General features: G+C 67.9%; 55 protein-coding genes, 3 tRNA genes and 1 pseudogene (2 of these 59 running past the window's edge). 27 read left to right on the top strand and 32 right to left on the bottom strand.

What is annotated here, in order from left to right; translation table 11 throughout:
- Positions 1-460, top strand: partial view of a LacI family DNA-binding transcriptional regulator gene (locus ACFVH2_RS02280; RefSeq protein ID WP_378421141.1) — the final stretch only. The gene continues 539 nt to the left of window position 1, outside the view; only the last 460 of its 999 coding nucleotides appear in the window; the start codon falls outside the window, past its left edge; its stop codon occupies positions 458-460.
- Between the two features lie 115 nt (positions 461-575).
- On the opposite strand, the gene ACFVH2_RS02275 is transcribed toward ACFVH2_RS02280, so the two are convergent.
- The 7 genes from ACFVH2_RS02275 to ACFVH2_RS02245 all read right to left on the bottom strand — a co-directional run bounded on the left by ACFVH2_RS02275 (position 576) and on the right by ACFVH2_RS02245 (position 8,102).
- Complete coding sequence (locus ACFVH2_RS02275; RefSeq protein ID WP_378421139.1) at positions 576-1,706, bottom strand: acyl-CoA dehydrogenase family protein; 1,131 nt, start codon at positions 1,704-1,706, stop codon at positions 576-578.
- A gap of 26 nt (positions 1,707-1,732) precedes the next feature.
- A complete protein-coding gene (locus ACFVH2_RS02270; protein WP_378421137.1) occupies positions 1,733-2,881 on the bottom strand; it encodes an acyl-CoA dehydrogenase family protein in 1,149 nt (382 codons plus the stop codon).
- Positions 2,882-2,954: 73 nt separating this feature from the next.
- Positions 2,955-4,142 (bottom strand): CaiB/BaiF CoA transferase family protein, encoded by a 1,188-nt coding sequence (locus ACFVH2_RS02265; protein ID WP_378421135.1) that lies wholly within the window; start codon positions 4,140-4,142, stop codon positions 2,955-2,957.
- Complete coding sequence (locus tag ACFVH2_RS02260) at positions 4,139-5,467, bottom strand: MFS transporter (RefSeq protein ID WP_378421133.1); 1,329 nt, start codon at positions 5,465-5,467, stop codon at positions 4,139-4,141. Before ACFVH2_RS02260 ends, ACFVH2_RS02265 begins: the two co-directional genes overlap by 4 nt.
- A gap of 54 nt (positions 5,468-5,521) precedes the next feature.
- The gene (locus tag ACFVH2_RS02255) at positions 5,522-6,316 is read right to left on the bottom strand and encodes an enoyl-CoA hydratase-related protein (RefSeq protein WP_378421131.1); all 795 of its coding nucleotides are present in this window, start codon (positions 6,314-6,316) and stop codon (positions 5,522-5,524) included.
- Between the two features lie 123 nt (positions 6,317-6,439).
- Positions 6,440-7,474, bottom strand: a complete 1,035-nt coding sequence (locus ACFVH2_RS02250) for a LysR family transcriptional regulator (protein WP_378421129.1) — start codon at positions 7,472-7,474, stop codon at positions 6,440-6,442.
- A gap of 22 nt (positions 7,475-7,496) precedes the next feature.
- Positions 7,497-8,102 carry a TetR/AcrR family transcriptional regulator gene (locus ACFVH2_RS02245; protein WP_378421127.1) on the bottom strand — a complete coding sequence of 202 codons (606 nt, stop codon included), beginning with the start codon at positions 8,100-8,102 and terminating at the stop codon, positions 7,497-7,499.
- Between the two features lie 137 nt (positions 8,103-8,239).
- On the opposite strand from ACFVH2_RS02245, the gene ACFVH2_RS02240 reads away from it, so the two are divergent.
- Positions 8,240-10,549, top strand: a complete 2,310-nt coding sequence (locus ACFVH2_RS02240) for an MMPL family transporter (protein ID WP_378421125.1) — start codon at positions 8,240-8,242, stop codon at positions 10,547-10,549.
- A 344-nt stretch (positions 10,550-10,893) separates the two neighbouring features.
- Here the strand turns inward: ACFVH2_RS02240 and ACFVH2_RS02235 are convergent, their stop codons facing one another.
- Genes ACFVH2_RS02235 through ACFVH2_RS02220 form a run of 4 tightly spaced genes read right to left on the bottom strand, consistent with a single transcriptional unit; the run spans position 10,894 to position 13,905 of the window.
- Entirely contained in the window at positions 10,894-11,334 is a 441-nt protein-coding gene (locus ACFVH2_RS02235) for a YbaB/EbfC family nucleoid-associated protein (protein ID WP_378421123.1), read from the bottom strand.
- Positions 11,277-11,861, bottom strand: coding sequence for an LppA family lipoprotein (locus ACFVH2_RS02230; RefSeq protein ID WP_378421121.1), 585 nt, complete (start codon positions 11,859-11,861; stop codon positions 11,277-11,279). The genes ACFVH2_RS02235 and ACFVH2_RS02230 overlap by 58 nt, the downstream gene beginning before the upstream one ends.
- Entirely contained in the window at positions 11,861-13,606 is a 1,746-nt protein-coding gene (locus ACFVH2_RS02225; protein WP_378421119.1) for an alpha/beta hydrolase, read from the bottom strand. The genes ACFVH2_RS02230 and ACFVH2_RS02225 overlap by 1 nt, the downstream gene beginning before the upstream one ends.
- Entirely contained in the window at positions 13,606-13,905 is a 300-nt protein-coding gene (locus ACFVH2_RS02220) for a hypothetical protein (protein ID WP_378421117.1), read from the bottom strand. The genes ACFVH2_RS02225 and ACFVH2_RS02220 overlap by 1 nt, the downstream gene beginning before the upstream one ends.
- Positions 13,906-14,102: 197 nt before the next feature.
- Between ACFVH2_RS02220 and ACFVH2_RS02215 the strand changes: the two genes are divergently transcribed.
- A complete protein-coding gene (locus ACFVH2_RS02215; protein ID WP_378421115.1) occupies positions 14,103-15,002 on the top strand; it encodes a sterol desaturase family protein in 900 nt (299 codons plus the stop codon).
- Here the strand turns inward: ACFVH2_RS02215 and ACFVH2_RS02210 are convergent.
- The gene (locus tag ACFVH2_RS02210; RefSeq protein WP_378421114.1) at positions 14,999-15,685 is read right to left on the bottom strand and encodes a YceI family protein; all 687 of its coding nucleotides are present in this window, start codon (positions 15,683-15,685) and stop codon (positions 14,999-15,001) included. The two genes, ACFVH2_RS02215 and ACFVH2_RS02210, sit on opposite strands and share 4 nt — an antisense overlap.
- Positions 15,686-15,746: 61 nt before the next feature.
- Entirely contained in the window at positions 15,747-16,511 is a 765-nt protein-coding gene (locus ACFVH2_RS02205; protein ID WP_378421112.1) for a helix-turn-helix domain-containing protein, read from the bottom strand.
- A 36-nt stretch (positions 16,512-16,547) separates the two neighbouring features.
- Between ACFVH2_RS02205 and ACFVH2_RS02200 the strand changes: the two genes are divergently transcribed.
- Together ACFVH2_RS02200 and ACFVH2_RS02195 are read left to right on the top strand one after the other, a co-directional pair.
- Complete coding sequence (locus tag ACFVH2_RS02200) at positions 16,548-17,000, top strand: hypothetical protein (RefSeq protein WP_378421111.1); 453 nt, start codon at positions 16,548-16,550, stop codon at positions 16,998-17,000.
- Positions 16,997-17,578 (top strand): TetR/AcrR family transcriptional regulator, encoded by a 582-nt coding sequence (locus ACFVH2_RS02195; RefSeq protein WP_378421109.1) that lies wholly within the window; start codon positions 16,997-16,999, stop codon positions 17,576-17,578. The genes ACFVH2_RS02200 and ACFVH2_RS02195 overlap by 4 nt, the downstream gene beginning before the upstream one ends.
- Positions 17,579-17,721: 143 nt before the next feature.
- On the opposite strand, the gene ACFVH2_RS02190 is transcribed toward ACFVH2_RS02195, so the two are convergent.
- The 3 genes from ACFVH2_RS02190 to ACFVH2_RS02180 form a co-directional block, all read right to left on the bottom strand.
- Positions 17,722-17,812: transfer RNA gene (locus ACFVH2_RS02190), tRNA-Ser, on the bottom strand.
- 45 nt (positions 17,813-17,857) lie between these two features.
- Positions 17,858-18,292 (bottom strand): nucleoside deaminase, encoded by a 435-nt coding sequence (locus tag ACFVH2_RS02185; protein WP_378421395.1) that lies wholly within the window; start codon positions 18,290-18,292, stop codon positions 17,858-17,860.
- Positions 18,293-18,331: 39 nt separating this feature from the next.
- Positions 18,332-18,871 (bottom strand): tRNA adenosine deaminase-associated protein, encoded by a 540-nt coding sequence (locus ACFVH2_RS02180; protein ID WP_378421108.1) that lies wholly within the window; start codon positions 18,869-18,871, stop codon positions 18,332-18,334.
- Positions 18,872-18,919: 48 nt separating this feature from the next.
- On the opposite strand from ACFVH2_RS02180, the gene ACFVH2_RS02175 reads away from it, so the two are divergent.
- Positions 18,920-19,888: a prephenate dehydrogenase gene (locus tag ACFVH2_RS02175; RefSeq protein ID WP_378421106.1), complete on the top strand. Its 969-nt coding sequence runs from the start codon at positions 18,920-18,922 to the stop codon at positions 19,886-19,888.
- A gap of 48 nt (positions 19,889-19,936) precedes the next feature.
- Here the strand turns inward: ACFVH2_RS02175 and ACFVH2_RS02170 are convergent, their stop codons facing one another.
- Positions 19,937-20,536: a putative glycolipid-binding domain-containing protein gene (locus ACFVH2_RS02170; protein WP_378421104.1), complete on the bottom strand. Its 600-nt coding sequence runs from the start codon at positions 20,534-20,536 to the stop codon at positions 19,937-19,939.
- Positions 20,537-20,749: 213 nt separating this feature from the next.
- Between ACFVH2_RS02170 and ACFVH2_RS02165 the strand changes: the two genes are divergently transcribed.
- Positions 20,750-21,274 (top strand): hypothetical protein, encoded by a 525-nt coding sequence (locus tag ACFVH2_RS02165; RefSeq protein ID WP_378421102.1) that lies wholly within the window; start codon positions 20,750-20,752, stop codon positions 21,272-21,274.
- Between the two features lie 131 nt (positions 21,275-21,405).
- Positions 21,406-22,446, top strand: a complete 1,041-nt coding sequence (locus tag ACFVH2_RS02160) for an NAD(P)-dependent alcohol dehydrogenase (RefSeq protein WP_378421100.1) — start codon at positions 21,406-21,408, stop codon at positions 22,444-22,446.
- Between the two features lie 15 nt (positions 22,447-22,461).
- Here the strand turns inward: ACFVH2_RS02160 and ACFVH2_RS02155 are convergent, their stop codons facing one another.
- The 4 genes from ACFVH2_RS02155 to ACFVH2_RS02140 form a co-directional block, all read right to left on the bottom strand.
- The gene (locus ACFVH2_RS02155; RefSeq protein WP_378421098.1) at positions 22,462-22,629 is read right to left on the bottom strand and encodes a hypothetical protein; all 168 of its coding nucleotides are present in this window, start codon (positions 22,627-22,629) and stop codon (positions 22,462-22,464) included.
- Positions 22,630-22,741: 112 nt separating this feature from the next.
- A tRNA-Arg gene (locus tag ACFVH2_RS02150) sits at positions 22,742-22,814 on the bottom strand.
- 35 nt (positions 22,815-22,849) lie between these two features.
- Positions 22,850-22,941: transfer RNA gene (locus ACFVH2_RS02145), tRNA-Ser, on the bottom strand.
- A gap of 82 nt (positions 22,942-23,023) precedes the next feature.
- Positions 23,024-23,752: a dienelactone hydrolase family protein gene (locus tag ACFVH2_RS02140; protein ID WP_378421096.1), complete on the bottom strand. Its 729-nt coding sequence runs from the start codon at positions 23,750-23,752 to the stop codon at positions 23,024-23,026.
- Between the two features lie 104 nt (positions 23,753-23,856).
- On the opposite strand from ACFVH2_RS02140, the gene hisC reads away from it, so the two are divergent.
- Positions 23,857-24,948 carry a histidinol-phosphate transaminase gene (hisC, locus tag ACFVH2_RS02135; RefSeq protein WP_378421094.1) on the top strand — a complete coding sequence of 364 codons (1,092 nt, stop codon included), beginning with the start codon at positions 23,857-23,859 and terminating at the stop codon, positions 24,946-24,948.
- Between the two features lie 3 nt (positions 24,949-24,951).
- On the opposite strand, the gene ACFVH2_RS02130 is transcribed toward hisC, so the two are convergent.
- The gene (locus ACFVH2_RS02130; protein ID WP_378421092.1) at positions 24,952-25,938 is read right to left on the bottom strand and encodes an alpha/beta hydrolase; all 987 of its coding nucleotides are present in this window, start codon (positions 25,936-25,938) and stop codon (positions 24,952-24,954) included.
- Between the two features lie 242 nt (positions 25,939-26,180).
- On the opposite strand from ACFVH2_RS02130, the gene ACFVH2_RS02125 reads away from it, so the two are divergent.
- The 5 genes from ACFVH2_RS02125 (at position 26,181) to ACFVH2_RS02105 (ending at position 31,794) form a co-directional block, all read left to right on the top strand.
- Positions 26,181-26,993, top strand: coding sequence for a DUF5602 domain-containing protein (locus ACFVH2_RS02125; RefSeq protein WP_378421090.1), 813 nt, complete (start codon positions 26,181-26,183; stop codon positions 26,991-26,993).
- Positions 26,994-27,213: 220 nt separating this feature from the next.
- Positions 27,214-29,286 (top strand): MMPL family transporter, encoded by a 2,073-nt coding sequence (locus ACFVH2_RS02120; protein ID WP_378421393.1) that lies wholly within the window; start codon positions 27,214-27,216, stop codon positions 29,284-29,286.
- A gap of 38 nt (positions 29,287-29,324) precedes the next feature.
- Positions 29,325-29,567 (top strand): DUF2892 domain-containing protein, encoded by a 243-nt coding sequence (locus ACFVH2_RS02115; protein WP_378421088.1) that lies wholly within the window; start codon positions 29,325-29,327, stop codon positions 29,565-29,567.
- 144 nt (positions 29,568-29,711) lie between these two features.
- Entirely contained in the window at positions 29,712-30,107 is a 396-nt protein-coding gene (locus ACFVH2_RS02110) for a hypothetical protein (RefSeq protein ID WP_378421086.1), read from the top strand.
- 550 nt (positions 30,108-30,657) lie between these two features.
- A complete protein-coding gene (locus tag ACFVH2_RS02105) occupies positions 30,658-31,794 on the top strand; it encodes a CaiB/BaiF CoA transferase family protein (RefSeq protein WP_378475685.1) in 1,137 nt (378 codons plus the stop codon).
- 170 nt (positions 31,795-31,964) lie between these two features.
- On the opposite strand, the gene ACFVH2_RS02100 is transcribed toward ACFVH2_RS02105, so the two are convergent.
- Entirely contained in the window at positions 31,965-32,312 is a 348-nt protein-coding gene (locus ACFVH2_RS02100) for a hypothetical protein (RefSeq protein ID WP_378475684.1), read from the bottom strand.
- Between the two features lie 82 nt (positions 32,313-32,394).
- Positions 32,395-32,976 (bottom strand): recombinase family protein, encoded by a 582-nt coding sequence (locus ACFVH2_RS02095; RefSeq protein ID WP_378421080.1) that lies wholly within the window; start codon positions 32,974-32,976, stop codon positions 32,395-32,397.
- 402 nt (positions 32,977-33,378) lie between these two features.
- Here ACFVH2_RS02095 and ACFVH2_RS02090 point away from each other — a divergent pair, with 402 nt between their 5' ends.
- The 3 genes from ACFVH2_RS02090 (at position 33,379) to ACFVH2_RS02080 (ending at position 37,638) form a co-directional block, all read left to right on the top strand.
- Positions 33,379-34,593 carry a trypsin-like serine peptidase gene (locus ACFVH2_RS02090; RefSeq protein WP_378421078.1) on the top strand — a complete coding sequence of 405 codons (1,215 nt, stop codon included), beginning with the start codon at positions 33,379-33,381 and terminating at the stop codon, positions 34,591-34,593.
- A gap of 1,774 nt (positions 34,594-36,367) precedes the next feature.
- On the top strand, positions 36,368-36,760 hold the full coding sequence (locus ACFVH2_RS02085) for a barstar family protein (RefSeq protein ID WP_378421076.1): 393 nt from the start codon (positions 36,368-36,370) through the stop codon (positions 36,758-36,760).
- Between the two features lie 299 nt (positions 36,761-37,059).
- On the top strand, positions 37,060-37,638 hold the full coding sequence (locus ACFVH2_RS02080) for a hypothetical protein (RefSeq protein ID WP_378421074.1): 579 nt from the start codon (positions 37,060-37,062) through the stop codon (positions 37,636-37,638).
- 73 nt (positions 37,639-37,711) lie between these two features.
- Here ACFVH2_RS02080 and ACFVH2_RS02075 read toward each other — a convergent pair.
- Positions 37,712-38,439, bottom strand: a pseudogene (locus ACFVH2_RS02075) (SOS response-associated peptidase).
- Between the two features lie 105 nt (positions 38,440-38,544).
- A complete protein-coding gene (locus ACFVH2_RS02070) occupies positions 38,545-39,561 on the bottom strand; it encodes a hypothetical protein (RefSeq protein ID WP_378421071.1) in 1,017 nt (338 codons plus the stop codon).
- 157 nt (positions 39,562-39,718) lie between these two features.
- On the opposite strand from ACFVH2_RS02070, the gene ACFVH2_RS02065 reads away from it, so the two are divergent.
- Positions 39,719-39,985: a helix-turn-helix domain-containing protein gene (locus ACFVH2_RS02065; RefSeq protein ID WP_378421069.1), complete on the top strand. Its 267-nt coding sequence runs from the start codon at positions 39,719-39,721 to the stop codon at positions 39,983-39,985.
- A gap of 244 nt (positions 39,986-40,229) precedes the next feature.
- On the opposite strand, the gene ACFVH2_RS02060 is transcribed toward ACFVH2_RS02065, so the two are convergent.
- Complete coding sequence (locus ACFVH2_RS02060; RefSeq protein ID WP_378421067.1) at positions 40,230-40,568, bottom strand: hypothetical protein; 339 nt, start codon at positions 40,566-40,568, stop codon at positions 40,230-40,232.
- Between the two features lie 133 nt (positions 40,569-40,701).
- Between ACFVH2_RS02060 and ACFVH2_RS02055 the strand changes: the two genes are divergently transcribed.
- Positions 40,702-40,839 (top strand): hypothetical protein, encoded by a 138-nt coding sequence (locus ACFVH2_RS02055; protein WP_378421065.1) that lies wholly within the window; start codon positions 40,702-40,704, stop codon positions 40,837-40,839.
- Between the two features lie 267 nt (positions 40,840-41,106).
- Here ACFVH2_RS02055 and cqsA read toward each other — a convergent pair whose 3' ends face one another.
- From cqsA to ACFVH2_RS02040, 3 genes are all read right to left on the bottom strand, one after another.
- On the bottom strand, positions 41,107-42,318 hold the full coding sequence (gene cqsA / locus ACFVH2_RS02050) for an alpha-hydroxyketone-type quorum-sensing autoinducer synthase (protein WP_378421063.1): 1,212 nt from the start codon (positions 42,316-42,318) through the stop codon (positions 41,107-41,109).
- Positions 42,319-42,869: 551 nt separating this feature from the next.
- On the bottom strand, positions 42,870-44,081 hold the full coding sequence (locus ACFVH2_RS02045; protein WP_378421061.1) for a lipase family protein: 1,212 nt from the start codon (positions 44,079-44,081) through the stop codon (positions 42,870-42,872).
- A gap of 392 nt (positions 44,082-44,473) precedes the next feature.
- A complete protein-coding gene (locus ACFVH2_RS02040; protein ID WP_378421059.1) occupies positions 44,474-45,628 on the bottom strand; it encodes a carboxypeptidase-like regulatory domain-containing protein in 1,155 nt (384 codons plus the stop codon).
- A gap of 354 nt (positions 45,629-45,982) precedes the next feature.
- Here ACFVH2_RS02040 and ACFVH2_RS02035 point away from each other — a divergent pair, with 354 nt between their 5' ends.
- The 3 genes from ACFVH2_RS02035 (at position 45,983) to ACFVH2_RS02025 (ending at position 48,563) form a co-directional block, all read left to right on the top strand.
- Entirely contained in the window at positions 45,983-46,747 is a 765-nt protein-coding gene (locus ACFVH2_RS02035) for an aquaporin (RefSeq protein WP_378421057.1), read from the top strand.
- Positions 46,748-47,044: 297 nt separating this feature from the next.
- Entirely contained in the window at positions 47,045-47,872 is an 828-nt protein-coding gene (locus ACFVH2_RS02030) for a LysM peptidoglycan-binding domain-containing protein (RefSeq protein ID WP_378421055.1), read from the top strand.
- Between the two features lie 127 nt (positions 47,873-47,999).
- Positions 48,000-48,563, top strand: coding sequence for a hypothetical protein (locus ACFVH2_RS02025; RefSeq protein ID WP_378421053.1), 564 nt, complete (start codon positions 48,000-48,002; stop codon positions 48,561-48,563).
- 328 nt (positions 48,564-48,891) lie between these two features.
- Here the strand turns inward: ACFVH2_RS02025 and ACFVH2_RS02020 are convergent, their stop codons facing one another.
- On the bottom strand, positions 48,892-50,040 hold the full coding sequence (locus ACFVH2_RS02020) for an Ig-like domain-containing protein (RefSeq protein WP_378421051.1): 1,149 nt from the start codon (positions 50,038-50,040) through the stop codon (positions 48,892-48,894).
- Between the two features lie 609 nt (positions 50,041-50,649).
- On the opposite strand from ACFVH2_RS02020, the gene ACFVH2_RS02015 reads away from it, so the two are divergent.
- The gene (locus ACFVH2_RS02015) at positions 50,650-52,026 is read left to right on the top strand and encodes a lipase family protein (RefSeq protein ID WP_378421049.1); all 1,377 of its coding nucleotides are present in this window, start codon (positions 50,650-50,652) and stop codon (positions 52,024-52,026) included.
- 327 nt (positions 52,027-52,353) lie between these two features.
- On the top strand, positions 52,354-52,836 hold the full coding sequence (locus ACFVH2_RS02010; RefSeq protein WP_378421047.1) for a hypothetical protein: 483 nt from the start codon (positions 52,354-52,356) through the stop codon (positions 52,834-52,836).
- Here ACFVH2_RS02010 and ACFVH2_RS02005 read toward each other — a convergent pair.
- On the bottom strand, positions 52,821-53,798 hold the full coding sequence (locus ACFVH2_RS02005; RefSeq protein WP_378421045.1) for a helix-turn-helix domain-containing protein: 978 nt from the start codon (positions 53,796-53,798) through the stop codon (positions 52,821-52,823). The genes ACFVH2_RS02010 and ACFVH2_RS02005 overlap by 16 nt on opposite strands.
- Before the next feature lie 217 nt (positions 53,799-54,015).
- Between ACFVH2_RS02005 and ACFVH2_RS02000 the strand changes: the two genes are divergently transcribed.
- The 3 genes from ACFVH2_RS02000 to ACFVH2_RS01990 all read left to right on the top strand — a co-directional run.
- Entirely contained in the window at positions 54,016-54,351 is a 336-nt protein-coding gene (locus ACFVH2_RS02000) for an Lsr2 family protein (RefSeq protein ID WP_378421043.1), read from the top strand.
- 135 nt (positions 54,352-54,486) lie between these two features.
- Positions 54,487-54,666: a YegP family protein gene (locus tag ACFVH2_RS01995; RefSeq protein ID WP_378421041.1), complete on the top strand. Its 180-nt coding sequence runs from the start codon at positions 54,487-54,489 to the stop codon at positions 54,664-54,666.
- A 266-nt stretch (positions 54,667-54,932) separates the two neighbouring features.
- Positions 54,933-55,265 carry the 5' portion of a CaiB/BaiF CoA transferase family protein gene (locus ACFVH2_RS01990; protein ID WP_378475683.1) on the top strand. It continues 765 nt past the right edge of the window, so only the first 333 of its 1,098 coding nucleotides appear in the window; its start codon is at positions 54,933-54,935; the stop codon falls past the right edge of the window.

Below are 55,265 nucleotides of genomic sequence, written 5' to 3'. Positions count from 1 at the left end.
GTACACGGACGCCTCGGTCATCGCCGGACCGGACCACGCGAGCACCGCGCGCGATCGGGTGCTCGGATTCCTCGACGCGTTCGCCGACGCGGCGATACCGGTTCCGCCGGAGCGAATCGTGCCGTCGAGTTTCGAGGTGGCAGGCGGCGTCGAGGCCGGGCGCACCCTGCTCGACCGGTTCGACCGACCGCGAGCGATCTTCGCGGTCAGCGACACCATCGCGATCGGCGTCCTCGGCGTCACCCGCGACCTCGGACTGGCCGTACCGGACGACGTCGCCCTGATCGGCTACAACGACATCCCCGTTGCCGCGCAGTTGCCGGTGGCCCTGACCACGGTGCGCTCGCCTGCCCACGACATCGGCGCGACGGCACTGGCACGCCTGCTCGATCTCGTCGCCGGCCGCGACGTCGAATCGTCCAGGCTCCCCGTCGAACTCGTGGTCCGGTCGACAACCTGAGCCACCGAGCGCACCGGCGAGTTCCGTTCCGAGGCGCTGTGCGGATGCGGCATCGGACGGGAGCGCGAGCTCACGGCTCGCGGTCCCGTCCGATGCCTTCCGCCTGGACTGCGATCTACGGGCCGAGCAGGGCGGGCAGGGCGCGCGCCAGGTTGCGCTCGTGGATCTGCGAGGCGCCCTCGTAGATCCGCAGGGCCCGCACGTCCCGCCACATGCGCGGCACCGGATGGTCGCCGACGATGCCCTCACCACCGAGGATCTGCACGGCCCGGTCCGCCACGACGGAGGCCATCTCGGTGCAGTACAACTTGGCGGCCGAGATCTTCTCCCGCGGTGGCGTGCCGGCGTCGAACTCGCGCGCGCACTGCAGAACCAGCGCCCGGCCGGCCTCGAGCTCGGCGTAGCTCCGCCCGAGCATGGCCTGCACCGCGCCGAATTCCGCCACCGGCTGGCCGAATTGGGTTCGCCGGGTCGCGTGCCGGTTGGCCTCGGTCAGTATCCGGGTGGCCTGGCCCACCGCCGTCGCCGCGACGTGGGTGCGGGCGTGGTTGATGCCGCGCAGTGCGTGCCGCAGCCCCTGCCCCTCGATGCCGCCGAGCAGGGCGTCCGGGCCGACCCGAACGCCGACGAGCTCGATCTCGGCGACCGGGCCCTCGGCGTGGCCGTTCATCCGCTCGGGCAGCGAGACGCTCACGCCCTCGGCGGTGCGGTCGACGAAGAACGCGGACATCGCCGCATCGTCGGGGTCGGTGCGGGCGAAGACCAGGAGCACATCCGCCCACGCACCGTTGGTGATGAACCGCTTGTGCCCGTCGAGGACGTACCCGTCGGCGGTGCGCCGCGCGGTGGTCTGCAGTCCCGAGGCGTCACTGCCCGCCTCCGGCTCGGTCAGCGCGAACGCGGCGACCAGGTCCCCGGCCGCCATCGCGGCCAGGTAGCGCTCACGCTGAGCCGGTGTGCTGTACTCGAACACGGCCTGGGACACCAACCCGATATTGGTGGAGAACCGGGACCGGTACACGGCCGAGGCGCGGGTGAACTCCAATGTCAGTAGCACCTGCTGCTCGACCGACCACCCGAGCCCGCCGTACTCGGCGGGCAGGGTGAGCCCGAACAGCCCGATCTCCGCCATCCGGCGCACGAGATCGTCCGGCACCGCCCCGGCGCGGACCATCTCCGGCTCGCGTGCGATCAGCTCCGACTCCGTGAACTCCCTTACCAGAGAGAGGTATTCGTCGAAGGGCAACGAACGAACGGCAGGCTCGATCACGGTCAGAGACCCAGCGACTTGGAGACCACGCTCTTCATGACCTCGTTGGTGCCGCCGAAGATGCGCGAGACACGGGCATCCGCGTACAGCCGGGTGATCGGGTACTCGCGCATGTAGCCGTAGCCGCCGTGCAGCTGCAGGCACTTGTCGATCACCCGGGACTGCACCTCGGTGCAGAACAGCTTGGTCTTCGCCGCGTCCGCCGGGGTGAGCTTTCCGGCATCGAGTGCGTTGATGGCGCGGTCGACCATGGCCTGTCCGGCCTCGATCTCGGTGGCGCACTCGGCGAGCACGAACTTGGTGTTCTGGAAGTGTGCCACCGGCTGCCCGAACACCTTGCGCTCGCGGACGTAGTCGATCGCCAGGTTCAGCGCGGCCACCGCGGTGGCCACCGCGGTCACCGCGATGGTCAGCCGCTCCTGCGGGAGGTTCGCCCCGAGCATGCCGAAGGCCTTGCCCTCCTCGCCGAGCAGGTTCGCCACCGGGACGCGGACGTCGCTGAACGCCAGCTCCGCGGTGTCCTGCGCCTTGAGGCCGAGCTTGTCGAGATTGCGGCCCCGGGTGAAGCCGGGCATGCCCGCCTCGACCACCAGCAGGGACAGGCCGTCGCGACGGTTCTCGCCTGCCGGGGAGGTGCGGGCGACGACCACGATCAGGTCGGCGTTGATGCCGCCGGTGATGAACGTCTTCGCGCCGTTGAGGACGTAGTGGTCACCGTCCCGGACCGCGGTGGTGGCCATGCCGGCCAGGTCCGATCCGGTGCCAGGCTCGGTCATCGCGATGGAACTGACCAGAGTGCCGTCGGCGAAGCCGGGGAACCAGCGCTCGCGCTGCTCCTCGTTCGCGAGCTCCAGGAAGTACGGGAGCACGGTGCTGATGTGTACCTGCAGGCCGCCGAGAGTGGCCGCGGCGTAGCCGTTCTCCTCGAGGACGATGGCGTTGAACTTGAAGGTGTCCACTCCGCCGCCGCCGTACTGCTCGGGGATCTGCAGGCCGTTGATGCCGATCTCGGCAGCCTTGGTGAAGAGCTCTCGCGGCACGATGCCCGCGTTCTCCCAGTCGTGCACGTTCGGGGAGATCTCCTTGGCGACGAACTGTCGCACGGTCTCCCGGAACGCGTCGTGGTCCTCGTTGAAGATGTCTCTGATCATGGGTTTCTCCTGAAAAGGGTATTCGGAAGTGAAGATTCGGTGCGTGCACCGATCCGGGTCTTGTAAGGACGGACTACTGCTGAAGGTGAATCACCGAGTGCGCGTGGAGATCTGCGATCTCCCGCTCGGTGTAGCCGAGCTCGCCGAGGAGCTCCGTGGTGTGCTGACCGAGTCCCGGCGCACCCCTGCGGCCACCACCGGTCACGCTGGCCAGGCTCCAGGGCGACCCGAGGGTGGTGTGCGAGATCCCGTCGGCACCCTCGACGTCGATGAAGAGCCCGGTCGCCTCCACGTCGGGGTTCTTGCGCACCTCGTCGTAGCTGCTGATCCGACCGGCCACGACGCCGTTCCGGGTCAGCAGTTCCATCGCCTGGTCGGTAGACAGCGGCGCGAAGGCGGCGCGCAGCTCGACCAGCAGCGCCGCGCGGTTGGCGACCCGCGTCGCATTCGACTCGAATCTCGCGTCCTGCAACAGGTCTGGGCGCTCGATCAACGTACACAGCTTCGTGAAATGGGGTACCGAGTAGGCGGAGACGACGATCGCACCGTCTCGCGTCGGCATGATGTCGGCCGCAGGGGCGACCGTCGGCTGACCGTTTCCGCTGCGTACCGGCGGGTTCCCGGTGAGCAGGTACTCGCCCCAGTTGGGCCCCTGCAGATGGACGGCGACCTCCAGCAGCGAGACCTCGACCTCGTCTCCGACGCCGAAACGCAGCCTGCGGACGTAGGCACCGAGGATGGCCTGCGCGAACACGTGCGCCGCGGCCGCGTCAACGACGGGGAACCCGACCCGCTGCGGCTCGCCGTCGGCCTCGCCGGTGACCCACATGATCCCGCTCTCCGCCTGGGCGGCGATGTCGAGCCCGGGCCTGCTCTTGGACGGGCCGTGCAGCCCGAACCCGCTGACCGTCGCGTAGACGACCTCGGGGCGCGCCGCCCGGACCGCTTCGGCTCCGAGTCCGAAGCTCTCCATCACGCCGGGGCGCAGGTTCTGGACGACGATGTCCGCCCCGGCAATCAGCTCGTGTGCGATCTTCTTTCCACGAGGATCCTTCAGATCGACTGCAATGCACCGCTTGTCGCGGTTGTAGGTCCGGAGAATCGCCTCGCCGTACAGGCCGATCACCCGTGCGGCCTCACCGGTCACCGGCTCGACCTTGACGACGTCGGCACCGAGATCGGCCAGGACCTGGGTCGCGGCGGGCGCCGCAATGAACTGTCCGAAGTCGACGACCCGGACTCCCTCCAGCGGTGCACTCACTTCGAAACCTCCACTCGTTCACGGATCTTGGTCAAGTCACGTTCGGGCCGAACCAGGAACAGCGCGAGCGCCCCGCCGATCGTCATCAGGATCCCGGTCATCGCGAAGCCCTGCCCGTACCCGGTCGCCTTGTCGGCGGCGTCGCCCACGAAGTGCCCCAGCAGTAGCGGCGCGATGACGCCGGCCATGCTGTAGAAGGCGACGAGGCAGCCGAGAACGGTGCCCCGCTGCTTCGGATGCACGACGTCACCGACGGCCACGAACGCAACCGCGTAGGCCGCGGAGTTCATCGAGAAGGCGAGCGTCACGAACAGCATCTGCAGCGGCCCCTGGCCGATGGTGGTGAACAGGTACATCGATAGTCCGGCGAGGACGACCAGCCCGCCCGCCAGGTAGCCGCGGGTGATGCGCCGGGACACCCCGCGCGCGGTCAACCGGTTCGAGAGCAGACCCGCGCCGATGGCGGCCACCGCGGCAACCGCGTAGGGAACGGTGATGAGGCGACCGGCGGTGATCGGGTCGTAGCCGAGCCCCTGAGTCAGGTACAGCGGCAACCAGGAGACCTTGAGCGTGGTCGACCAGTAGGCGAAGAAGGTCAGGAAGCCGATTCCGACCACGGTGCCGGTGGTGAGCAGGACCCGCAGCGGCGCCTGGACCGGCGGCACCGTCACCCCGTCCGGGACGCCCACGGTCGGCGACGCCAGCCGCTGTTCGGGCGCGTCCTTGCTCAGGGTCAGCCAGGCCACCAGCCACAACGCGCCGCCGACGACGAGCACCCCGAACGCCGCGTGCCAGGACCAGGTGACGATCACCCAGGTCAGTACCGGCGCCGCGAGCAGCGGGCCGATGGACGCTCCCGCGGTGACGACGCTGCCCGGCAGGCCACGCTTTTCCGGTGGGAACCACGAGTGCACGATGTGGGTGGCCAGCGCGTAGGCGGGACCCTCGGCGAAGCCGAGCACGATCCGGCACGCCAGCAGCACGGTGAAGTTGACCGGGCCGAGCAGCGGGAGCATCGTCAGGACCCAGATCAGCATCAGCGCCGAGACGAGCCATCGCACGTTGATTCGGGAGGACAGGGCCCCGACGACGACCGCGCCCACCGCGAACAGCCAGAAGAAGGCGCTCTGCAGCAGGCCGAACTGCTGGGCCGAGATGCCCAGGTCCGTCATGATCTGGCCGCCGCCGAAGCCGAGAACGGCCTTGTCGGCGAAGTTGAGGAGCATGAAGGCGAGCAGCAGCAACGTGACGATCCAGGCCCGGTGTCGCGCCGCGAACCGGGACGTCGACGCTGCTCGGGAGCGATGTGGTGCTTCGATGGTCATGATGGTCTCCAAAGGGGGCAGCGCGTCATGGCTGCCGCGTGGCGAGTGGAGCGGTCAGCGACCGGCGAACACTGGTTCGCGGCGCTCCAGGAAGGCGGACGCCGCCTCACGCGCGTCCTCGGTGTGGAAGCACCGGACCATGCGGTCGATCTCGACGCCCAGGTAGTCGGCGAGCGGCATGGTCTGCGCACCGAGCAGGTTCTGCTTCATCGCCCTGGCCGCGACCGGTGCGGCGGATGCGAGGCGGGCGGTGACCCGATCGGTGAGCTCGGCGAGGTCGGCGGCGGCGGAAACCTCTGTGACCAAACCGATCTCGGCGGCACGTCGAGCGTCGAACTTCCCCGGCATCAGGAACAGTTCGCGGGCCCGTGCGGAGCCGAGCAGCTGCGTGAGGAACCAGATGCCGCCGAGGTCACCGGAGAGCCCGGCGCCGAGAAAGGCCGTGTTGAACACCGCGGTGTCGGCGGCGACCCGGAGATCGGTCGCCAACGCCAGCGACAACCCCGCCCCGCCGCAGGCCCCGTTGATCGCGGCCACGGTGAGCTGTGGCATCCGGTAGAGGCGCTGCGCCACGTCGGTCGCGGCGCGCAGGCGCGCGGTGTCGCCCTCGACCGAATCGCCTCGCAGCGAGCGATGTTCGGGCGGCGCGGCGAGGTCGGCGCCGACACAGAACGCCGAGCCGGATCCGGTCACCGCGACGACCCGGACGTCGCGGTTCTCCTCGAGCTGCGCGAGGATGCCGTCGAGGTCGCGCAGGAGCTGGACCGAGACGGCGTTGCGGCGTTCGGTGTTGCAGAGGGTCACCGTCGCGACATTGCGGACGATCGAGCATGTGACCTGAGCTGACATCGGGCGCCTCCGGTGGGGTATGTGACGTCTCACGCCGCTTGCCGTGATGACCTACGTCACATCAAACGCGCCCCCGACCGACAGCGTCAAAGACCTGTTCTTGGCCACGGTGACTGCATTTGCCTATCTGTCGTCCCGCGAACGCCCCGGGTCCGGACGAATCGGCGACTCCACCAGGAACGCCTCGAGCTGGCGTTTCTCGATGGCAGCGACCGTCATCGCGGCGGCCTCGACCTTCGACATTCCCGATTCCATTCGGCGGTCCATCGCCCGGTTCCACGAGGCGAGCCGGTTCCTGGTGTTGTCGAGGAAGGCCGACGCCGCCTCGGTCAGACGCCCGGGACGATGGATGACGCCGATCTCCCGGACGAGCTGGGGCGAGAAGTCACGGACCACGCCGCCGCGCAACCGGGCGTCGAGGGCAACCCGCAACGGCAGGATCGCGGCCCCCGCGCCGGCGAGCACCATCGGGACCACAGCTCCCCGCTGCGGCACCTCGACCGCGACGAGCGGCTCGACGCCACTCGCACGCAGCATCGCCTCCACATAGTCACGGCTGGCGCTGTTGCGCTCCCCCATCACCAGGGGTATTCCCGACATCGCCTCCAGCGGAACGGGGTCGGGCAGATCCGCCTCCGTCCCGGGCGGCAGCACCAGCACCAGCTGCTGGTCCACGAGGGACTCCTGCATCAGCCCTTCCAGGGGTAGCGGAAGGACTGTGATGCCCAGCTCGCAGGCACCGGACTTGACCAGCTCGACGACGTCCGACAGCCGTTCGCGCTCCTCCACCCGGAGACTGACACGCGGATTCTTCACCCGGAACTGCGCCACCCACACCGACAGCGGGTCCGTCGACATGTCCGTCAGGCCAGCGATGTCGATCCTGCCCCGCTCCACCTCGCGCACCTCGCGCACGGCCTCGCGCGCGGTGTCCATGTCCCGCAGCACCTGTCGGGCCGGTCCGACGAGCGCCTCCCCCGCCGGGGACAGGACCAGGCCCCGGCCGACCCGGTGGAACAGCTCGGTCCGCAGGTCCTTCTCCAGCTTCCTGATGGACTGCGAGAGGGAGGGCTGCGCGACATGCAGGTCGGCTGCGGCCCGGTTCACGCCGCCGCTGTCGACGACTGCGAGGAAGTACTCCAACTGCCGAACATCCATCCCCGAAACCTACGTGGCCTGGTCAGCGTGTGGTGGTATCCGGCACGCCAGGCGCCCAGTTCACGGTGCCGATCGTGCCCGGCCGCAGCACGTTCATCGCCGCGTCGAGCAGGACCGCCTCGAGCTCGCGGTCGGAGGTGTCGGGTACCTGGGTGTCCGCCGTCAGGGCGGTGCCGAGGACCTGAACCGCCGCGATGGCGCGAATGGTGTCCTCCGCCGTCGCACTCGGACCGGCCAACCAGGCGTGGAGGCGATTGCTCAGGTCCATCAGCTCCGGCAGCATCGACTCGAGCGCTGCCGACATCGCGGCGGCGTCCCGGACGAACAGCGATCCCTCCGCACGGTGGTTCAGCAATCCGACGAGATAGCGGCGCAGTAGTTCTCGAACGCCATCCTGGTCGTGGGGCGTCCCCGACAGGCCGTCCACGACGTCACGCATGACGAAGAGCACCGGCGCGACCACGGCCGCGAGCAGGTCCGCCTTGGACTCGTAGTGGTAGTAGAGCGATGCCTTGGTGATGCCGACCTCGTCGGCGACCTCCCGCAGGCTCGTCTGTTCGACCCCCTTGACGAGGAACAGTCGCAGCGCCGCCTCGCGAATGGCCGACCTCGTGTCTCGCGCACCCACGCCGTCCACCTCCACAACTGCACTCGACCTGCCGTCGAGCCTCATCACAGTAATTGCTGTTGCCGGGCACCTCGGCACCTCGCTAGTCTACCTACCGCACGGTAGGCAAAATCGAAGAACGCGGTGTGGAGGGGCACATGTTCGAGAAATTGGCTCGGTTCGTCGTACACAATCCATGGAAGATCATCGCGGCGTGGATCATCGCCGCCGTCGCGGTGGTGGCCTTCGCGCCCACGCTGAGCGACGTGCTCAACAAGGAACAGTCCGGGTTCCTCCCGGACAAGTACGAATCCATTCAGGCGCAGCACCTCGCGGAGGACCAGTTCGCGAAGACCGAGGACGCCACCGCGACCATCGTGATCAAGCGCGAGGACGGACAGGCGCTGTCCCCGGACGACCAGGCCAAGATCGAGGGCCTGGCCGGGACCGTGAATTCGGCCGGAATCGAGCGCGTCGTCGCAGTCCAGACGGGCCCCCAGGCGGTCTCCGAGAACCGGCAGGTTCAGCTGGTCAGCGTCGGCCTGCAGGGCATGCCGGACGAGAAGCCGGTCGGTGAGGCGGTCAAGCAGATCCGGGAGATCGGCACGACCTCGCTGAAGGGCAGCGACCTGCGAATGTCGGTGACCGGCGACGCCGCCCTCATGGTCGACAACGAGGAAGCCTTCAAGAACGCCGAGGCGATCATCGGCATCGTCACGGTCCTGCTGATCATCGGCCTGCTGCTGGTCATCTACCGCAGCCCCGTCGCGGCGCTGCTGCCCATCGTGTCGGTCGGCATCGTCTCGTCCATCGCGCCGGGCATCATCGCGCTCGTCGCGAAGGGCACCGGTCTGCAGGTCGACCAGTCGCTGCAGATCATCCTCACCGTGGTGCTGTTCGGCGTCGGCACCGACTACATCCTGTTCCTGCTGTTCCGCTTCCGTGAACGGTTGCGCGCGGGCGAGGACAAGACCTCTGCCCTCGTCCACGCCGTCGAACGGGTCGGTGAGGTCATCGCCTCGGCCGCCGGCGCGATCATCGTCGCGTTCTGCGCGCTGCTGCTCGCCGTGTTCGGCGCGTTCCGCAGCCTCGGCCCGGGCCTGGCCATCGGCGTCGGCATCATGGCGCTGGCCTCACTGACCCTGATCCCGGCCATCGTCTCGCTGATCGGCACCAAGGTGTTCTGGCCGTCGAAGTCCTGGCAGAAGGAGCCGAAGGGCACCGTGTTCGCCAAGCTCGGCGCGTTCACCGGACGCCGCCCCGGCGTGGTCGCACTGATCTCCGGCGGGCTGCTCGTGGTGCTGGCGCTGGGCATGTTCGGCTTCAAGACGGACTACGACCAGCTCGGCCAGCTACCCTCGACCACGGAATCGGCCCGCGGCATCAAGGACCTGCAGTCCGGTTTCCCGGCCGGCGCGCTGAACCCGACCCTGGTGTACCTGCACTCCACGAACGGGAGCCCGTTGGATCCGGCCGAGGCCGAGCGGGTCGCACACGAACTGGCCACGGCCCCCGGCATCGGCGGCGCCATGCCCGCGGGACCGGACGGCGGTTTCGCACTGATCTCCAAGGACGGCAGCACCGCACAGATCAACCTGCTGCTGAACTACAGTCCGCAGTCCAACGAGGCGCTCGATGCGATCGACCCGCTGCGCGACGCCGCGCACGCCGCCGCCCCGGCGGGAACCGAGGTCCTCGTCGGCGGACCGACGGCCGCGTTCACCGACATCCGCGACGCCAACAACCGCGACCTGTCGGTGATCTTCCCGGTGGCCGGCGTCCTGATCGCGTTGATCCTGGCCCTGCTGCTGCGTTCACTGGTGGCGCCGTTGTACCTGATGGCATCGGTGGTGCTGGTGTTCTTCTCCACCATGGGCGCGACCGCGTTCCTGTTCAGCGTGGTCGGTGATCGGCCCGGCATCTCGTTCTCGCTGCCGATCATGCTCTACCTGTTCGTGGTGGCGATCGGCACCGACTACAACATCCTGATGATCGCCCGGCTGCGAGAGGAGGCCCGCGAGGGTCGCGATCCGCGGGAGGCCGCCCGCCTGGGCATCGAGCACGGCGGGCCGTCGGTCGGCGCGGCGGGCGTCATCCTGGCCGGCACCTTCGGGTCGATGCTGCTCTCCGGTATCGCACTGATGACGGAGATGGGCTTCGCCGTGGCACTCGGCATCCTGCTCTCGTCGTTCGTGATGTCGATGTTCCTGGTGCCCTCCATCACCGCGCTGCTCGGGCACAAGGCCTGGTGGCCCGGCCACGGCGACGCCGCAGCGGCGCAGCCGGATCCGGACGAGGATGCGGAGCCCGCGCGGGTGCCGGGGGTGCTGTCAGCTGTTCCAGGTCTGGAAGTCGGTGCTGTGGACCGAGTCTCCGCCAACCACCTGGACGTTGAGTACCCCGAGGGAGTTGGCGAGCACCGAGTCCTTGATCGGGGTCGCCACCGCCGTGGCCGCGCTCTTCAGTGAGTCGCCCGTCAGGCCGCTGCCGCACAGACGCACCGTGACCTGGATCTTCTCGCCGTCGATCCTGGTGGAGGCACCGTCGACGGTCACCCCCGCGGGCAGCGTCGCGGTCTTGGCGATGACGGCGGCCGTCGGATCGTCGTTGGTGGCGTCCGCGGGGCAGGTCGCGGCGGACGCGGCGGGAGTCGCGGCGGCGGAAGAGGAACTGTCGTCCGAGCTGCAGCCGGCGAGCAGGAGGGTGGCCCCCAGGGCGAGGGCGGTCACGGTGCGTTTCACCCGGCCATTGTGGGGTCTAACGCTATTTCCCGCATCACGGGGGGTGAATACCCCCTGTCGCAGGGTCGAATTCAGTCGTCGCGCCCGAGCGGGTCCACCAATAGCGGGGGCCGACGCTCGCACTCGGCGTCGACGCACACCGCGGGTTCGTACGGGGAGATGCGGTGCGCGGCGTCGAGCGCGCGGGCCACACGAGGGTCGTCGGTGAGGTCGACGAGTACCTCGTCCGCGGCGCGACGGGCGGCCGCATACGCCCGCTCGTGCGCCTCGGCCACCAGCGAGGCCAACCGCTCGGCGCCGAGATCGAGCGCGCGGGGGGCCAGATCGAGCCCGACCAACCTGCAGTCCGCCGTGAGCGTCAGCCGCACCAGACCGCCACCCGCCTCGTCCGCCACGCGTAGTTCCGCGAGGCGACGTTGGGCCCGTTGCACCCTGTGGCCCAACGCATCCGGTGTCACCTCGCGCCGACCCCGGGAGTGGTCCGCGGCACCGTCGACTCGGGTAGGTGGCATGCGGTGGTCAGGTCGAGAACTCCGTTCTTCCCGGCGCCGAACCAGACGTATGCGTCGCCGGGTCCGTAGATGCGCAGCGCATGATCGTTCGGGCGGTCGACCGCGACGATCGGGGCGCCGTAGCCGTGGCGGTCGGTGACCGATCGCACTGCGGCGACGGCGACCAGCCACGATTCGTCCGGGATGCCGCCGTCGATCAGCCAGGTGCCGGTGGTCCTCGACTGTCCGGCGGTGTGGGTGAAGCCGATGCAGTTCCCGGCGTCCGACGGCGGCCGGTTCGGGTGCCACGGTCCCACCGGCACCGCGGCCGAGACCGCGCCACGAATCGCCTCGCCCAACGACTCGGCCTGCGTGGCCGCCTCCTCGAGCGAGGCCCGCGATGCCAGGATTGCGGTGCGCCGCACGGCTTCCGCGCGGTCGACACGGATCTCGCCACCGGTCGCCGCGCAGCCCGCCACCGTCGCCGCGACCACCGCGAGCACCACCCCTCGACCGCCGGCCGCCAGGACGGCGCTCCCCTCCCGCATCAGAAGCCACCGGTGAGCAAGGACGGTGCGAGTCCGCCGCCGAAGACCATCTCCCGCATGCTGTTCAGGAGCGATCCGGGCAGGCGGTCCGCGATCCCCTCGTCGGTGCCCTCGACGAGGTGCCCGGGCATGCCACCGACGACGGCGCCCATGTTGTACAGGCTCAGCGTCCCGTCGTCGAGGTACTGACTGTGACCCTGCGCGGCGGCCTGCGGTCGGCCGTCGGGCGTCGTTGCCGCCGAGGTGGACAGGTTGGTCACCCCGTCCATCCGGTTCGGATCGGGGCCGAAGGCAGCCAGGTCGGCGACCGGATCGCCGTGTGCCTCAGCGACGTACACGTGCCCCGGCGGGAGGCCGAGGTCGCCGGCCCTGTCGGTGCCGATCCCGGGCGAGCCGAGGAAGACCGCGTCGTCCACGCCGGTGCCGCCGTGCTGCAGGGCCAGACCTGTGGTGGTCGAGCCGTACGAGTGCCCGAGCACGGTCAGGTGCGGGTCGTCCGTTCGCGAGGCGACGATGCCGGCCAGGAAGGACGCCAGCCCACGGCCACCGTCCCTCGCACCGCGCAGCCCGCCGAGATCGCGGACCAGGTCGGTCGCGGCGTCGAGCGGATGGTCCAGATCCAGTTGCGGGGCACGGTAGTCCAGCCACGCGATGGTGGCGACGGTCTCGGAGCCGCGGCCGCCGGCGTCGAGCTGGCGCACGGTCTCGTCCCTGAGCCGCGCCGCCGCCGCGGTATACCCCTCGAGTCCGTCCGCGACGTTCGCGTTCACTCCCGGCGTGTACGCCGCCACGTGGTCGGCGCTGTCCACGTCGCCGACCGCGACGGCCGCCTGGACGTGCTCGCCCGCGTCGCGGTAGACGAGCAGCTGCCGATCGGGGTGGCCGAGTGCCCGCTCCACCGCCTCGATCTCGCCGAGGCGGGAGCCGGCGGCGGCGACCGCCGCCCAGGTCAGCTGTCCCGAGACCCCGCCGCGGCCGAATTCCACTGCGCCGGCGCGCAGTTGCTCGATCCGACGTTCGAGCCGTTTCCGGTCGGCCGCGAGCACCGCCCGGTTGGCCTCGTCGCGCGCGTACGCCGGAATCCCGTCACGACCGCCGACCCACTCCGGGTGCTCGGCGAGCACCCACCGCCGCCGTCCCTCGGACAGATCCGACCAGTACCGCGAATTATCCTCGGGTGTCGACTCTTTCGTCGACGGCGTGGCGGCTTCGTCCGGACTGCACGACAATTCGTCGACACCCCGACGGAGTTCCCGGGCGAGCACACTGTCCGCCTCGTCGGCGGTGTCGAGCGCGGCCGACAACCTCGCCTGGCACACCCGCGCCGCCTCGTTCAGCCGGGCCTGCACCAGCGCACCCGCCACCAGCGCGCTCGTCCACGGGACCCGCGGCGCACTGACCCGACCGTCGCCCGCGACGTACAAACCGAGGTCCGAACCGGCGCGTTCGGCCACGTCCAGCGCTGTGGTTCGCGCCGATTCGATCGCCGCCGCCCCCGATTCCAGGCTCGTCGACATCCGCCGGGCAACAGCAGAAACCCTTGTCGCCTCGGTGAACTCGCGACCGGATCGCTCCAGTGCCTCCGCAGCGGCAGGCCCGGTCCAGTACCCGGCCGAATCCTCGACGAGACGGTTCGCGATCGCGACACCGTCGGAGTACGCCCGGCTCGCCGCGGCGAGCCGCCTCGCCGCGGAGGCGAGCGATGCGGGGTCCCACCCGCGCAACTGGTCGAGCGTCGGACGCATCAGCGGCCGCCGTCCGACGCGAGCAATGCAACGGCGGTCGCGGCGTCCGTGCCCGCGTACCTTGCGGCGGACTCGACGGCCGCGCCGGACATCGACCGGATGGACTCGGCGGTGGCCCGGTAGGCGCGCGCGAGCGCATCGGGCAGCTCGGCCAGTGGTACCCGCGTCTGCGACCCAGGCATGGCCGCGGCGGCGCACCCGGGCGCCGGATCCACGGCGGCGACAGCGTCCGCGGCGGCGGCCAGGGCGCTCCCCAGCGCCCCCACGGCGACGACGTCCACACGCATTCCCTCTGACATGCGATCCCCCCCCGGATGCTCCGACTCCCCTGCCGACGGACCGAAAGCTAGCACCCAAAAGAGCACGTCAGTGCCTGTCCACAGGCACTGATCCACAGGGGAACCCGCGGCGCCCACTGCGCGTCGCGGTGGCCGTACCGGACGGTCGCGGGCGCGGGGGTCTGGATCGAAGCGTGGCCGGGGTCCACACTGCAGGGATGTTCGCATTCCTCCCGGAGTTCTGGAACTCACTGCCGCGGCCGCTGCGCGACCCGGTCGCGTTTGCCATCCCGTTCTTCGTACTGTTCCTCGCCATCGAGTGGGCCGCGGCGCGATACCTCGCCGAAGCCGATGTCGACGCCGACGGACGGGCGCACCCGCCGCGGGCCGGCTACGAGTCGCGGGACGCCCGCACCAGCATCTCGCTGGGGGCGGTGTCCATCTTCACCATGGCGGCGTGGAAGGCCCTCGCGCTCGTCGGGTACGCCGCGATCTACGCGTACCTGGCGCCCTGGCATCTGCCGGCCGACGCCTGGTACACCTGGGCGATCCTGATCGTCGGCGTCGACCTGCTGTACTACTGGTACCACCGGATCGCGCACCGCGCGCGGATCGTGTGGGCCACACACCAGGCACACCACTCGAGCGAGTACTTCAACTTCTCCACGGCGCTGCGCCAGAAATGGAACAACAGCGGCGAGATCCTCATGTGGATCCCGTTGCCGCTCATCGGGATACCTCCGTGGATGGTGTTCGTCGGATTCAGTGTCAGTCTCGTCTACCAGTTCTTCGTTCACACCGAACGCGTCGACAGATTGCCCCGGCCGATCGAGTTCGTGTTCAACACGCCCTCGCACCACCGGGTGCACCACGGCTGCGATCCGGAGTACCTCGACAAGAACTACGGCGGCATCCTCATCCTCTGGGACCGCCTGTTCGGCACCTTCGAACGCGAAACCCACCGCCCGACATACGGTCTGACGAAACCCGTCGGCACCTACAACGTGCTCACCCTGCAGACCCACGAGTACGCGGCGATCGCCCGCGACGTGCGCGCGGCGGGGTCCTGGCGGGAGCGAATCGGGTACGTCCTCGGTCCGCCGGGGTGGACTCCCTAGCCCTTTTCCAGGTGTACGAGGAAGTCGACGGTGCCGGCATCGTCCACGGTGACGAACGCCAGCGACGGCGGCTGCACCCCGAAGTCCGTCCACGTCACCGGGATCGAGCCGGACGCGATCAGCGCCGGACCGGACTGCAGCACCTTGACATCGACGGCGACCGGGCGCGAGCCCCCGCGCAGTTCGAGCGTGCCGGTCGCGGGCACGGTCACGGCCGTCCCGTCGGTGGGCAGCGCGGACAGGTCGACCGGCTGGTCGAGGGTGAAGCGTGCGGTCGGATACGTGCCGACCGACATGACGTTGCCCGCGAACTGGCCGTCACGGCGCGCATTGCCGGTGCTGATGCCCTTGACCTGGACGGTGACCGTGGCGGAGGTGAGCTTGCCCGCCTCGACCGTGGCCTGCCCGCCGACCTCGTCGGTGGACCCGACGACGGTGACCGAGGCGCCGTTGAGGATCTCGTGCACGGTGTAGCCGGCCGCGGTCGCATTCGGGGCGGTCCCGGCGTCCACCCGCCAGCTGCCGTTCACGTCACCGGTCGCGGCCTGCGCCCCGGAGGTCGAGACGGCGGCCGCCGGCGCGTCGTCCGTCGCGATCCACGTGCCGTACACCCACGGGCCGCCGACCAGTGCGAGCACCGCCACGACCACCACCGCACCGAGAATCCACCAGCGCCTTCGCATACCGGCAGGATAGTGGCCGGGTCGAGGACATTCGGCACCGAAGATCCCGTCTCGCCGGAATTCAGCCGCCGTCCTCGATCACGATCTCGGTGCCCGCGGCGAGCAGCGTGGAGGCACTGAGCCCGAACATTCGACGGAAGGCGTCGCTGAAGTGCGACGGCGTCGCGAAACCCGCGTCGACCGCCGCGCGAGTCAGACCCGTACCTTTCGAGATCGCCGCCGCGACCTGCAGCATCCGCGCCCACAGGCGGTACCGCCGGAAGCTGGTGCCGGTCTCGGCGGCGAACAGTCGCAGGAAGTACGGTCTCGACAGCCCCGCGAGCCGCGCGAACTCGTCCGCCGACACCGCCGCCGACGGGTGCGCCCGCAGCGTCCTGGCCACCCCGTCGATCCGGCCCTCGACCGCCCCGCTGGCGGCGGCCAGGAGGCGGGACGGCTCGGGACGCGGACCCTCGCACAGTGCGATCAGGAGATCCGCGTCGCGATGGTCGACCGAGAACTCACCGATCGCCCCCGACATCCGGTCCCGGTAGCGGCCCGAGCGCCGCGAGGTGGAATCGAAGTAGCAGAACATCATTCGCTGTCCCATCGCTACGATCTGGCGCTCCACGCGTGGCGGGACCAGCACGGTGCGCGGCGTCACGTCGGGGCACCCGGGCACCCGCAGGACGAACGGGGCGTCGAGGCCGACGACCAGGCAGTACACCGAGGTCGAGTGCGGGGCGAGCCGCAGCGACGGGCCGAGATAGATCGCGTGCCCGCACCACAGCCACACCGTCGGGCCGCCGCACGTTTCTGGAAGCGGACGCCTGCTCACACCGGACATGCTGGCACAACGGCCGCCGGAAGAAGGGAACACGTCATGTGGGCGAAGCGCATTGCACGGGGACTGCTGATCGGAGTCGGGCTGGTCAATCTGGCCCCCGGCGTGGGCGTGCTGTCCGCGGCGAGGGTCGAGGCCCTGTACGGGGTGCCGGTCGCCGGACCCGACCTCGAGCTGCTGCTGCGCCACCGGGCGGTCCTGCTCGCGACGGTCGGCGGCGGCCTCCTCGTGGCCGCCTTCGCACCGGCGCTGCGCGGCGCCGCCGTCACCGCCGCCACAACCAGCATGGGCAGCTACGTCGCGCTGGCCGCCGCGATCGGCCGGACCAACGAGCAGTCCTCGCGAGTGCTGGCGGTGGACATCGCGGCGCTAGCCTGCGTCGCGGTGGCCACGGCGATCGATCCGCCCACTCGCCGACGGGACGCGGCGCACGATCCCGGCTCGGTCGCACCGCTATCCTCGGCGGCGACAGGGAGTGAGGCAACCACGTGAAACAAGGCGGCACCACCCGCGACCGGATGCTGGCGAGCGCGGTGACGCTCTTTCGCGAACGCGGCGTCGACTCGACCTCGTTCGCCGACGTCATCACGCACTCGCAGGCGCCGCGCGGCTCGATCTACCACCACTTTCCCGGCGGCAAGGCCCAGCTCGCCGAGGAGGCCACCCAGATGGCGGGCGAGATGATGAGCGCGACGATCGCCGCGAACCTCGAGCGCCGCGAACCCGGCGAGACCCTGCAGGCGATCGTCGACGGATTCCGCCGCCAGCTGCTGGACTCCGACTTCGACGCGAGCTGCCCGGTCGCGGCGGCGGCACTCGCAGGCGGTGACTTCGCCGCGGCCCGCACCATCGCGGGCGGGGCGTTCACGTCCTGGGAGACCGTCATCGCCGGGGGGCTCGAACGCCGCGGGCTGGCCCCGGACCGGGCCGCCGCCCTCGCGACCACCGCCGTGGCGACCATCGAGGGCGCGATCATGGTCGCCAAGGCGCAACGCGACGTGCGGGCGCTGGACCGGGTGGGCCCGGAGCTGGTCCGCTGGGTCGACGCGGCGCTCACCGAAGTCGCGTAGCGCCACCCCGACGGCACACCCCTGCTGCCTAGGTCACACCGTTTTCGGGGGTGCAGCGGATGTGTGCCCACGACAGCGGGTGTGTGCCGAACCAGACCCGAAACGCAGAAGACCCCCGACCGGTAATCGGTCGGGGGTCTTCGTGGCGGTGGCGGAGGGATTTGAACCCTCGGACGGGGGTTACCCGTCACACGCTTTCGAGGCGTGCTCCTTAGGCCGCTCGGACACGCCACCGCCGGTGACTTTACCCGACTTCGACGCTGACGCTAAATCGCGTGGTCAGCGCTGCCGACGGAAGAATTCCTCGAGCAGTTCGGCGCACTCGGATTCGAGCACTCCCCCGCGGACCTGGGGTCGGTGCGTGAGCCTGCGGTCGCGGACCACGTCCCACAGCGAGCCGACCGCCCCGGTCTTCGGCTCCCACGCACCGAACACCACCCGCGACACCCGCGCCAGGACCAGCGCGCCGGCGCACATCGTGCACGGTTCCAGGGTGACGGCGAGGGTCGCGCCCTCGAGCCGCCAGCCGTCGCCGTGCACCCGGGCCGCCGCGCGCAGCGCGACGATCTCCGCGTGCGCGGTCGGGTCGCCGGACGCCTCGCGGGCGTTGGCGGCCCGCGCCAGTTCCACGCCGTCGGCGTCGTAGATCACCGCGCCGACAGGGACGTCCGCGTCGTCGGCGGCGCGGGCCGCCTCGATCGCGGCGCGGATCATCGCCTCGTCGCGGGCCCGCAGGTCCAGCCCCGGCGACATCTACCGGGGCAGGACGTCGAGCACGGCGGACAGCTCGCCCGCGAACCCGAGGCGCTGGGCGATCATGCCCAGCTGCTCGTCGGGGTACAGCTCGGTCTCGGCGAGGATCACCCCGAGCACCGGCTCCGGCAGGCCGAGGTCGGCGAGCAGGCTCAGGTCGCCCTCCTCCCACGGCTCCACGTCGTCGATCTCGTCGACGTCGAGGTCGGGGACCTCGACGTTGAGCGCCTCGAGCACGTCCGCGGCGATGTCGTAGTCCAGTGCCATGGTGGCGTCGGAGAGCAGCAGTCGGGTCCCCGTGGGCGCGGGGCGAAGGATGACGAAGAACTCGTCGTCCACGTCGAGCAGTCCGAACACCGCGCCCGAACTCCGCATCTCTCGGAGCTCGGTCTCGGCGGCCTCGAGGCTGGTCAGTGCCGCCGCGGTGAGGGCGGTGCACTTCCACTTGCCGTCGTCGAGGACGACCGCGACGCCGAAGCCTTCGAGATCCTCGAACTGGTCCGAGGGGGCGCTGTTGTCACCCGCGCGCTGAGCAGCCATGCGGCAACCGTAGTCCGCCCGCGGCCTGTTCATGAAGTCCGGCGGCAAATGTGCCAACCTGTCCGGGTGTCTGCTGAATCGACTGACCCACCGGTGTGCGTGCTCGGGCTCGGGCTGATCGGCGGTTCGCTGCTGCGCGCCGCCGTCGCGGCCGGCCGGACGGCCTGGGGGTACAACCGATCCGCCTTCGCCGCGGACGAGGCCGTCGCCGACGGTTACGACGCCGGTACCGATCTGGTCGCGGCCCTCGAGCGGGCCCGCCGCGAGGACGCGGTGGTGGTGATCGCGGTCCCCGAACCCGCCCTCGACACGGTGCTCGCGCAGGTCACGCGGACCGCCCCCGACTGCGTCCTCACCGACGTGGTGAGCGTCAAGGGCGCCGTGCTCGACGCGGTCCGGCGGCACGGTCTGGCCGCCCGGTTCGTCGGCGGGCACCCGATGGCAGGCACCGCCCAGTCCGGCTGGTCCGCCGGGGACGCCGACCTGTTCCGCGGCGCGGTGTGGGTGGTCGCCGCCGAGGACGACACCGACCCGCAGGCGTGGACGCGGGTGGCTCGGCTCGCCCTCGACTGCGGGTCCGTGGTGGTGCCGGCCGGGGCCGCCGAACACGACTCGGCGGTCGCCCGGATCTCGCACCTGCCGCACCTGCTGGCGGAGGCGCTCGCGGTCACCGCGGCGTCCGGAGGGGACCTGGCGCTGGCGTTGGCGGCCGGGTCCTACCGGGACGGCACCCGCGTCGCGGGCACCGCGCCGGGGCTGGTCCGAGCGATGTGCGAGGCGAATGCGGAGGCATTGACGGTCGCGTTGGACGAGGCGCTGGCGCTGCTCACCGACGCCCGCGCCGCCCTCGCCACCGCGGGCAGCACCGAGGCGTTGGTCGAGGCGGGCTACGAGGCGCGACGGCGTCACGACGACCTCGACAGGTGGGACGTCACCGACATCGAGATCGGTGCCGCCGGATGGGCGGAGGCCCTGCGGGACGCCGGTCGCAGAGGCGGCGCGCTCCGCGCACTGTGAGCGATCTGCACCCTCCCCCGGATGCCGATCGCGCACGGGCGCGAAGCGCTAGATCCGCTCGGCGAGCCCGGGGTAGTCGAGGATGAATCCGTCGGCGTCGACCGTGACCGACGAACTCGACACCGGCGAGAGCACGTGGATGCCGTCGGGACCGCTGCTGTAGGTGAGGTCCGCGGACCGCACGCTCAGGTCGGGCAGGTACACGTAGACGACGGGGACCTGGATGTCCTCCGAACCGTGCTGCATGCCGAAACGGCGGATCGGCAGCGTGTTGAAGAACGGGCTGAGCACGACGTCCACGTCCAGCGCGCCCCCGAAGGTGGAGCGGGTGTGGTTGGTGCCGTCCTCGACCATCCAGTAACCCTCCTCGTCCCGGCTGATCGAGATCTGCCGCTCGCGGGAGGCCAGGCTGGTGCGCAGCGAGAGCCTGCGGGTCACCCCGTTCTCGTCGGTGACCAAGTCGTATGAGGCGCTGAAGGCGGGGTGCTCGTCGCAGTGGCCGCCGATGATCCGCCCGGCCGCCTTGATTCGATTTCCGACCAACTGCACCCGCACCGACTCCATGCGGGGCGCCGACTGCGCACGCCAGGTGAGGATCGCAGGCCAGCTCGAACCGGGGGCCGCGGCGTCCTGAGCAGGATTGGTCACGCACCTACGGTAAGCGACGCAGACCCGATCAGCAGCCGCGGCAACCAACCCGCGCCACCGCGTCGTCGCCACGACCCCGCCGAGCACCCGCACGAGTGCCGAGCCGACAGCCCGACCCCACCCTCCACCTGCACCGCGACCCCGGAAACGTGGCCGCGGTAACACTCCGATAACGCGAACGGATGAACCGGGCAAGAGACCGAGGAGGTACCCATGGCCGACAACCAGGAGATCTGGGCTGCCGAGGCGCGACGTGCGCTGATCGACGTTGCGGGAAGCTACCGTTGCACGACGACCTATCCGGAGCTCGCCGAGACCGTGCAGACCTCCTCGGGTGTACGCACGGCCAACCTGCTGCAGAACTGGATCGGCAAGACCCTCGCGAAGGTGGCACTCGAATGCAGCGGTCGCGGCGAACCGCTGCTCTCCGCGCTGTGTGTCAGCAGCGTCGACGGCCGCGTCGGCGGCGGGTACGCGAAGGCCGTCGAGGCGACCTACGGCGAGGCGCCCACGGACGTCGAGTGGCATGCCGCCGAGGAGCGGCTGCGCTGCTACCGGTACTTCGGGGCGACGGACCTGCCGGCCGACGGCGGCACCGCAGCGCTGACGCAGTCGGTGGTCGCGATGCGGGCGAAGGCGCAGAAGCGCGACCGCAGTCGGCGCCGCGAACACGGCCAGGCGTGCGCCGAGTGCTACCAGGTCCGCTCGTTGGCTGGGGTATGCGGCTGCAGCTGGTGAGCCGGCGCCCGCTCGTTGCGGTTTCCACCTCCGGGTACCGCGGCTAACGTCGACGCCGTACCAGCGAAGCGGCCCCGCACCAATCCGGGCGACCTCCGACCGGGCGCGACCGCAGCGGAGAGGTGCGTCGCATGAAGGCGATCCAATACACCACGATCGGCGCCGAACCCGAACTCAGGGAAATCGAGAAGCCGACACCCGGGCCGGGTCAGGTGCTGCTGAAGGTCACCGCTGCCGGGGTCTGTCACTCCGACGACTTCATCATGAGCCTGCCCGCCGAGCAGTACGTCTACGGACTGCCGCTGACGCTCGGACACGAGGGCGCGGGAACAGTGGTCGAACTCGGCGTCGGCGCGGTCGGCATCGACGTCGGGACGAACGTCGTGGTGTACGGCCCGTGGGGCTGCGGGACCTGCTGGCAGTGCGCGCAGGGGATGGAGAACTACTGTCCCCGCGCGGCCGAGTTGGGGATCCGGCCACCCGGACTGGGTGCGCCCGGCGCGCTGGCCGAGTACATGGTGGTGGACTCGCCGCGCCACCTCGTCCCCATCGGCGACCTGGATCCGGTGGCGACCGTCCCGCTCACCGACGCCGGTCTGACCCCGTACCACGCGATCAAGCGGTCGCTGGACAAGCTGCGCGGCGGCTCGACCGCTGTGGTGATCGGGTCGGGCGGCCTCGGGCACGTGGCCATCGAGCTGCTGCGACACCTCTCGCCCGCGCGGGTGGTGGCGCTCGACGTGAACGAGGAGAAGCTCGAGTTCGCGCGGTCCGTCGGCGCGCACGAGGCCGTGCTGTCCGATCCGTCGGCGATCGACAAGGTCCGCGCGATCACCGGTCCGGGCGGAGCCGCGCTCGTCCTGGACTTCGTCGGCTACCAGCCGACCATCGACATCGCGATGGGTGTCGCGGGCACCGCCTCGGACGTGACGATCGTCGGCCTCGGCGACGGTCGGGCGCACGCCAGGGTCGGGTTCGGGCAGACCCCCTTCGAGGCCTCGGTGACCTCCCCCTACTGGGGCTCGCGCGGCGAACTCATCGAACTGATCGACCTCGCGCATCAGGGAGTCTTCGACATCGCGGTGGAGAAGTTCTCGTTGGAGAACGGCGTCGAGGCGTACCGGCGGCTGGCCGCAGGCACGCTTCGTGGCCGGGCGGTCGTGGTCCCGTAGCCCTCGACGAGCGAGTCAGTTGCGGAGCGCGTCACCCAGGTCCCGCCGCGACAACCGCCGCGACTTTCCGAGCTGCCTGACGACGGCGACCGGTTCGCGCCGGGCGCGGCCCTGCCCGCGACGCTTGTGCGGCTTGCAGAGCGCGCATCCGCGCCAGGTCCGGGAAGGATGCTGATTCGACACTGGCGAACCTCCGAGAGGGACTCCGCGCGAAGCGAAGAGGACAGCGTAACGCCGCCCGCCCGCGCAGACCAGAACACCCCGCCACCATGACAGGTGACGGGGTGTTTCTCTGTGCGCCCGAAGGGATTCGAACCCCTAACCTCTTGATCCGTAGTCAAGTGCTCTATCCGTTGAGCTACGGGCGCATGTCTTCAGTTGTGCTGGCCTACGTGCACCAGCGTGGCGGAAGCGAGAGGATTTGAACCTCCGGTCCCCTTTGAGGAGGACAACTCATTAGCAGTGAGTCCCATTCGGCCGCTCTGGCACGCTTCCTAGGCTCAGGTCCTTTCGAACCGCCGGATCGAAAGGTTACACACGCGCCGACCGTTAGGCAAAACGGCTGGTCAGCTCGGCGTTATCGCAGGTTGCTGTCGAACCAGTCGAAGATCCGGCGGGTCGCGTCCATGATCGCCTGCGCCGCGGGATCGGCGTCGTCACCGTCCTCGGGCAGGGTCGGCGGCTCGTCCGCACGGTGCTCGAGGCCGCGGTAGCTGACGACGTGGGTCGCGACCGGCGCCCGTGCGACCGCCTCGCGCAGTCGCTCGACCTGATCGGGCGGGGTGCGCGCATCGTCGTCGCCGTACAGCCCGAGCCACGGCGCCTGCAGCGACTCCGCCGCGTCGACCAGGGCCGGCGCATCCGGCGCCAGGGACTCGACGATGCCGCGTGCCGAGACGCTCACGGCCGCGCCGATCGGACGGTTGGTGGCGACCAGCAGCGCCGCGGTGCCCGCGTCGTCGAAGCCGAGCACCCCGACGCAGTCCGGGTACACGCCGCGGGCCACCAGCCAGTCGAAGGTGGCGTCGAAGTCGGCGAACAGGTTGTCGCCGAACACCTCCGCGACGCTGTGCGCGGGCTGGCGATGGAACAGGTGCGGCGCGACCGTCAGCCACCCCTCCCCTGCGAGCAGCCGCATCAGGTCCAGCAGGGCATCGGTGAACTCCCGCGACTCGTGCAGCACGACGATGCCGCCGCGCGCGGGACCGTCCGGCGCGACGGCCGTCAGGGGTACGTGTTGGGGAGCGGCGTCCGGACGCTCCAGGACAGCGCGGAGCACTGCACTGTCAGCGAATATTCCCGACATACCGTCTACTGTGGCACGGTCCGGGCCGGGCCGCCCGAATTTCTTTTCACCCGTAACGGCAATCCCTACCGGCAGGTAAACGGACGAGCGCATAATGGACAGCCGTGACTGCGCGAACCCGCCCCGACCTCGTCGAAATCAGCCCCTACGTGCCCGGACGCACGATTCCCGGTGCCGTCAAACTGGCCAGCAACGAGACCACAGCGGGTCCGCTCCCCAGCGTCGCCGCTGCGATCGCCGAGTCCGCACTGGGCGTGAACCGCTATCCGGACAACGGGTCCGTGGCCCTGCGCGAGGCCCTCGCGGAGAGGCTCGGCGTCAGCGTCGACCGGGTCGCCACGGGTTGCGGATCGGTGAGCCTGTGCCAGGAACTCGTGCAGATCGCCGCCGGCCCCGGCGACGAGGTGCTCTTCGCGTGGCGCGCGTTCGAGGTGTACCCCGTGGTGGCCCGGGTCGCGGGCGCCACCCCGGTCCAGGTGCCGCTGACCGCCGACCACGTGCACGACCTCGACGCGATGCTCGCGGCGATCACCGACCGCACCCGGGTGATCTTCGTCTGCAACCCCAACAACCCGACCGGGACCGCCGTGCCTCAGGAGGCGCTCGAGCGATTCCTCGATGCGGTGCCCGATGACGTCATGGTGATCCTGGACGAGGCGTACATCGAGTACATGCGGCCCGGCGACCAGGCCGGCGAGCAGATCCCAGACGGCGTCGCACTGGCCGAGGGCCGGGCGAACGTCGTTGTGCTGCGGACGTTCTCGAAGGCGTATGGCCTGGCGGGTCTGCGCGTCGGGTACGCGGTCGCCGACCCCGCGATCGTCGCGACGCTGAGCAAGGTGCACATCCCGTTCGCCGTCAGCACGGTCGCGCAGGCCGCCGCGATCGCCTCGCTCGCCGCCGCGGACGAACTGCTGGCCCGCACCGACGGGATCGTCGCCGAGCGTCGCCGGATGCGCGACACCCTGCTCGGCGCCGGCTACGAGGTGCCCGCCTCCAACGCGAACTTCATCTGGCTGCCGCTCGGCGACCGCTCGGCCGAGTTCTCCGAGGCCAGCGCGGCGGCCGGCGTGCTGATCCGGCCCTACGGCACGGACGGGGTCCGGATCACCATCGGTGACCCGGACGAGAACGACGCGTTCCTCGCGTTCGCCACCGGCGACGGCGTGGCGATCTGGAAGTCGCGCCAGGTCTGACCGTCACCGGCCCAGCGCCCGAGCCAGCGTCGGCCACGCGTCGTGCAGGTCCTGCTGCCAGTACGGCCAGGAGTGCGTGCCGTTCGGCCGGTAGTGGAAGGTCGCGGGGACGCCCAGCTGCCGCAGCCGTTGGTCGAACAGCTGCGTGCAGTGCAGCGCGGCGGACTCCAGTGCGGCACCGAGGGTGATGGCGCTGAGCCCCTCGACGGTGGTCGGATTGTCCAGCGGCCCGACGACGCCGTTGCCGACCGCGACGTAGATCTCCTTGCCGCGCAATGCCTCCGCGTTGCGCATCGGGTCGTTGGCAGCCCAGTCGGGATCGCCGTCCGGACCCCACATGTTGTCGGCGTCGCCACCCTTCCAGGCCACCGTCGCGCGCACGGAGAGCTTCGAGTGCGACTGGCCGTTGTCGGCACACCCGCTGAACGCCGCCACACCGCCGTACATGGCGGGGTGGCGGGTGGCCAGGTTCAACGCCGCGTGCGCGCCCATCGACAGTCCGGCGATGGCGTTGACCCCGTTGCCGTGGAACCGGGCATCGATGAGCGGCGGCAGTTCCTCGGTGAGGAACGTCTCCCACTCGTCGACGCCGAGCGCCGGGTCGGGGCGCTTCCAGTTCGTGTAGTAACTGCCCGTGCCGCCGACCGGCAGCACCACGTTCACGTCCTTGTCGGCGAAGAACCCGACGGCGTCGGTCTTCTGCGTCCAGGTGCTCTCGCGGTAGTCGGACTCCTCGCCGCCGCCGGCACCGTCGAGCATGTAGAGGGTCGGCCGCGGTGCCGAGCCGGCGGGCAGCAGAACCTGAACCTGGATCACCCGACCCATCGAGGGCGAATGCACGAAGACGGCCGCACGGCGGTCCGTGAGCATGGTGACGTGGTCCACCGACGCGGCCTGCCGCGGTGGAGTGCCCGGCGGTTGGGCCGTCGCAACGGGGGTGACGAGGCCGCACAGGGCCACCGAAAGAGCCAGTGTCGCGAGCAGCTTCATGGGCCCACCTCGGGCGGCTACCCACGGGATGCGGGCGTGCCGCTGCTGGCCAAGTTAGCCGAAATCCCCGCGCGGCGCGCGGCGTCGACACGGAATCCGATGCCGGCCCGACCGACCCGACGCTCCTGCTGGACGGCCGACTCGAGCGGCGTGCCACGACGGGTCCGACGGATTTCGCCTGTTCGTGGCCCGTCCTGGCGGTAGCCTGATCCGTGCAGCCCAGCGCAGATCGAGGTGCATACATGCGTGCCAACCCTCGCAGCAAGGCAGCGGCCGTCACCGTCGCCGTGTGCGCCAGCCTGGCGTTCGTCACCGCCGGCGGCGTCACGGACCTCGGCGCGGCCGGCATCTACTACGGCCCCGCCACGCACGTCGGCGACGGAACTGCCCGGTCCTACGTGATCCTGAACGAGGACGGCAGCCCCGGCGGCGTCGGATTCCGTCTGACCACCGCCGCCCTGGACGGCTTGACGGACGACTCCGGCGAGGCGATGCAGCCGTTTCCGCTGACTCTGCCGCCCGAGGCGGACAAGACGGTGTTCGAGCACCTCGTGCTCGACTGGAACCCGCACGGGCACGGACCCGACGGGGTGTTCACCAAGCCGCACTTCGACATGCACTTCTACATGATCGACGCCCGCGCGGTCTCCGAGATCACCCCGATGCGACTGGACTACCTCGTCCGGGCCTCGAATCTTCCTCCGGCACAGTCGATGCCACAGGACTATGCGCCTCCGCCCGGCCCGCCCCTGTTCAACACGGTTCCCGAGATGGGCCTGCACTGGACCGACGGCACCGAGAACATGACGCCCGGCGCCTACGACTTCACCCAGACCTTCATGGCCGGGTCCTGGGACGGCGCGTACACGTTCATGGAACCGATGATGACGCGCGAGTGGTTGCTGACGAAACCGACGCTCGACAGGGCGGTCAAGCAGCCGCAGTCGTACCCGAAGCCTGGCTACTACCCCACCACCTACTCCGTGCGCTACGACGATTCGACGAACGAGTACGTCGTGGAGCTGGGCGGCATGCAGATGAAGCAGGCACCGTAGCCCGGTCCCTCGTCGCTCGTGTGACGCTTCTCTCTGGTCCGATCGATACCCCTGGGGGTATTGTCGACCGCATTGCGATATACCCCCATGGGTATCAATGAAGGAGTCGAGCGTGAGCAACAGGAACGTCGCGATCGAGGACCGACCGCCGTCACCGTCACCGAAGCCGGGGGCGACGAGCACCGAGTTCGGTGGGATCCTGGGCAGATTGGGCGCCACGATGGCCGGCCGTGCGCGCTGGGTCTTCGGCGTCTGGCTGATCGCCCTGGTGGCGCTCGGGGCCGCCGCACCTAGCGTGTTCAGTTCACTGGCCGGCGCCGGCTGGCAGGCCAACGGCTCGGAGTCGGTGCAGGTCCGGGAGCTGGCGCAGGAACACTTCGGTGGGAACTCCTCGGCCGCGGTGCAGGTGGTCGTGCACTCGGACACCAAGCCGGTCTCCGATCCCGCCGTCCAGCAGGTCCTCGGCGAGGCAACGGCAGTCTTCCGGGCCGATCCGCGCTTCGGCGAGGTGATCGCACCCCAGCCCGGAATGTCGATCAGCCCGGACGGCCACACCGGCATCCTGATCGCCGGCGCAAACGCGGGCACCGACGAGATGGTCAAGGCCGTCGACGACCTCAAGGGCGAGCTCACCGCGCTCTCCGGGGACGGCGTCGAGGTCTACCCCACCGGCGCGTCGGCGCTGTGGAGCGACTTCAACAAGGCCAACCACGACGCGATGATCAAGGCCGAGATGTTCTCCTGGCCGGTGACCATGGCCATCATGGTGCTGGCGTTCGGCTCGCTCGTCGCCGCCGGACTGCCACTGCTGCTCACCCTCGCCGGCCTGGTCGCCTCGGCGGGCGGGCTGGTGCTGCTCAACACCGTCACGCCGATCTCGGTGTGGGCCATGAACTTTGCGATGATGTTCGCGCTCGCACTCGGCATCGACTACGCCCTGTTCGTCGTCGCTCGGTTCCGCGACGCGCTGAGCAAGACCGGCGACGCCCGCGCCGCGGTCGCCGAGACCATGGACACCGCGGGCAAGGCGGTCGTGCTGTCGGGCCTGACGGTGCTGGTGAGCCTGTCGGCCGTGCTGCTGGTCCCGGCGCCCGCGGTCCGGACCATGGCCGTCGGCATCATGCTCGCGGTCGCGTTCGTCCTCGCCGCCACCCTCACCCTGCTCCCCGCGGTGCTCGGCAAGCTCGGACCGAAGGTCAACGCGGGCTCGCTCCCGTACGCCAAGCGGCAGCAGCACCGGTCCCCGCGCTTCACGGCGTGGGGGAACCTGCTGCACAAGCACCCATGGCCGTTCGCGATCGGCGCCGTCGTGGTGCTGGTCGGGCTGTCCCTCCCGGCGCTCGGGCTGAAGGTCGCGATGCCGTCGATCCAGGTCGTGCCGACCGACGCCCCGGTCCGGCAGGGCTACGAACTGGTCCAGGCACAGCTGGGCGAGGGCGCGCCCGGCATGCTCCAGATCGTCGTCCCCACGAACGAGGCCGAGGCGACCGCCGCCGCGGCGAAGGCGAGCGAGGGCATCGCCATGGTCACCCCGCCGATGCCGTCGATGGACGGTTCGGATTACGTGATGCTGCAGGCGATCCCGAACGTCGACCCGTCGGACCAGGCGATGGGGTCGATCCTCGACCGGCTGCGTGCCGACCTGCCGTCGCAGGCGCTGGTCGGCGGCGCACCCGCGGAGAATCTCGACCTGCAGCAGGCCCTCGACGACTACCTGCCGGTCATCGTCGGCGTCGTCCTGACCCTCGGGTTCGTGCTGCTGCTGGTCGCGCTGCAGGCGCCGCTGATCGCGATCCTGGGGACGGTGGTCAGCCTGCTCTCGACGGCGGCCGCCTTCGGCGTGGCCAAGCTGATCTTCCAGGACGGACACGGCGCGGGGCTGCTCGGCTTCACCCCGCAGGGCTTCCTGGACGGCTGGGGTCCGGTGTTCTTCTTCGCGATGATCTTCGCGATCGCGATGGACTACACGGTGTTCCTGCTCTCGACCGCGAAGGAACACTACGAGAAGTCGGGCGACCCGAAGGTCGCACACGTCATGGGGCTCGCACACTCCGGCCGGGTCATCCTCGCGGCGGCCGCGGTGATGGTGGCGGTGTTCTTCACCTTCGCGCTCTCAGATCCGTTGCCACCCAAGGAGATGGGCATCATCCTCGGCGTCGCGGTGCTGCTGGACGCGGTACTGATCCGGCTGGTGCTGCTGCCGGTGCTGTTGCGCCTGACCGGGCATGCCGCCTGGTGGTCGCCTGCCTGGCTGCGCCGGGCGCTGCCGAAGATCAGCTTCTCGCACGGCTGACGCCGGTTCACCTCTCACGATCGACCAAGGAGTCTGGCATGAAAACCCTTCCCCGCCACCAGGGCTGGACCGTCGAACGCGTGGTGCCGCTCATGGCAGGCGTGATGGTGCTGCTGAGTCTGATACTGACACTTGCCTTCTCGCCGTGGTGGCTGCTGCTCACCGGGTTCGTCGGCGCCAACCTTGTCTTCTACGCCGTGGTCGGATGGTGTCCCGCCAGCCTGGCGATGGAGCGGGTCGGGCTCGAACGCGGGAGCTGCCGCGTGCGCGGGACCGTCTGAATCCGGCACGCCCCGGTACCGATCGGTCCGCGATCGGTACCGGGGGGACACGCGGGACAATTGGCGCCGTTCCCTCGCCGTGGCGGCGGCGGGCGATTACAGTCGGTCCGGAACTCTTCCTTCTTCTGCAAGGTGAGGACCGCCATGAACCTGATAACCAGAGGATCGGCATCAGCGCTGATCGCCGCGGCCGTGATCGCCGGCGCCGGGACAGCCCAGGCCAACGCGGCCACTCCGGCCGACGGTCCGCCCTCGCTGGCGATTCCCGGAGTGCATCAGGTCGACTCGCCCGCCAAGCAGGCGGCCCTCGAGAAGATGCTCAACGCACTCAACCTGGGGTGGGCCAACGGCGGCGCGGCCGGCACGGCCATCGGCGCGGTGGTGGGTCTGGGGATCGGCTGCGTGTCGATGTTCCCGGGCAGCCTGGCCGGCTGCATGATCGGCAGCCCGACGGGTGCCGTGATCGGCGGACTCATCGGCATGGGCAACGGCAACCCCCAGGTGCAGCAGGCGATCCAGGACTACCTGAACACGCCCTGACACCCCGGTACGCGACAAGGCTCTGACCCGGCTGTCGCCGGGTCGGGGCCTTTCGTGTCGGCGGAAGGGTGTGTTGTGATCGACGTATGTGGTGGTCGATCACCCTGCACCGTCGTGACCCTGCTGTCCGCAGCCGATGCGATGCTCCAGCTCCAGGCCCGCACCGCGTGCTCACTCGCACGACGCGTGATCGGCAGCAGGGACAGCGTCGACGACTGAGACCAGAAGCCCCCGCGTTCCAGGCCGCCAGTTGCTGATCAGCGGGGCTTCGTGCGCGCTTGGCGGTGACCCGGCCGGCCCGGGGAACGTCGATCCTGGGCATCCTCGCGGACGGCGAATCGATCGGCAGGGTGCGCGCGGTCCGCCACAGCATGCCGGCCGGGCGTGCGAGGAGCACCGGAACTACGAATCCTCCCGCTGGCCGGGAGATTTCAACGTCGACGGCTATTTCGTCGCACAGCGATCAAGAGATGTGACATCTTCGATTGGCCAGCCTGACCTGCGCCGCCGCTCGGTCACCCGTGGCGCTGACCCACACCTCGGAGGCACCATGCCCACCACCCCCACCGGGGCTCTCGCCGGCATCCGCATCGTCGAACTCGGCGGAATCGGGCCAGGACCGTTCTGCGGCATGCTCCTCGCCGACCAGGGCGCGGACGTGATCCGGATCGACCGGCGAGCACTCGAAGGCCGGCCCTCGGTGCATCCGGTGCTGCACCGCAATCGGCGCTCGCTGACCCTCGACCTGAAGGACCCGGCCGACGTCGAGACCGCGCTGGCGCTCATCGACACCGCGGACGCCCTGATCGAGGGCTTCCGGCCGGGCGTTGCCGAACGGCTCGGCCTCGGACCCGACACCTGCCTGGCCCGCAATGCGCGCCTGGTCTACGGCCGGATCACCGGGTGGGGCCAGGACGGGCCGCTCGCGCACGAACCCGGCCACGACATCAACTACATCGCCCTGACCGGCGCGCTCGGCGCGATGGGAATCCCCGGCGAGGTGCCGCCGGTGCCGCTGAACCTGGTCGCAGACATGGGCGGAGGCGGCATGCTCCTAGCTCTGGGCTTCTCCACCGCGCTGATGCACGCGCAGCGCACGGGGCTCGGTCAGGTGGTCGACGCCGCGATGATCGACGGCACCGCGGCGCAACTCGCGATGGTCCACGGCCTGATGGCCAACGGCAACTGGTCCGACCGGCGCGGGGTGAACCCGTTCGACGGCGCGGCGCCGTTCTACCGCACCTATCGCTGCGCGGACGGCGGGTTCGTCGCGGTCGGCTGCGCGGAGCCTCAGTTCTATGCAGCCACCCTGCGCGTGCTGGGCCTGACCGAGGACCCGCTCTTCGCCGCCCAGATGGATCGGGAGGCGTGGCCGGCGATGTCCGATCGACTGGAAGCCATCTTCGTCACGCGCACCCGCGACGACTGGGTAGCCGCATTCGACGGCCAGGGAGCCTGCGTGTCACCGGTTCTGAGTCTGACGGAGGCCGCCGCACATCCCCACAACGACGCCCGCGGCACGTTCAGCACCGCGGACGGAATCGTGCAGTCCGCCCCCACCCCTCGCCTCCTGGGAACCCCCGCCGGAGCGCCGCGACCGGCGCCGCTGATCGGCGCGCACACCCGCGAGGTGCTCGCCGAGCTCGGGGTCCCCGCCGACACGACGGCGATCAGAGGAAAGCCGTGAGCATCGCGGACTTGAACGACATGCCGGCACTACCTCCGTCGACGCGAAGTGACCTGATCCTGGTCGCGGCAGACCCCTATCGGCAGGCGGTGAACGCCTACAACCGAAACCACGCCTCGCGGGCCGAACGCGATATCGCGGAACAGGCACTCGTCGAAGCTGCCCTACTTCTAGACCCGGGCCAGCATGAACAGCCGTAGAGAAGGAGTCATGCAGGACGCCCTCGAAGTCCCCGACCCCCACCGGGACATGCCCGTGCACGAGCCCACGCCGCGGCAGGCGTCGGTGAAGTCGTCGGAGTTGAGCTCGAGCCCGATCTTGTGCCAGTGCCGGGCCAGGACGAAGGCAAGTTCCTCCCCAGACAACGGCCGGTAGTGGTGGGCGAAACCGACGCGACTGTAGAGCTGCGGATAGCGGGAGAAGGTCTTCTCGATTCCAGGCATCCCGATGAACAGCAAGCCGTGGTCTCCACGGTCGAACTGGTCGCGGCGGCCAACCCGCTGTCGATCACGAGTCACCTCGCTTCCACGCTCGCTGGCTGCGACCGCGTTGGTCACATTCTTGCGCCCTGGCGCGCGTCCTGCGATGTCGCTGCCGCGATCAGGATTCGTCGCGGGCCCGTTGCAGTGTCGCGTACATCGCCGAGCGGGACAGGCCGCTGATCTCGCAGAGTTGGCCAGCGGAGTAGTCGCCCGAGTCGTAGTCCGCAAGCAGACGTTTGCGTTGGAGAGTGGACAGCTTGGGTTGCTTGCCCTTGAGACGGCCGGCCTTCTTCGCCTCGGCCATACCCTCACGGGTCCGGGCCCGGATGAGGTCCGACTCGAACTCCGCCATCAACGACAGCATCCCGAAGAACAGCTTCCCCGTCGGGTCGGCCGGGTCGTGGATCGAACCGCCGACGCTCAGCCGGGTGCCCTTCCCTTCGAGCTCGTCGGCGATCGACCGTAGGTCGACGGCGGAGCGCCCGAGCCGATCCAATTTCGCCACGATCAGGGTGTCGCCGGCGCGGCACGCCGCCAACGCTTCCCGGAGACCGGGCCGGTCGCGGTTGCGGCCGGTGAATCCCTTGTCCGTGTAGATCCGGTCCGGCTCGACGCCGAGACGTTTGAGGGCTGTGCGCTGCGCTCGCAGATCCTGCCCCTGAGTTGAGCATCGGGCGTACCCGATCAGCATTCCGTCCACGAGAGAACAGTAGTCCGGCAAAGGCAACCCATACCGGATCAACATGCAGGATGGTTAAACAGGACACCCGGAGGGCGTGATCGCGCTGGCCGCAATCGAGTCCGGCCCCTCCATCTGGTGTCCTGTTGGAGGTTCGTCAAACAGGACACCGTCCATCACTGGTTTGCGTGCACAACTGAAAGCGACATGCCCGCAGCGCCCCGCTGTCGCCACCGAGCACCCAGCCTGCACTCGCATACCGTCCAGTAACTTCGTTACCTAAATGTGACCTTTGTCGCCTATGTCCAGTTCTCGCCGACCGTAGGTTTCAGCATCACCAACCCGCTCCAGGCACATCACTGAAGTCCTCAAGGAAGTAGGTGCAGTTTGAACGACAGTTCACGGTTCAAGCGAGTAGGAAGGATGCCAAAGCTCAGAACCTTAGTGGCCTCAGGCCTCGCGGCGTCTTCCCTGGTTGTGACGTTCGGAGTTGCGGTTTCTAACGCAGCTCCCGACATGGGCCTGCCGCAGGACAACGTCTCGAAGGGTGTTGTCTCCAGTGGTGCGGCGCAGATCTACATCCCTGCGGATGTAGCTACAAAGATGTCCGCCAGAGGCGTCCCTGCTAGTAAGCAGCACAACGCAGAGTACGCAGAGATGGCGTTGGACGAATACTGGACGCCCGAGCGTATGGAAAACGCAATCCCGATGGAAATGGAGGCCCCGGGTGATGCAATAGCAATCCCGCGGGAGTCAACTCCTAAACCGTTGGAGGCGAATCAGCCAAATGGCGAGGCACCCGAGGTGTCCTTATCGGACCCCGTGGGCCCGACGGACCCATTGCCGGACACGACGGAGCCGGCCCAAGGCGCTGCTGGTAAGGCAGCTAACCAAACAGAAAGCGGTGTCACCTCCGGGCTGACAACTGCCGCGGTCACACCGACAACCACCTATTCTCCTGCAAACGGTAAGATTTTCTACCGGAAAGCATCTGATGGAAAAGACTATTCGTGTTCAGGCTCGGCAGTAAACAGCCCTTCACGAAATCTGGTCGCTACCGCCGCGCACTGCGTCCACGGAGGTCCCGGAGGAACTTGGCACGAAAACTGGCGATTCGTCCCGATGTACCAGTTTGGCGTGCACCCCTACGGATCTTTCCAGGCCAAGGAGTTCTTTGCGCTTCCCGGCTGGGGCCAGAATGGGGTGTCGTGGGCTGGCTACGATGAAGATCAAGCTTTTGTCGTAACCAACAACCAGTCAAACGGCAAGTCGGTTGTTGATCGAGTAGGCGCGCATGGTCTGCGTTGGTCCGGATCGACTTCCTTCCCGACCAACATCTTCGGGTACCCATTAAGTCAGCTCCTCGGGCTGAACCTGTTCTCCTGCTGGGGAACAACCACTTCATTCATGGTTGCAAACACGACTGGATACTACGATTTCCCCCGGATTGATGGATGCAACTTTGGTCCAGGCGCTTCCGGCGGGCCTTGGTTGGAGGACTACGACCCCTCGAATGGCCGCGGGTGGATCAGGTCAGTTACCTCGTTCGTGCCATCAGATAACTCATACATTGGAGGTCCTAATTTCGACAGCAGGACCATTAACCTGTGGACGGCAGCGAATGCTGCCGGACTCTAACTAGATAGGAGGTGAATCGAAATGAATGCTATTGGCGAGGCCATCACCAACTTCCTCATCGCGGCGGCATCAAGCATAGAAGGAGTGTCTTCTATCTCAGCTGGAGCTGAGCCAACCCTCCCGCCCGTCTGAGAACGAGTACCAGCGAGCGCTTGAATATCAGAAGATTCTCGGATCGCTCGGTTTGTACGAACACAAGCTCCCTTTCCTGGTAAGGAAAGGGAGCTTGTGTTCGTACAAGCCTCATGAACCTGGGAGTAGATCGCTCACTATCGCCAGCACAGGAGGGCCTCACGTTTCTAACGGAGAGGCCTTCTGTGCATCATAGTTCGCTTCTCGACCGGATGCGTCCTGAACACGGGCGGCCGACATCGTTCACCGCCACCTGAGGATGCGAGAACACCGCCATCTGTCAGCGCGAGTCACAAACAGTGTCTATGAGGGGCATTTCCCCGGATATCTTACTGAAACAGACTGGTACGACTTCCAGACATGCCTTTCGTACACGCTTTCGTCCACCGAAAGAGGTTTTTCACCTAACCAAAATAACATGTACGGGCGCACTCGATATAATACCTACACCAACGTTCGCAGCTACGCTGTTGTGAGGGACGACAACGTAGCTGTCCATGGCGACAAGACTAGATCTGTCTACACTGCATATACATCGGGAACTGGCGGACGGGACTGGGGCGGATGTCGGAAGAATCTAATGAGTTGAGCAACGGTCCGCGGATTATCTCACTTAATCCGGATTACGGGTCGCCGTGGGGCCTGTGGTCAAGCCACCCCCCTTTTCCATTTCGCGATCCTAGAACCATAGAACAGTTGGGGCCTGACAATTTCGGCTTCAGCAACGAGATCCGCGAAGCACTGCGGGCATGGATCGAGGCCTGGCGAAGCAACTTCGCGGATGCTCCGCACGAGCATCGACACACGTGGAGACACGGCTTTGACGTTGATGCCTGGATCAACGAAGGAGATGAGATCTCGCGAATGATCGAGGAGTCGCTACCGGGGTACAAAGTCGAGAGAATATACCGCCATTATGCGCAGAGTGTCACACGTGGGGGGGAAGAGTGAGGTCGAGGTTCTGACCGATACTTCGAAGGACAAGGGTGCAGGCGACCCAGGCTGGCGCCGAATCAACTGCTCAATTCCCGAACTGTCAGCCGAACAGCTCAGTAGCTGCATGTCCAGCTACTGAATGCGACATCCGCCCACCCGCCTCGTCGAACCATCGTCATACGGGACCCGAACCCGGCGGATTGGGAAGAGCCGCCGGGTTCGGTCATCCCCTCGAAAACGCCCAGAAGCGACGCGAGAACACCGGACATATCGCCGCGAGTCACACCCCTTGCCTGTGATGACCTGTCCGCGCCTCTCGCGACAGTGGCCTGAGAACGAAAGAGGACCCCGGCAATGCCGGGGTCCTCTTCTCGATTCTTGTGTCCGCGGGGGGGAGGCCGAAGCCCGCAAGTCCCACGACTCGTAGTGACGACTGCACTGTCTCTTGGTGCCGTTTGCCAAGCCAACAAGTGAAGCAGCGATCAGAGCTGTGCTGAGTGTTCCACGCTCGAAAACCTACATCGCGGCTGCTGCGGGCGACACGGCGAGAGCTATCGACCTTTTCGTGAAATGATGAACCGGGTAATTTGGGGCTAGCCCGTCGACGGCCGGCTACAACCGAGGCGGAGGGGTGCATAGTTACTCCTCCGCCTTTCGTCGAGCCGTTCCGAACGGATTACGATTGCGGCACACCAATGGAGATAAGATGTCAGAATCAGACGTTGTATACGTAATCGACGGCCGCCGTGTCAATTCCCTGGACGATTTCTATACTGTTGTGGGAGAGGCGGTAAGAGGGCCAGGTGGATATTTCGGCCGGAGCCTCGGAGGATTCGCTGATGCCTTGACCGACGGCTATGGGACACCCGACGACAGGAATTTCTGCTTCGTTTGGCGGTACAGCGATGAGTCACGGTCAGCACTCGGGTATGCAGAGACTGTTCGGCAGCTCAAGGACCGCCTCGAGCATTGCCATCCCGACCACAAGACCAGGGTCCGCGGCGAGCTGGACCGCGCTCTCGCATCGGAGGGCCCGACAGTATTCGACTGGCTCGTTGACATCTTCGAGTTCCGCAGTGTTGAACTCGAACTTCAGTAGATACCTAATCCGCGTCCGGCTCCCACGATCGTTTCCTTCGCCATGTCCGCCGCCCTGTTAGGAGTCGCAGGCTGGCTCGGCCGCGGGGTTGGCGCTCTGTCAGTGTTTGCGTTCCTCGGCGCTACTGCCTTCGCGGTCGCCGCCGCCGACATGGCAGTACGCGCACACCGTTCTCGGCGCCGGCCAACCTCCGACTCGTCCGGATGAAGTCCCCCGGGCACATCCCTGCCGATCAGAGCGCCATCAAGCGCTGGGGTTCTTCGGCAGGTGGATCCCGTCTCAGGTCGTTACGGTGAGGTATGCGCCTGGTCCCAGACCTCCCCGCAGACGACGACCGTGCCGACGGCGACGATGACGAGTACGCGATGACACCACGACAGATGCGTATCACGGCGATCGTGGCACGAACCCTGGCGGACAGCGCGTACGACGACATCGTCACCCACACAGACACTCCCGTCACCGCCGACGCCTACTGGGCCGTGTTCGCCGACTACCCCGCCGCCACCTGGCACCAGAGCGCGCAGTGGCGCCGGCACGCCGCCCGCGCATTCGACGACCTCGCCTCCGACATCGAAACCGGTAACCAGCCCCACCCCACCTGCACCGGTGAAGAGATGGCCCTGCACCTGATCCTCGAACGCGCCGCCGCACTGCACGGCGACGGCCACTTCGACGACCAACTCCACGACCTACCCGCCCACCCCGACGACACCGACTGGGCCAGCCCCCTCGACTACCTCTTCCAAGACCACGACGTCCTGGTCCTGTTCGAGGACAAGACCCTCGACGACGCCGTCAACCTCGACCCGGCCGACTGGTTCACCCCGTTCGAATTACCCCGCGCCCGCGACCACCACCGCGGATTCCGGCGATAAGCAGGAGCCCGAACCTATCCGGGACTCGACCAGCCGCTGGATGGTCGATACCCGACCGTCGACGCACACGAGGTCACCGGTGCACCGGCGTCAGCAGGTCGGGACGGTTGTTGCGCGGCGAGTTCACCGCGGTGCTGACCTCGTACGGCTGAAGGTGCGGTTCGGGCACCGAGTTCAGCAGCGCGTCGACGTCGTCGCGATCGGTCAAGGTCGGATCGAGCCACGGGCCGACGAACATGTCCGGCAGGATCACCGGGGACCGGTCGTGGATCTGGCCGGCGGAGTCGGTGGCCGGCCGCGTCAGCACCGCGGCAGTCCACAACCAGCGGCCCGGGTCGTCCTCGGGCAGTTCGGGGTTCGGCCACAGCTCGTAGAGGCCGGCCATCGCGATCGGCCCGTCGGCGTGCAGGAAGCGTGCAGGAAGTACGGGATCTTCTTCCCGTCTTCGCCCGTGAGCCACTCGTAGTAGCCGTCGGCGGGCAGGATGCACCGGCGGCGGGCCGCGGCCGCCTTGAACGCCGGCTTCGCCGTGATCGTCTCCGACCGGGCGTTGATCATCCGCGATCCGATCTTCGGGTCCTTCGCCCACAAGGGCACCAGGCCCCACTTGACCGTGCTGTTGACCTGGCGGACCGGGTCGGCGTCGGGCTCGCCGCGGGGCGGCCGTTCGAGCACCACGTTCACCCGCTGCGTCGGCGCGACGTTGTACGACGGGGGCAGCTCCGCCCCGACCGTCTCGGTGGCATCGAACGCCGCGACCAGGTCCCGGCGGCTACTGGTGCTCGCATACCGTCCACACACCGTCTCGTCGCCTCTCTCGTGGTCAGCTACCGCTCCGACCCTAACGAGCGGTGACGACATCGCTGGGACTCCGCCGAAGTCGATCGTGGCGCTCGGCCTGTCCCCTTAGTGCAGGCGCTCGATTGCGACGCCCTCGATCGTGTCGAGCTCGTCGATCAGTGCTCGTGGGCCGGAGAGGTCGAGCCAGTCGTCGTCGATGCCGGACTCGGCGAACCAGGCCCGGTCGGTCGGCCAGATCAGGTTCGGCCACTCGACCCACAACCACTGTGGTGTCCCGTACCAGCCCATGCGCGGCGCGGCAGTGACCGGTCCCGAGAAGAGCACGTAGTCGAACTGGTCGATGGTGGCGCGCGGGCCGTTCCGGATCATCGCGGGCAGCGCGGGTTTGGGTGGGGGCGGCGCGGTTTCGCCTTCCCGCAGGTACGGGGTGAACGATCCGGGGGTGTCGTGCACCCACGCGTAGCCGTCCCACACGCACAGCCAGCACTCGTCCGCAGTCGTGGTGTGCCGGGCCAGGACCGCGCACAGTGCGTCGAGCCCGGCAGCGGGCAGGTCGGCAATCCCGTATCCGGCCGGCCCGTCCGGGTGACGGAGCACCGCACGCGCCGGGTATCCGTCGTGAGCGGCCTGGGTGGACTGGGTCAGCCAGTGCGCCGCGGTGGTGTCGGTGACCGGGGTCAGGCGACGTTTCCGCCAACTGGCCCAGGCTTCGTCGTCATCGAGAGTGGCCGTGTCCAGGGTTCGGGTGCTTCCGGCGTGCTCGGGTGAGAGGTGGGGGCTCGGGTATCCGTCGCCCCACCACTCGATCCCGCCGTCGACGGTCAGCACATCGGCTCGCGCCCCGAGGGGCTCGCACACCGCGAGCCTGCAATGTTCGGCGTAGTCGCGGGCGCTGTCGCGGCGACCGGGAGCGGGGACGTGGCCGCGGTAGCCGAGAACTCGGGGCCACCACCGGGAGCGGTAGACGATCCGGACGAACTCCGGATCGGCGTCCACCACCGCGGAGATCAGATCGGTGGTTGCGTCGGCCTCGATCATCAACGCGACGACCCCGAGCACCCGCTGCGACCACGCACGCCGCCGCTCACGCCCCCGCGCCCGCAGCCGGCCCCGAATCCCCATACCAGGACCGTATTCCCCCAACGCCCAAACAGCGCCCATGCTGTACGCCCGCGTGCCGGACGGGGGGTGAGCCCAGCTAGTCCACCGTGGCTGGAGTAGGGGCGTAGGCGAACGACACTCGACATGCACGGCTCCGAAGTCCTGTTAGCTCTACAACATGGACACACACCGACAGCAATCAGAGGCAGACGAGGTCCGGGAGGCCATTGGCCGGCAGATGCGCTCGCGTCGCGCGCAGCGAGAGATGACGCAGGCGGACCTCGCCCAGCGCACAGGTATCAGCGCCGTGGAGGTGGACCGTCTCGAGCGGGGTGAACGCGACATGGAGATTCCGGAGGCTGTTGCCATCGCGGCAGTATTCGAGACCACGGCCGCAGAATTCTTGCAGTCAGTTCAGGACTCGCTCGACGACAAGTCGCTCTGAGCCCGAGCCCGCACTCGCCCTCGAACCGGCGAATGGATCGCAGGTGCACGCCCTGAGCGGGGCTGTGACGAGGCCCGGTCGACGGCTCCCATCACATCGATTGAGCTCACCTCAAGCGCGGTGAACGCGAGATGGTCGACAGTGCCGATGCGTGTGTCAGCTGTCCTAACGCCCGAGTTTGGGCATCGCACCATCACTCTTGGCCAGCCCGAGTTGGTTCATCTTCGCTGGCCTGCAGTAGTTCTCACAGACTCCCGAACATCGGCGGCGGGGGTGGAGGCGCTGGCCGATCACGGTGCCACTGCCACTGCCCGTGGTCGCGGTCACCGCGCCATTCCCAGTGACCGTTGGCGTTGTCGCAGTTGCCCCACTCCCAGCCGCTGCGGTTCTGCTGCCACTGCGGTGGCCCGGTGTGGTCGCAGTCCTGCTGCCACGCGTAGTCGGCGGGTCTGACCGGCTCCGCCGTCGCGGGTGCCGCGACCAAACCGATCGGCAAGGCCACGATGGCGCCGACGACGACGGCACTTTTGATCGCATGACGTGAGAGCAGCTTCTTCGCTGGTGGGATTCGTGTGTTCTTCATGTCTGACTCCGGTTCGAAGTGGCGCCCGCACCTACGCGCTCCGACGAAGGTCGGTGCCCGGCCCTCCCCCGGGTCGGACGGCCGCTCTGCATACACTCGTAGTCCGTGTCGGGGACACGACCCCAGGAGACCTATGAGAATCCCGCCGTGGATCGGCGGCACCGTCGTGATCATGCTGTCCGCAGCCGATGCAATCCTTCAGCTCCAGGCCCGGGCCGTCGGCTCACTGACGCGACGGGTGATCCGAAGCATGAACGGCGACGTCGACTGAGACCAGCCCAGGCGGGTGCTGGTCGTGTCAGCCATTCGCGCGACACATTTTTCCTGCACGAACGGCCGCCGACCAACTAGCCTTCGACCCGCACCGACCCACCCCCCGAGGGCCGGAGCCGGCCCCACCAGTTGCCCCCGTGACTGGCGGGGCCACCTCATTCCGGCGGCGACCGTGGTCTGTGCGTATCGCATGGCGATGTGCTCACGAACCGTGAAGGGCGGGCCCAGCCAGGTCGCGATCAGCTCAACTCGAGATGCACTCATCTCAGCTGGCGATCGATTGGGCAGATTCGTCCCGGCCTCCAGGTTTCGGCGCCTCGGCGCCGAACCGGTCGCGAACCGCCGTGCACACCTCGATGATTCGATCCACATCGGAATCGGTCAGGGCGGCATTCAACGAGAAGCGGATGAGGGTTCGGTGTCGAGACGTGGCGGGCGGGCAGAACACCGACCCGAAGATTCCACGCTCTTCGAGGAAGTCGCGAACTGCGAAGGTGTGAAGGTCGGGGCCGGTCTGGACCGCCACGATCTGGCTGGCCGAGTCCTCCAGGTCGAAGCCAAGCGCAGTGAGTTCACGACGAATCCTCGCGGATACCTCGGTTAGTCGCTCGCGCCGCCACCCATCTTTCCGGATGACATCCAAAGTCGCTGTGAGCCCGGCAATATCGTGTGGGAGAAGGGTGGAGGAGAACACCGCGGGGTACGACTCCATCTTGAAGTACTCGGCGAAGTCGGAGTCGGGTGCGGTCACGAATCCCGCGCGACCAGCGAAGGCCTTGGACAAGCTCGCAGTCCGGAAATGAACGCGATCGGCGAGACCGAACTCGACCACCATTCCCGCACCATCCGGTCCGTCGGTGCCCAGTGAATGCGACTCGTCGACCACCAGGACGCTGCCGGTCTCATCGGCGATGTCGCACATACTCTCGAGCGGACAGCGACTACCGTTCGTGCTGTATATGGAATCCACTGCAATGATTCCCGGACCATGTTCAGCAATGCGCTCGCGTAGCTGTTCCGGCGAATTGTGCCGGAACGGATAGACGGGCGCACCGGCGTTCTTGGCCCCCGCCCACAGCGACATATGCGCAATATTGTCGACGTAGACCGGCGTGGCGGAATCGGCGATGGATTGCAGCAGACCAGCATTCGCATCCCAACCTGATTGGCAGAGGATGCCCGCAGGTGCCAGCATGTGATCAGCCAGCTTCTGTTCGAAGCGGATCTGCGGATGCTCACCATGCACGAACACCCCCGAGGCCACTGGACCGCCCCGCCCTTCCAGTGCAGCGGTCATAGCTGCAGTGATCCGCGAATCGCGTGCGAGAGCAAGATAATCATTGCTGGTCAACAGCATGTCGCCAGATGCAGATGGACGGCTGTGCAAGAGATGACGCCCACCCCACTCCGCGCCCACCCGGCCGTGTGTGAAGCGATCGACCCTAGTCCTTATCCGTTCTCCGATCGATGAAGCCATTGATGCCCCCTTCGGCAGAAAGGCGAACAGTTGTCAAATCTGTTGGAAGTGAAGCAATCCAGAGGTCATCTGTCCCCTTCCTGCTGATGACAACAACGCTGGGCGTGACCACCTCCCATCGTCTACCCGCGCACGTGGTCGCGCACTCCGAGGCGAATGCCATGAGCCTAGGCGGCTCCGAACCCACTGTGGAGAAGTCGCGGGCGGACAATGCGTGAACTGCACATCCGCTGTGCGCACGCCGCCAACTTCCGTGCGCAGGGGATGAAGGTCTCGACGTACTGTGAGGCCAGTCCTGACCGCTGTCATGGGGATTCGAGGCTGCGCTCAACGATCCAAACTGGGCTGCGAATGATCTCCGGCGCGGTGTTCGCGCTGCTCGGACGAGGAATTCCCTGAGCGAGTGCCGAACCGGCTGATGGAGGCAGGCATCGTCTGCGACGGCGACGAGGCCTCAGCACCGTACGTCGATTCGGATCGGGCGATCTCATCGCGTTCGCGAGCAGGGGCGAGGTCATTCACACACCTGCGGAGCGCAGCGGCCGGTTTCCCTAGCAGTTCGGCGTGGTGCGATGGCCCACGACGCGGTCGTCGAGCCACTTGTAGGCCGGCGGAATGCCCGCCATTCCGTAGCCGACGTGGTCGAGTCCCGGCCCGGCGACATACTGCACGTCGACACCGCGCCGGCAGTACTCGCGGACCACGCCGGTCATCCCCGAGTCCGGGATCAGCGTGTCCTGGGTGTCGTGGAAGACGTACAACGGCATGTCCGGAGTCGCTGCGGTGCGCGCGAGTGAGTTCTCCTCGATTACCCGTCTGACGTTCGGAATGGTGAGGATTTCCCCCACCTTCGAGTACTGGGCGAGGCTGACGCCCTTGGTCTTTCCGAGTAGGTCCGTCAGGCATCCGTCGGTGAGGGTCTTCGCGAACTCCATGCCCTCGGGCGTGAGGTAGTCCTGCGGCCGGACCTTGTCCGGGTACTCCCGTGAGAGACCGAGCAGCGTGCCCCATGCGGTGAACCCGACGGCGGGCTGGCTGGCGCTGAGACCGGCGAGATCTCCGGGGACCCCACCCTCGGCGGCGCCGATCACGTTCAGTTCGGGTGCGTAGGACGCCTTCTGTTCGGCCGCCCAGGCGGTGGCGTGCCCTCCGCCGGAGTAGCCGTACATGACGACCGGGGACTGGGAGAGCCCGAGTGGCTCGAAGCGTTGTGCGGCGCGGATGCCGTCGAGGACGCCGTGTGCGGTCTGCCTGCCGGCGATCCAGGCCATCTCGGGGCCCTGGTAGTCGGAGGTGACGACGGCATAGCCGAGTGCGAGCATCGGCGAGATGAGGGCCAGGTCCTGGGTTCCGCCGGCGGGCAGGGTCACCGAGGGATTGCATTCCAGACCGAGGGCGTCCATCGCCTGCTGCTGCGAGAGCAGCGGGCGCGCACCGGGTCCGGTCCACGGGCGGTCGGGGATCATCACTGTCGTCGTGGTGGTCACCGGTGCCCCGAACGAGTCGGAGGTGCGGTAGAGCAGCTGAGTGGTCTTGACCACCGGCCACGGGGTGTTGGCGGGGAACCGGACCTCTACCGGGCGGCTGCGGATTACGTCGCCGTTCGCGTACCCAGACAGGTCGGAGGGGCCCTGGAACCAGGTGTCCGCCAGCGGTGTCGGGCCGGGTAGCGGCGCGGCCGCGGCCGCGGGGGCCGCCCCGAGGGTCATCGCGGCCGCCGATGCCGCCACCAGACCCAGAAGGGCTCTCGTCGATCGCCTCATCGCTGATGCCTTCCGTAGGGTCGCCCGGCGCGGGCCCGCGGGCAGGAAACGGCTGGCGCCGACAGTTTCCCGTCGGCGCCAGCCGAGTGTTCAGTGTTCAGTTGATCCGGTGCCGGCGGCGGTCGCCGACCCGGGATCGCGGACACCGTGGGTGTCCCATCCACTACAAGGAGTGGCTGTCGATTCCGGAGTTCCGGCGCACTGACGAATCTAGACAAGCGTGACCGCACGCGCGGCCGAGATGCTCGTTCTGTCAACTTGCCCTGCACTTTTTGATGATGTCGCGATGAGTGCGCATCCCGACGACTCCTCCACGTCCAGGTCGCACAGGTGAATCCGGGGAGCGGTGCCGGCATGCTACTCGGGGCATGCCGACACCGGGCACTGGGCGGCTACCCCATCCCACTGGTGCTGCCGACGGAACTACCGAGATCCAGGGAGCCGAACCCTGACGCGGATCCCGGGCCCGCGGCGCAGGTGTCCGAGCTGCCGGTCGAGCCGCCCACGCTGCCGGAACTGCCCGCGCTGCCGGAGCTCCCTCCGCTGCCGGCGCCACAGGGCTCCGGCCTTTCGGTCTCGTGCGTCGAGACGAATTCCAGTCCGGTGACATCCCCGGTGGACAGGTCGGCGGGCTTGCTCGCGCCGACCAACACGCAGCCGCTGGGCGCTGTGGCCTCGACCTTGTATCCGGGGGCGGCGGTGAACCCGGTGAACGAGTACGTCCCGTCCGCGCCGGTCACGGTTTTCGCGAGGCGTTGGCCGGCGGGGCCGACGAGCTCGACCGAGACCCCGGCCGCAGCAGTGCCGCCGGCGGACGGGCAGCCGGTGACGGTGCCCGAGATGTCGTGGGCGAGGGAGGCGAACCAGGTCTGATATAGCGGCAGACCGTTTCGCCAGTGGTAGGTGAAGGTCAGGGTCTTCAGCGGCACCGTCGGTTCGAACCAGGCCGCGGCCCCGTCGGTGTCCTGCGCGCCGGCGTTCCCTATCAGCCCGCCCGCGCCGTCCCAGACCGGGACGTCGGGATTCGCCGGGCACGGCGACGGGCTGCCGCCGCAGTAGTTGAATGCGGATCGGAAGCCGAGCCCGGACGCCGGCACCGCCGCACCGGTGGCGTCAGTCGCGCTGATTGCCACGCGGTCGGCGTCGATGTCGCCGAGGACGAAGGTCCATCCGCCGGCGGGGGTGGGTGAGTCGAAGGTGTACGTCGTGGTCGACGGGGCGTTGGCGTTGTTCTCCTTGGGGCGCAGGTTGAGGTACTGCTTGCCCTGGCTGGAGCCGTACTTCGCGCCTACCGGCGTGGCGGAATTGAGGTAGGTGCTGGCGCCGGACTGGACGCCTGCCGCTGATTTGGAGTCGCTGCTGATGGTGGCCGCCGGGAAACCGCCACCGAGCGCCAAGGTTCCCGTGTATGCCTGCGAGGCGCCGGTGAGCGTCAGGGCGCCCCAGCCACCACCCCCGCCGTCGACGGTATCCGCGGCAGCGGAGAAGGGCGACGCCAGTACACCCACCGCGGCCAACAGCACCGCCGATTTCATGCGTCGAGACATGATCCTCCCCAGAGTCGGATGTGACCACACAGATTCGGACGAACTTCCGATCCGTGATGGGCGTCAACCTATCGGCCGAGTGGGCCGTGTTCGGACAAACCGCGCACCGGATGCCCCATACGGCGGCCATCACCACTGCGTTGCACGAAACGTCAATTCCCGGTGCGCAAACCGCCCGTTTCGCCATCCAATGTCAGCGCACTGATCTCGATCGATCTGGTGGACTCACGGAGAGCGGGCATTCGCGGTCGCGTCGGGCGGGGACCGCGAAGAGACACTGCCCGTGTCGTTGACGCACGCACTCTCGCGGCCCGGCCGGGCTCGCGAGCTTCACCCACACCGAGCGGGGGATCCATGGCTGTCACAACACAGGAAGTCGTTGAAACAGAAGAGATCGTCTCGGACCTCAAGCGATACCTCGCGGAGGCAGTCGGCACATTCGTGCTCGTGTTCGTCTCCGTCGGCACCGCCGTGATTGCCGGCGCGAAGGTCGGGAACCTGGGGGTCGCTCTCGCGTTCGGTCTGACCCTGTTGTTCCTGGTGTACTCGATTGGGCCAATATCCGGTTGCCACGTCAATCCCGCGGTGACGTTCGGGCAGTTCCTGATCGGCCGCATCGAAGCGACCAAGGCGTTGCTGTACGTCGCGGCGCAGGTGATCGGTGGTCTGGTCGCCGGTGCCGCCCTCTTCGTGGTCGCGAGGAGCCTGCCATCGTTCGACCGGTCGGTGTCCGGCTTCGGCGCCAACGGCTGGGGTGCACACAGCCCGTCGGCCACCAAGACCCTGTTGGGCGAGGAGGTGCTGCAGAACGGATACGGGATCGGGGCGACGATCGTCATCGAGGTCCTGCTGACGGCGCTGCTGGTGTTCGTGGTCCTCGCAGCGACCGACCGGATCTCCAACGTGCCGCTCGCCGGTGTCGCGATCGGGTTCGCCCTCGCCGCGATCCACATCATGTCGATTCCGGTCGACAACACCTCGGTCAACCCGGCTCGCAGCTTCGCGGTCGCCTGGTACCAGAACGGGGCACCGGCCCAGCTGTGGGCGTTCATCGTGTTCCCGCTGATCGGCGGGGCCCTCGGCGCCCTCGCCTACCGCGGCCTGTTCGGGCGGCGGTAGGTCTCCAGCGCGGACCTGGCGTAGCCGAGAAAGACGCATCATGGTTCGACCGCCAGCGGCGCATGCCGTGACAGCGACACTCGCACAGGGCAAACCCAGCTCCATGAGGGCGACGACACCGACAGTTCCCCAAACAGCAGATCCCGCACTCGAGCGCGCCGCACACCCATGCACACAAACACGCGGGGAGGGCATTCCTGGGCCACTCACGTTCTGCAGGAACTGCCCGGTCACGTGACCACCAGCGGATCCCACTGTGTCGGTGAGGGAACCATCCACCCCGGAAGAAAGCCTGGAATGTTGCCATCGAAGAGAAGAAATGCCGTCATCGGTGCCGCGCTCGCTGCGGTGACGATGACGCTGTCGGGATGTTCATCGGACGCGGATCAGGCCCCGGCAGCGGCGTCGAGCACCCCACAATACGTCTCCCCACCGGAGTCCACGACACCGAACGCCAGCACACCGATGCCGTTCGCTACGCCTGCATCGAACGCAACCAGCTACACCGTGCAGCCTGGCGACACACTGTCGGCGATCGCGATCCGGCACGGGATTCACCTCGGTGCACTGCTGCAGGCCAACGGCCTGAACATGGACTCGATCATCTACCCGGGCCAGGTGCTCACCGTGTCCGGCATGCCCGGCCCGGACCCCTCCCCCAACCCGAACCCAGGTAGGCCGGGCACCAAGACGTACACGGTGCAGGCAGGGGACGGACTCTCGGACGTCGCGCTGCGATTCGGCGGTGACCTCGGGGAGATCCTGCGGCTCAACGGATTCACCAGTGTCGACACCGTGATCCATCCGGGTCAGGTGCTGATCGTGCCGGACAAGCCGGGCGTGGGCCCGTACTACCCGGGGGCAGGCACCACACCGCCGCCGGTTCCCGGCGACACCACCTGTGGCCAGTTCTCCCTCGGTTCAACACCGTTCAACCTGGTCGCGGTCAGCACCCAGGCAGGCCGAGTGGGCTGCACGGAGGCCTTCACGGTGATGGAGGAGTTCGCGGCCACACCAGGTGCGCCCGAGAAGGCCACGAACATTCGCGGCTGGGACTGCCATCCGCGGGAGTACAACTTCCCCGAGTGCACCAAGGACGGCCTGCTCATGTTCGGTGCGCCGTAGTCACCATGCGCCGGGGTGGACATCCGCGTTGGGTGACGGAACGAGTTCTCTGCGTCGGTGGCGGTGTCGCCGCACCGAAACCCGTCCGCACACCGCACAGCAGGTCACCGGAAGGCAGGTTCTGATCATGCCCGATCTACCGTGGCACGCCAGCAGCGACGATCCGGACCTGTTCCGGATGACGCCGCGCCAGATGTGGGTCGCCCACGACGCCGCGACCTCCCTCGCCCAGGACGCATACCGCGACATCGCCGAGCACGGCGATGCGCCGGTCACCGTCGACGCGACGTGGTCCGTCTTCGCCGCCTACCCACCGCAGACGTGGAACCAGCACACCGGGTGGCGCCGGCAGGCAGCTCGGGCTTTCGACGACCTCGCCGACGACATCGACGCCGGCCGCCAACCACACCCGAGGTGTACCGGGGAGGAGATGGCCCTGCACCTGATCCTGCGGCGTGCCCGCACCCTCCACCGCACCGGACTCTACGTCGACGACCTGATCGCGATGCCCGAGCACCCGAGCGACTCGGACTGGGAAAGCCCGCGCGACTTCCTCTTCGAGGACCTCGACGTGCTCACCCTCTTCGACGGAGACGGCCCAGCCGACGGGCTCCACCTCGATCCTCCGAACTGGTTCACACCATTCGAGGCCGACCTCGCCCGAGACCCACACCGCGGCTTCCACCAATGACGGGCGAGAACAGCCGGATGGACACCTAGCCGGCGAGGACTTCCGTCTCGCGGGTAGACCTCCATCGGACAGAGGAGATGCTGCCACCCATCGCGAGGGCTCCGGGTGACAGCATCTCAACTAGTTGGGGCCTGGATGGTCCAGAGGGGGTGACAACGATCCGACTGGGGGTGCGCTAGTCGAACCGTCGACCATCCACGCCGACAGAGTCCATCTACAGGTCATCCATCTCCTTCCCGTCGATGAGAACAAGCGAACACAACCTCCCTTCTCCGACATGCAGCTATGGCTCGGCACGGCGCCTGCTCGAGGCCGGGCGCCGGATCGATCAGCTTCCGAGGAGATTGGCGAGCGAACCGAGTCCGCTCGAACCAGCGGAGCCACTCGAACTTGCGGAGCCGCTCGAGCCGCCGGCGGGGGCGCCGTTGACCGTGATGGTGGTGGCCGACGAGGTTGACCCGTTGTGCTGGTCGTCCCCGCTGTAGACCGCGGTGATGTTGTGGGCACCGGGCGTGGTGAACGCGTGGGTGGTCGACACCGCGCCGCCGGTCACGGGGACCGGACTGCCGAGGGCGACACCGTTGTCCATGAACTGCACCGTCCCGGACGTCGGTGCCGGGGAGACGACGGCGTGCACGGTGACGTCCTGGTCGGGGTCGACGGTCGTCGGAGTCGCCGTCACAGTGGTGGTCGTGTCGGTCTTCTCTGCGGTTCCGATCGCGATGGTCGCCAGCGCGCCACCACCGGCGTTCAGCGGTGCGGTCGGGGCCGGGATCGTGGCTCCGTCCTTCGGTGAGCACCGCGTTGGTGCCCACTGCTTGGCTCCGAGGAAGGTCGCACTCGCCAGCGATGTCGCGTAGTTCTCGTCGTTGTTGGTCAGTGCGGCGTCCCCCGCTACCCGGACGTGGGGTTCGATGACTCCGCTGGGGCCGGCGGTGACGGTGACATCGACGGCGGGGAGCTGGAACAGCGTCGAATTGTTCGGTCCGTTGCGGGTTTTCGGCACCACGATGCCGCCGTCGCTGTTGGTCGAGGTTGTCGGGCTGTTCGCGATCACCTCGTTGTTGCCCGACAGACGCAGGATCGTCCCGGCCGGATCGACGGTGCCGACTGTGTTGACGCGCAGCACGTTCGGGGCGACGCCGTCGAGGCCCGACCCGGTGCCCGCGACGATGCTTGCACTGTCGAAGGTCGCGTTGGCCGGGATGTCGAAGTCGAACTTCAGGCGCGAGAGCTGAACCGTGGTGGCTCCGGAGTCACTGTTGGGGTAGCTCTCCTGGCCGGGCTGGATTCGATACGTGAACTGCTGACCTGGTGTGACCGAGGCCGGTGCGTCCACGACGACCGATGCCGGCACCGGTTTGTAGACCGGGCCGATGATGCTGCCCGCCACACACGCGTTGTTGAAGCTGGTGGCTGCGGCGGCGGCAACCGAGTTGCCGAGAAGAAGTAGCCCCGTCGCAGTGAGCGCGGTCACGGCTAGTGGGCCTGCGCTGAGGCGAGTGGTCGACAGTGACATTGCGGAATCTCCTCGTAGTGACGCCACGGTGGTGTCGATCGCGAAAGGGTGCGCGGTCGACAGTGAAGAGGGCGACGGCGATGGGGGTTCTCCCAGTGCCGTGAACGAGCCACCGGTCGCGTGATCAGTGGCATATGACAGATTTCGATGCCGAGTCGCGTGCTGGAGAGCATTTATCGGATGGTCTTCATTGTCCGCAATCGGGGACTCTACTTCCCCATTGTTGCTGGTCGGCGAAAGGGTGCGCGAAATGCACAAACGGCGTGCGCGAGATGTCTATTCTTCCCCCATGTCGACGCGCGGATTCGACACGTCGTCCCGGACACTCATCATCGGAAACCTCCACTGACCTCGCCCTGAGACCTCGACAAGGAGCCACTACGGCCAAATCATTCGATAGATGAATCCGGCGATACCGCGGACACCGGATAACTCTTGGTCTATAACTTTATGCATTCGCCACTGAACGGTCCGCACCAGGTATTCACGGCGAATTTCACACCGATGCTGCGTCGAAAACCGATTCGGAAAGGTGTTGTCCCTGTGTCAAACAAGAACCTTCTGACGATGATGCGAAGAACAGCGGTCGTGGCGGCCGCGGTGGCGATGGCGATCGCCGCGCCCGGAGCCACCGCCAACGCCCAAGCCCCGGCGAACCCCACCGGCGATCCGAGCCTGGACTGGCTGTACGGACAGAACAGCGACTTCTCCGGCGGAGGTGGCTCCCTCGGCAGCGTGGGCAGCAGCGGCGGCGGATTCAGAGACGCCTTCTACACACCCCCACCCAACCTGGCCTCGCTGCCGAACGGCGCGATCGTCAGACAGCGCAACGCGCAACCGATCCCGCTCATCGGCGGCCGGGTCAAGCAACTGGCCTACAAGACCCTCAACTCCAAGGACCAGCCCATCCTGACGGTAACCACCGTGTTCACCCCCGACGGGTGCGGTGGCGGATCGTCCGGGTCCGCAGGCTCGTCGGGTTCGGCCGGCTCGTCCGGTTCCGCGGCCGGCGGGGACTGCGTCGGGGCCGGGAAGCTGCTCTCCTACCAGCACGCGACGAACAGCCTCGGCATGAAGTGCCAACCGTCGGTGATCTTCAACGGCGGCAACCTCATCAACTCGTTGACCGTGGCGCTGCCGTTCCTGCAGGAGTCGCTCGCTCGCGGCTACTCCGTGTCGGTGCCCGATCACAACGGGCCACTGGCCTCGTTCATCGCCGGGAACACCGAGGGTCACTCGGTTCTCGACGGGATCCGGGCAACCGAGAGCAACCTCGGCATGCCCGCCAGCACCGAGGTCGCTCTCATCGGTCAGTCCGGTGGCGCCCACGCCACCGCCTGGGGCGCCCAGCTCCAGCCGACCTATGCGCCGGAGCTCAACGTGATCAGTGCCGCGATGGCCGGCCCTCCCCTGGACATCCTCGCCACCGGTCGGCAGAACAACGGCAAGAACACCTCGTTCTTCTACATGGCCGCGGTCGTCGCACTGTTCCGCGAGTACCCGCAGGAGGCGGACCCGAACGGATTCTTCACCGAGCACGGCAAGGACGTGGTCAAGAAGTTCGGCGACGCCTGCATGCTCGGTGACGGGCTCAGCCCCGACGGATACGGCACCCAGACGCTCCAGAGCCTGACCAACTGGCCCGAGTCCGACGACCCGATCCCGCACTGGCCCAAGGCCGTTGCGATCGGTGAACTGAACCAGGCCGCCCGGCCCGGACAGATCCCCAAGGTGCCGATGCTGATCGTGCAGGGCAGCGAGGACGGAATCGTGCCGCCCGACTCGACCACCGCGATGGTCGGCAAGTACTGCGCGGCCGGCGCCACTGTCGACTACCAGATCGTTCCCGGCGGTCACGTCGACGTGAGCATCGCCCACTGGGGACAGCTGCTCGACTACAGCGGAGATCGGTTCGCGCACAAGCCGGCACCGTCGACCTGCTGACCTATCCCTGTCGCCTCTAGGCCCACAGATGACCGGAGCGTGCACACCCACACAGGGCGCACGCTCCGGTCATCCTCTACCCACGCCGAACGACGGGCAAACGGAGGCCATCACATGAACGATCCGTACTACGCCGACTCCCCGCATCAACCGACAACCCAACCCGAACCGCTCCCACCGGCGCTCTGGCCTGTCGGATCAGCCGCCACCGTCTGCCTTCTCATCGGCGCGGGAATCCTCCTCATCCTGCTGCTCTGACCGACACGCCTGCGGCGGTACCGGGCACCGGATGCCAGCGAGACGAACGCAGGCGTGTGGAGCGCCGCGATGGCAGCACCACACGCCCCGATCCACACCCCCTCCAGGAACGAAGGGAACCCCATTGGGACTCCGACTCACCGCCGCTGTCGCCGCGTTGGCCGCAGCCGCCATCGCGGGCCCGCGGCCGCGACCGCACTCGCCGAACCGATCAACAACGCTGCCGTCATCGAAGGCCGTGAGAACGGATACAACGGTGGCCTCGTCAATGGCGGCGCCGGGCCGGTCGTCATCGACGGCGGCACCAACCAGGGCGACATCGTCATCAACCTGAACATCCTCAGCTTCAACGGAAACGGCAACGCCAACGGTGCACTGAGCGGCAACGCCAACGGTGCGCTCAGCGGCAACGCCAACGGCACCGCCAACGGAGCCGGCGCGGGCAACGACGTCGGGATCTTGCTGAACACGTTGCTTTCCCGCGTCCTCAGTGCCGGCTCCTGGCGGTCGAGCGTGGTCGGGCAACCGCGTTGTCGTCAGGAAGCCTCGTGACGAAGTTCGCGGGGCGTACGCCCGGTAGCTTCACGGATCGTGCGGCTGAACTGACTGCCACCGGTGAACCCGCTGACCGCGGCGATCTTGCTGATGGGCATGTAGGCGCTGGCGGGGTCGGTTAGCAGTGAGACGGCGTACTCGATTCGGCGGCGCCGGATCCGCCCGTACACGGACTCGCCCTCCGTCTCGAAGAGTTTGTGAAGGTAGCGAGGGCTGGCATTGATGCTTGCCGCCACGTGGGTCACGCTCAACGACGGGTCCGAAAAGTGCGTGTCGATGAAGTCGATGGCCCGCGTGAGCGTTCCCGACGCGATCTCTTCCGGCGCAAGGGAATCGGCGGCGTGCTCGTGGAGGATGGCCAGAGACAGGTCCAGCACGGCGGATTCTATGTGGCGGCGGGAGACAGCCGGTCGTTCAGACGGGTGTAAGAGGTTCTCGAGGACCACTCCCAGAGCGGCCGAGAGTGGCGCTGCCGCAAGTACCGTTCCACCCAGACGCCTGCTACCGATGTTGCGAGCAGACAGGAGATCGTGAGGAACGAAGGTAAACACGCAGTTGAGCTGGTCCAGCATCTTCGCGTGAAAAGTCGAGGCATAGTCGATCAGGATCATTTCCCCCGGGCGCACACGCACCGTGTTTCGGTTCTGATCGAAAAGCAGACTCCCGCCACGAACATACGATATCCCCAGGAATGGGCTGTGTTCGTCACTGTGGAAACTCGAACCCCTGATCCCTGTCGCCGCCGACGTCTTGATCCGGCTGACGCGCACAGAATCGAAATCGCATGTATTCACATTCGCGGTGAAGGTGTCCGGCTTCTCCGCAACCATCGTGCACCAGGCCGAAAGGAAGTCGAGGCCCTCCTCCCCCCGCAGGTCCACGCCACCGTGAAATCGTCGGGTCAGTGATGCGACCAAACTCGAGTAGGACTGGGGTGTAGCGCTCACCATCTCTGCCATCCTGATTCCCCCCGAACAGGTGTGCAAAATAACTCGGCTACGCCGGACACTAGCCCGGACTACCGACGTCGATGAGCCGTACAGCCCGGATTCCCACTGTGCGGGCATCGTCACGACCGAGAATTCGTCCGAGCATGACACAGCATGATCAAGCCACCCACCCGAGCCGGTACGCTGCGAATATTCGCATCGCATTTCTTCGACGGAGGAACTACCTGTGGCCCGCAAAACCATCGTCCAACTGATCGACGACATCGACCAGACCCCCATCGACAGCGGCGGACAAACCATCACGTTCTCGGTGAACGGCACCAGCTACGAGATCGACCTCAACACGAAGAATGCGACCGAGTTCCACCGAAAACTCGACTACTACATCTCCCACGCCACCAAGGTCGGAACGAAGAACCAGCGCAGAGCAACACCGCGATCAACCGGTAGCCCGGATCAGACGAAAGCTATCCGGGAATGGGCCGCAGCAAACGGCCTGAACGTCTCATCACGCGGGCGAATCTCCGCCGAGATCCAGGAGGCCTTCGCCGCCGCACACTAGATCTCCACCAATTCTCGAAACGGGTGGATTTCAGCACCACAGGTTCGGCGTGTTCGCCCGAATGTCGCTCGCCCGCGACTTACTCTTCGCTGGACAGGTATCACCCCCATTCGAGGTGAAAGTCGAGGTATCGCAGTGGCTCCGAAGTTCGAACTGTACAAGGACAAGGCCGAGAAGTACCGATTCCGACTCAAGGCCGGCAACGGCGAAATCATCGCCGTCGGTGAGGCCTACGAAAGCAAGGCTTCGGCCAAGAACGGCATCGACTCGATCAAGAAGAACGCCGCGATCGCCGAGATCGACGACCAGACCTAACCGCGACGCCCGACCCACGAGCTCCCGGATCAAGCGGATGCGCGCCGCCACCCCGGGAACGAAGAAGGTGCCCACCCACCGACGACTTCCTCCAGAGTCACCGGCGGGTGGGCACTCTCGTCGGCACATCGAACCGAGCCACTACGCGCCCAGCTCGTCGTAGTCCGAAACAAGACAAACCCCAGCCAGCAAGATCGGACCGGGCTATCTTCGTTTCGTCACCAGCTGTGTTGCGACCCTTGGAATCTGCCCGTCTCGGAGGCACCATGCCCACCACCCCCACCGGGGCTCTCGCCGGCATCCGCATCGTCGAACTCGGCGGAATCGGGCCAGGACCGTTCTGCGGCATGCTCCTCGCCGACCAGGGCGCGGACGTGATCCGGATCGACCGGCGAGCACTCGAAGGCCGGCCCTCGGTGCATCCGGTGCTGCACCGCAATCGGCGCTCGCTGACCCTCGACCTGAAGGACCCGGCCGACGTCGAGACCGCGCTGGCGCTCATCGACACCGCGGACGCCCTGATCGAGGGCTTCCGGCCGGGCGTTGCCGAACGGCTCGGCCTCGGACCCGACACCTGCCTGGCCCGCAATGCGCGCCTG

Origin of the sequence: Rhodococcus sp. NPDC127527 (genome assembly GCF_042672245.1) — a bacterium.
Lineage (GTDB): Bacteria > Actinomycetota > Actinomycetes > Mycobacteriales > Mycobacteriaceae > Rhodococcus_G.
This window is presented reverse-complemented; position numbering and strand designations above follow the sequence as displayed.

Coding starts and splice junctions, on each gene's coding strand:
- ACFVH2_RS02200 (WP_378421111.1), top strand. CDS start 16,548: ATGTGGGCGAAGCGCATTGCACGGGGACTGCTGATCGGAGTCGGGCTG.
- ACFVH2_RS02160 (WP_378421100.1), top strand. CDS start 21,406: ATGAAGGCGATCCAATACACCACGATCGGCGCCGAACCCGAACTCAGG.
- ACFVH2_RS02035 (WP_378421057.1), top strand. CDS start 45,983: ATGGCTGTCACAACACAGGAAGTCGTTGAAACAGAAGAGATCGTCTCG.
- ACFVH2_RS02240 (WP_378421125.1), top strand. CDS start 8,240: ATGTTCGAGAAATTGGCTCGGTTCGTCGTACACAATCCATGGAAGATC.
- ACFVH2_RS02040 (WP_378421059.1), bottom strand. CDS start 45,628: ATGTCTCGACGCATGAAATCGGCGGTGCTGTTGGCCGCGGTGGGTGTA.
- ACFVH2_RS02180 (WP_378421108.1), bottom strand. CDS start 18,871: ATGGCTGCTCAGCGCGCGGGTGACAACAGCGCCCCCTCGGACCAGTTC.
- ACFVH2_RS02225 (WP_378421119.1), bottom strand. CDS start 13,606: ATGCGTCCGACGCTCGACCAGTTGCGCGGGTGGGACCCCGCATCGCTC.
- ACFVH2_RS02270 (WP_378421137.1), bottom strand. CDS start 2,881: ATGATCAGAGACATCTTCAACGAGGACCACGACGCGTTCCGGGAGACC.
- ACFVH2_RS02250 (WP_378421129.1), bottom strand. CDS start 7,474: ATGGATGTTCGGCAGTTGGAGTACTTCCTCGCAGTCGTCGACAGCGGC.
- cqsA (WP_378421063.1), bottom strand. CDS start 42,318: ATGGCTTCATCGATCGGAGAACGGATAAGGACTAGGGTCGATCGCTTC.
- ACFVH2_RS02110 (WP_378421086.1), top strand. CDS start 29,712: ATGAACCTGATAACCAGAGGATCGGCATCAGCGCTGATCGCCGCGGCC.
- ACFVH2_RS02045 (WP_378421061.1), bottom strand. CDS start 44,081: ATGAGGCGATCGACGAGAGCCCTTCTGGGTCTGGTGGCGGCATCGGCG.
- ACFVH2_RS02090 (WP_378421078.1), top strand. CDS start 33,379: ATGCCAAAGCTCAGAACCTTAGTGGCCTCAGGCCTCGCGGCGTCTTCC.
- ACFVH2_RS02060 (WP_378421067.1), bottom strand. CDS start 40,568: ATGAAGAACACACGAATCCCACCAGCGAAGAAGCTGCTCTCACGTCAT.
- ACFVH2_RS02235 (WP_378421123.1), bottom strand. CDS start 11,334: ATGCCACCTACCCGAGTCGACGGTGCCGCGGACCACTCCCGGGGTCGG.
- ACFVH2_RS02185 (WP_378421395.1), bottom strand. CDS start 18,292: ATGATCCGCGCCGCGATCGAGGCGGCCCGCGCCGCCGACGACGCGGAC.
- ACFVH2_RS02030 (WP_378421055.1), top strand. CDS start 47,045: ATGTTGCCATCGAAGAGAAGAAATGCCGTCATCGGTGCCGCGCTCGCT.
- ACFVH2_RS02005 (WP_378421045.1), bottom strand. CDS start 53,798: ATGGCAGAGATGGTGAGCGCTACACCCCAGTCCTACTCGAGTTTGGTC.
- ACFVH2_RS02220 (WP_378421117.1), bottom strand. CDS start 13,905: ATGTCAGAGGGAATGCGTGTGGACGTCGTCGCCGTGGGGGCGCTGGGG.
- ACFVH2_RS02230 (WP_378421121.1), bottom strand. CDS start 11,861: ATGCGGGAGGGGAGCGCCGTCCTGGCGGCCGGCGGTCGAGGGGTGGTG.
- ACFVH2_RS02015 (WP_378421049.1), top strand. CDS start 50,650: ATGATGCGAAGAACAGCGGTCGTGGCGGCCGCGGTGGCGATGGCGATC.
- ACFVH2_RS02080 (WP_378421074.1), top strand. CDS start 37,060: ATGCGCCTGGTCCCAGACCTCCCCGCAGACGACGACCGTGCCGACGGC.
- ACFVH2_RS02215 (WP_378421115.1), top strand. CDS start 14,103: ATGTTCGCATTCCTCCCGGAGTTCTGGAACTCACTGCCGCGGCCGCTG.
- ACFVH2_RS02165 (WP_378421102.1), top strand. CDS start 20,750: ATGGCCGACAACCAGGAGATCTGGGCTGCCGAGGCGCGACGTGCGCTG.
- ACFVH2_RS02255 (WP_378421131.1), bottom strand. CDS start 6,316: ATGTCAGCTCAGGTCACATGCTCGATCGTCCGCAATGTCGCGACGGTG.
- ACFVH2_RS02065 (WP_378421069.1), top strand. CDS start 39,719: ATGGACACACACCGACAGCAATCAGAGGCAGACGAGGTCCGGGAGGCC.
- ACFVH2_RS02260 (WP_378421133.1), bottom strand. CDS start 5,467: ATGACCATCGAAGCACCACATCGCTCCCGAGCAGCGTCGACGTCCCGG.
- ACFVH2_RS02125 (WP_378421090.1), top strand. CDS start 26,181: ATGCGTGCCAACCCTCGCAGCAAGGCAGCGGCCGTCACCGTCGCCGTG.
- ACFVH2_RS02175 (WP_378421106.1), top strand. CDS start 18,920: ATGTGCCAACCTGTCCGGGTGTCTGCTGAATCGACTGACCCACCGGTG.
- ACFVH2_RS02210 (WP_378421114.1), bottom strand. CDS start 15,685: ATGCGAAGGCGCTGGTGGATTCTCGGTGCGGTGGTGGTCGTGGCGGTG.
- ACFVH2_RS02010 (WP_378421047.1), top strand. CDS start 52,354: ATGGCAGCACCACACGCCCCGATCCACACCCCCTCCAGGAACGAAGGG.
- ACFVH2_RS02140 (WP_378421096.1), bottom strand. CDS start 23,752: ATGTCGGGAATATTCGCTGACAGTGCAGTGCTCCGCGCTGTCCTGGAG.
- ACFVH2_RS02070 (WP_378421071.1), bottom strand. CDS start 39,561: ATGGGGATTCGGGGCCGGCTGCGGGCGCGGGGGCGTGAGCGGCGGCGT.
- ACFVH2_RS02105 (WP_378475685.1), top strand. CDS start 30,658: ATGCCCACCACCCCCACCGGGGCTCTCGCCGGCATCCGCATCGTCGAA.
- ACFVH2_RS02055 (WP_378421065.1), top strand. CDS start 40,702: ATGAGAATCCCGCCGTGGATCGGCGGCACCGTCGTGATCATGCTGTCC.
- ACFVH2_RS02205 (WP_378421112.1), bottom strand. CDS start 16,511: ATGTCCGGTGTGAGCAGGCGTCCGCTTCCAGAAACGTGCGGCGGCCCG.
- ACFVH2_RS02115 (WP_378421088.1), top strand. CDS start 29,325: ATGAAAACCCTTCCCCGCCACCAGGGCTGGACCGTCGAACGCGTGGTG.
- ACFVH2_RS02120 (WP_378421393.1), top strand. CDS start 27,214: ATGGCCGGCCGTGCGCGCTGGGTCTTCGGCGTCTGGCTGATCGCCCTG.
- ACFVH2_RS02130 (WP_378421092.1), bottom strand. CDS start 25,938: ATGAAGCTGCTCGCGACACTGGCTCTTTCGGTGGCCCTGTGCGGCCTC.
- ACFVH2_RS02025 (WP_378421053.1), top strand. CDS start 48,000: ATGCCCGATCTACCGTGGCACGCCAGCAGCGACGATCCGGACCTGTTC.
- ACFVH2_RS02085 (WP_378421076.1), top strand. CDS start 36,368: ATGTCAGAATCAGACGTTGTATACGTAATCGACGGCCGCCGTGTCAAT.